This window comes from Burkholderia sp. S171, assembly GCF_009766085.1.
Taxonomy (GTDB): Bacteria; Pseudomonadota; Gammaproteobacteria; order Burkholderiales; family Burkholderiaceae; genus Caballeronia.
This window is the reverse complement of sequence record NZ_LMUF01000047.1, coordinates 295,410-353,080: the sequence shown is the minus strand read 5'-3', so window position 1 is coordinate 353,080 and position 57,671 is coordinate 295,410. Positions and strand designations below refer to the sequence as shown.

At 59.2% G+C, this 57,671-nt stretch carries 47 protein-coding genes and 3 pseudogenes; 30 read left to right on the top strand and 20 right to left on the bottom strand.

What is annotated here, in order from left to right:
- Window positions 1–204: 204 nt before the first annotated feature.
- Window positions 205–1,113 (bottom strand): LysR family transcriptional regulator, encoded by a 909-nt coding sequence (locus GSQ93_RS26860; protein WP_158938653.1) that lies wholly within the window; start codon window positions 1,111–1,113, stop codon window positions 205–207.
- 302 nt (window positions 1,114–1,415) lie between these two features.
- On the opposite strand from GSQ93_RS26860, the gene GSQ93_RS26855 reads away from it, so the two are divergent.
- Window positions 1,416–2,135 (top strand): hypothetical protein, encoded by a 720-nt coding sequence (locus GSQ93_RS26855; protein ID WP_158938652.1) that lies wholly within the window; start codon window positions 1,416–1,418, stop codon window positions 2,133–2,135.
- 18 nt (window positions 2,136–2,153) lie between these two features.
- On the opposite strand, the gene GSQ93_RS26850 is transcribed toward GSQ93_RS26855, so the two are convergent.
- A complete protein-coding gene (locus GSQ93_RS26850) occupies window positions 2,154–2,534 on the bottom strand; it encodes a gamma-glutamylcyclotransferase family protein (protein ID WP_158938651.1) in 381 nt (126 codons plus the stop codon).
- A gap of 108 nt (window positions 2,535–2,642) precedes the next feature.
- Between GSQ93_RS26850 and GSQ93_RS38320 the strand changes: the two are divergent.
- A pseudogene (locus GSQ93_RS38320) lies at window positions 2,643–3,055 on the top strand (LysR substrate-binding domain-containing protein); the annotation flags it as partial.
- A 49-nt stretch (window positions 3,056–3,104) separates the two neighbouring features.
- Here GSQ93_RS38320 and GSQ93_RS26840 read toward each other — a convergent pair.
- The 5 genes from GSQ93_RS26840 to GSQ93_RS26820 form a co-directional block, all read right to left on the bottom strand.
- Window positions 3,105–3,878, bottom strand: coding sequence for an amino acid ABC transporter ATP-binding protein (locus GSQ93_RS26840; RefSeq protein ID WP_158938650.1), 774 nt, complete (start codon window positions 3,876–3,878; stop codon window positions 3,105–3,107).
- Between the two features lie 26 nt (window positions 3,879–3,904).
- Window positions 3,905–4,639, bottom strand: coding sequence for an amino acid ABC transporter permease (locus GSQ93_RS26835; RefSeq protein ID WP_158938649.1), 735 nt, complete (start codon window positions 4,637–4,639; stop codon window positions 3,905–3,907).
- Window positions 4,640–4,647: 8 nt separating this feature from the next.
- Window positions 4,648–5,376, bottom strand: a complete 729-nt coding sequence (locus tag GSQ93_RS26830) for an amino acid ABC transporter permease (RefSeq protein WP_158938648.1) — start codon at window positions 5,374–5,376, stop codon at window positions 4,648–4,650.
- Between the two features lie 159 nt (window positions 5,377–5,535).
- Window positions 5,536–6,444: an amino acid ABC transporter substrate-binding protein gene (locus tag GSQ93_RS26825; protein ID WP_158938647.1), complete on the bottom strand. Its 909-nt coding sequence runs from the start codon at window positions 6,442–6,444 to the stop codon at window positions 5,536–5,538.
- 70 nt (window positions 6,445–6,514) lie between these two features.
- Window positions 6,515–7,837 (bottom strand): aspartate aminotransferase family protein, encoded by a 1,323-nt coding sequence (locus tag GSQ93_RS26820; protein WP_158938646.1) that lies wholly within the window; start codon window positions 7,835–7,837, stop codon window positions 6,515–6,517.
- A gap of 207 nt (window positions 7,838–8,044) precedes the next feature.
- Here GSQ93_RS26820 and GSQ93_RS26815 point away from each other — a divergent pair, with 207 nt between their 5' ends.
- Together GSQ93_RS26815 and GSQ93_RS26810 are read left to right on the top strand one after the other, a co-directional pair.
- Window positions 8,045–8,977 carry a LysR substrate-binding domain-containing protein gene (locus GSQ93_RS26815; RefSeq protein ID WP_216857679.1) on the top strand — a complete coding sequence of 311 codons (933 nt, stop codon included), beginning with the start codon at window positions 8,045–8,047 and terminating at the stop codon, window positions 8,975–8,977.
- 543 nt (window positions 8,978–9,520) lie between these two features.
- Complete coding sequence (locus tag GSQ93_RS26810) at window positions 9,521–10,450, top strand: glycosyl transferase family 90 (RefSeq protein WP_158938645.1); 930 nt, start codon at window positions 9,521–9,523, stop codon at window positions 10,448–10,450.
- 61 nt (window positions 10,451–10,511) lie between these two features.
- Here the strand turns inward: GSQ93_RS26810 and GSQ93_RS26805 are convergent, their stop codons facing one another.
- A complete protein-coding gene (locus GSQ93_RS26805; protein WP_158938644.1) occupies window positions 10,512–11,597 on the bottom strand; it encodes a GlxA family transcriptional regulator in 1,086 nt (361 codons plus the stop codon).
- A gap of 264 nt (window positions 11,598–11,861) precedes the next feature.
- Here GSQ93_RS26805 and GSQ93_RS26800 point away from each other — a divergent pair, with 264 nt between their 5' ends.
- From GSQ93_RS26800 to GSQ93_RS26790, 3 genes are all read left to right on the top strand, one after another.
- The gene (locus tag GSQ93_RS26800; RefSeq protein WP_254074085.1) at window positions 11,862–12,953 is read left to right on the top strand and encodes a branched-chain amino acid ABC transporter substrate-binding protein; all 1,092 of its coding nucleotides are present in this window, start codon (window positions 11,862–11,864) and stop codon (window positions 12,951–12,953) included.
- Between the two features lie 5 nt (window positions 12,954–12,958).
- Window positions 12,959–14,008 carry an asparaginase gene (locus GSQ93_RS26795; protein ID WP_158938642.1) on the top strand — a complete coding sequence of 350 codons (1,050 nt, stop codon included), beginning with the start codon at window positions 12,959–12,961 and terminating at the stop codon, window positions 14,006–14,008.
- A 106-nt stretch (window positions 14,009–14,114) separates the two neighbouring features.
- Entirely contained in the window at window positions 14,115–15,323 is a 1,209-nt protein-coding gene (locus GSQ93_RS26790) for a CaiB/BaiF CoA-transferase family protein (RefSeq protein WP_158938641.1), read from the top strand.
- A gap of 51 nt (window positions 15,324–15,374) precedes the next feature.
- On the opposite strand, the gene GSQ93_RS26785 is transcribed toward GSQ93_RS26790, so the two are convergent.
- Complete coding sequence (locus GSQ93_RS26785) at window positions 15,375–15,827, bottom strand: MarR family winged helix-turn-helix transcriptional regulator (protein WP_158938640.1); 453 nt, start codon at window positions 15,825–15,827, stop codon at window positions 15,375–15,377.
- Window positions 15,828–15,936: 109 nt separating this feature from the next.
- Here GSQ93_RS26785 and GSQ93_RS26780 point away from each other — a divergent pair, with 109 nt between their 5' ends.
- Window positions 15,937–16,899 (top strand): zinc-binding alcohol dehydrogenase family protein, encoded by a 963-nt coding sequence (locus GSQ93_RS26780; RefSeq protein ID WP_158938639.1) that lies wholly within the window; start codon window positions 15,937–15,939, stop codon window positions 16,897–16,899.
- 56 nt (window positions 16,900–16,955) lie between these two features.
- On the opposite strand, the gene GSQ93_RS26775 is transcribed toward GSQ93_RS26780, so the two are convergent.
- Together GSQ93_RS26775 and GSQ93_RS26770 are read right to left on the bottom strand one after the other, a co-directional pair.
- Window positions 16,956–18,149 carry an MFS transporter gene (locus tag GSQ93_RS26775; protein WP_216857678.1) on the bottom strand — a complete coding sequence of 398 codons (1,194 nt, stop codon included), beginning with the start codon at window positions 18,147–18,149 and terminating at the stop codon, window positions 16,956–16,958.
- 64 nt (window positions 18,150–18,213) lie between these two features.
- Window positions 18,214–19,239, bottom strand: a complete 1,026-nt coding sequence (locus GSQ93_RS26770) for an NAD(P)-dependent alcohol dehydrogenase (protein ID WP_158938638.1) — start codon at window positions 19,237–19,239, stop codon at window positions 18,214–18,216.
- Between the two features lie 114 nt (window positions 19,240–19,353).
- On the opposite strand from GSQ93_RS26770, the gene GSQ93_RS26765 reads away from it, so the two are divergent.
- The 4 genes from GSQ93_RS26765 to GSQ93_RS26750 all read left to right on the top strand — a co-directional run bounded on the left by GSQ93_RS26765 (window position 19,354) and on the right by GSQ93_RS26750 (window position 24,350).
- Window positions 19,354–20,280, top strand: coding sequence for a LysR family transcriptional regulator (locus GSQ93_RS26765; protein ID WP_158938637.1), 927 nt, complete (start codon window positions 19,354–19,356; stop codon window positions 20,278–20,280).
- Window positions 20,281–20,772: 492 nt separating this feature from the next.
- Window positions 20,773–21,375, top strand: coding sequence for a hypothetical protein (locus tag GSQ93_RS26760; RefSeq protein ID WP_158938636.1), 603 nt, complete (start codon window positions 20,773–20,775; stop codon window positions 21,373–21,375).
- Entirely contained in the window at window positions 21,335–22,504 is a 1,170-nt protein-coding gene (locus tag GSQ93_RS26755; RefSeq protein ID WP_158938635.1) for a GGDEF domain-containing protein, read from the top strand. The genes GSQ93_RS26760 and GSQ93_RS26755 overlap by 41 nt, the downstream gene beginning before the upstream one ends.
- A 274-nt stretch (window positions 22,505–22,778) precedes the next feature.
- Window positions 22,779–24,350 carry a methyl-accepting chemotaxis protein gene (locus tag GSQ93_RS26750; protein WP_301952089.1) on the top strand — a complete coding sequence of 524 codons (1,572 nt, stop codon included), beginning with the start codon at window positions 22,779–22,781 and terminating at the stop codon, window positions 24,348–24,350.
- 335 nt (window positions 24,351–24,685) lie between these two features.
- On the opposite strand, the gene GSQ93_RS26745 is transcribed toward GSQ93_RS26750, so the two are convergent.
- Complete coding sequence (locus tag GSQ93_RS26745; protein WP_158938634.1) at window positions 24,686–25,222, bottom strand: hypothetical protein; 537 nt, start codon at window positions 25,220–25,222, stop codon at window positions 24,686–24,688.
- Window positions 25,223–25,271: 49 nt separating this feature from the next.
- Window positions 25,272–26,015, bottom strand: coding sequence for an SDR family oxidoreductase (locus GSQ93_RS26740; protein ID WP_158938633.1), 744 nt, complete (start codon window positions 26,013–26,015; stop codon window positions 25,272–25,274).
- A gap of 124 nt (window positions 26,016–26,139) precedes the next feature.
- On the opposite strand from GSQ93_RS26740, the gene GSQ93_RS26735 reads away from it, so the two are divergent.
- Window positions 26,140–27,036 carry a LysR family transcriptional regulator gene (locus tag GSQ93_RS26735; protein ID WP_158938632.1) on the top strand — a complete coding sequence of 299 codons (897 nt, stop codon included), beginning with the start codon at window positions 26,140–26,142 and terminating at the stop codon, window positions 27,034–27,036.
- A 176-nt stretch (window positions 27,037–27,212) separates the two neighbouring features.
- A complete protein-coding gene (gene argG, locus GSQ93_RS26730; RefSeq protein ID WP_158938631.1) occupies window positions 27,213–28,547 on the top strand; it encodes an argininosuccinate synthase in 1,335 nt (444 codons plus the stop codon).
- 148 nt (window positions 28,548–28,695) lie between these two features.
- On the opposite strand, the pseudogene GSQ93_RS38315 reads toward argG, so the two are convergent.
- Window positions 28,696–28,833, bottom strand: a pseudogene (locus tag GSQ93_RS38315) (2-dehydropantoate 2-reductase); the annotation flags it as partial.
- A 167-nt stretch (window positions 28,834–29,000) separates the two neighbouring features.
- Here GSQ93_RS38315 and GSQ93_RS26725 point away from each other — a divergent pair.
- Window positions 29,001–29,390: a surface-adhesin E family protein gene (locus GSQ93_RS26725; RefSeq protein WP_158938630.1), complete on the top strand. Its 390-nt coding sequence runs from the start codon at window positions 29,001–29,003 to the stop codon at window positions 29,388–29,390.
- Between the two features lie 95 nt (window positions 29,391–29,485).
- Here the strand turns inward: GSQ93_RS26725 and GSQ93_RS26720 are convergent, their stop codons facing one another.
- From GSQ93_RS26720 to GSQ93_RS26700, 5 genes and pseudogenes are all read right to left on the bottom strand, one after another.
- Complete coding sequence (locus tag GSQ93_RS26720; protein ID WP_158938629.1) at window positions 29,486–29,887, bottom strand: VOC family protein; 402 nt, start codon at window positions 29,885–29,887, stop codon at window positions 29,486–29,488.
- Between the two features lie 320 nt (window positions 29,888–30,207).
- Window positions 30,208–30,849 (bottom strand): TetR/AcrR family transcriptional regulator, encoded by a 642-nt coding sequence (locus GSQ93_RS26715; protein WP_158938628.1) that lies wholly within the window; start codon window positions 30,847–30,849, stop codon window positions 30,208–30,210.
- A gap of 217 nt (window positions 30,850–31,066) precedes the next feature.
- Window positions 31,067–32,524, bottom strand: coding sequence for an NCS1 family nucleobase:cation symporter-1 (locus GSQ93_RS26710; RefSeq protein WP_158938627.1), 1,458 nt, complete (start codon window positions 32,522–32,524; stop codon window positions 31,067–31,069).
- 433 nt (window positions 32,525–32,957) lie between these two features.
- Window positions 32,958–33,971: pseudogene (locus tag GSQ93_RS26705) on the bottom strand (SGNH/GDSL hydrolase family protein).
- Between the two features lie 328 nt (window positions 33,972–34,299).
- Complete coding sequence (locus tag GSQ93_RS26700; RefSeq protein ID WP_174254680.1) at window positions 34,300–35,094, bottom strand: DUF899 domain-containing protein; 795 nt, start codon at window positions 35,092–35,094, stop codon at window positions 34,300–34,302.
- A gap of 463 nt (window positions 35,095–35,557) precedes the next feature.
- Here GSQ93_RS26700 and GSQ93_RS26695 point away from each other — a divergent pair, with 463 nt between their 5' ends.
- From GSQ93_RS26695 to GSQ93_RS26670, 6 genes are all read left to right on the top strand, one after another.
- Entirely contained in the window at window positions 35,558–37,069 is a 1,512-nt protein-coding gene (locus tag GSQ93_RS26695; protein WP_158938626.1) for a sugar ABC transporter ATP-binding protein, read from the top strand.
- Between the two features lie 24 nt (window positions 37,070–37,093).
- Window positions 37,094–38,119, top strand: a complete 1,026-nt coding sequence (locus GSQ93_RS26690; protein WP_158938625.1) for an ABC transporter permease — start codon at window positions 37,094–37,096, stop codon at window positions 38,117–38,119.
- Window positions 38,120–38,237: 118 nt separating this feature from the next.
- The gene (locus GSQ93_RS26685; protein WP_158938624.1) at window positions 38,238–39,179 is read left to right on the top strand and encodes an ABC transporter substrate-binding protein; all 942 of its coding nucleotides are present in this window, start codon (window positions 38,238–38,240) and stop codon (window positions 39,177–39,179) included.
- 98 nt (window positions 39,180–39,277) lie between these two features.
- Window positions 39,278–40,576 carry an L-fuconate dehydratase gene (locus tag GSQ93_RS26680; RefSeq protein WP_158938623.1) on the top strand — a complete coding sequence of 433 codons (1,299 nt, stop codon included), beginning with the start codon at window positions 39,278–39,280 and terminating at the stop codon, window positions 40,574–40,576.
- A gap of 98 nt (window positions 40,577–40,674) precedes the next feature.
- Entirely contained in the window at window positions 40,675–41,841 is a 1,167-nt protein-coding gene (locus GSQ93_RS26675) for an FUSC family protein (RefSeq protein WP_158938622.1), read from the top strand.
- 425 nt (window positions 41,842–42,266) lie between these two features.
- On the top strand, window positions 42,267–43,169 hold the full coding sequence (locus tag GSQ93_RS26670; protein ID WP_158938621.1) for a hypothetical protein: 903 nt from the start codon (window positions 42,267–42,269) through the stop codon (window positions 43,167–43,169).
- Between the two features lie 61 nt (window positions 43,170–43,230).
- Here GSQ93_RS26670 and GSQ93_RS26665 read toward each other — a convergent pair whose 3' ends face one another.
- Complete coding sequence (locus tag GSQ93_RS26665) at window positions 43,231–43,854, bottom strand: hypothetical protein (protein ID WP_158938620.1); 624 nt, start codon at window positions 43,852–43,854, stop codon at window positions 43,231–43,233.
- Between the two features lie 1,030 nt (window positions 43,855–44,884).
- Here GSQ93_RS26665 and chvE point away from each other — a divergent pair.
- The 9 genes from chvE to GSQ93_RS26620 all read left to right on the top strand — a co-directional run bounded on the left by chvE (window position 44,885) and on the right by GSQ93_RS26620 (window position 56,818).
- A complete protein-coding gene (gene chvE / locus GSQ93_RS26660) occupies window positions 44,885–45,949 on the top strand; it encodes a multiple monosaccharide ABC transporter substrate-binding protein (RefSeq protein WP_158938619.1) in 1,065 nt (354 codons plus the stop codon).
- Between the two features lie 113 nt (window positions 45,950–46,062).
- The gene (mmsA, locus tag GSQ93_RS26655; RefSeq protein WP_158938789.1) at window positions 46,063–47,574 is read left to right on the top strand and encodes a multiple monosaccharide ABC transporter ATP-binding protein; all 1,512 of its coding nucleotides are present in this window, start codon (window positions 46,063–46,065) and stop codon (window positions 47,572–47,574) included.
- The gene (mmsB, locus tag GSQ93_RS26650; RefSeq protein WP_216857677.1) at window positions 47,567–48,757 is read left to right on the top strand and encodes a multiple monosaccharide ABC transporter permease; all 1,191 of its coding nucleotides are present in this window, start codon (window positions 47,567–47,569) and stop codon (window positions 48,755–48,757) included. Before mmsA ends, mmsB begins: the two co-directional genes overlap by 8 nt.
- Window positions 48,758–49,251: 494 nt before the next feature.
- Window positions 49,252–50,220 (top strand): ABC transporter substrate-binding protein, encoded by a 969-nt coding sequence (locus GSQ93_RS26645; RefSeq protein WP_158938618.1) that lies wholly within the window; start codon window positions 49,252–49,254, stop codon window positions 50,218–50,220.
- 114 nt (window positions 50,221–50,334) lie between these two features.
- Window positions 50,335–51,849 (top strand): sugar ABC transporter ATP-binding protein, encoded by a 1,515-nt coding sequence (locus GSQ93_RS26640; RefSeq protein ID WP_158938617.1) that lies wholly within the window; start codon window positions 50,335–50,337, stop codon window positions 51,847–51,849.
- Window positions 51,846–52,883 (top strand): ABC transporter permease, encoded by a 1,038-nt coding sequence (locus GSQ93_RS26635; RefSeq protein ID WP_158938616.1) that lies wholly within the window; start codon window positions 51,846–51,848, stop codon window positions 52,881–52,883. The genes GSQ93_RS26640 and GSQ93_RS26635 overlap by 4 nt, the downstream gene beginning before the upstream one ends.
- The gene (yjfF, locus tag GSQ93_RS26630; RefSeq protein WP_158938615.1) at window positions 52,880–53,974 is read left to right on the top strand and encodes a galactofuranose ABC transporter, permease protein YjfF; all 1,095 of its coding nucleotides are present in this window, start codon (window positions 52,880–52,882) and stop codon (window positions 53,972–53,974) included. Before GSQ93_RS26635 ends, yjfF begins: the two co-directional genes overlap by 4 nt.
- 107 nt (window positions 53,975–54,081) lie before the next feature.
- Window positions 54,082–55,824 (top strand): IlvD/Edd family dehydratase, encoded by a 1,743-nt coding sequence (locus tag GSQ93_RS26625; protein ID WP_158938614.1) that lies wholly within the window; start codon window positions 54,082–54,084, stop codon window positions 55,822–55,824.
- Window positions 55,825–55,888: 64 nt separating this feature from the next.
- Entirely contained in the window at window positions 55,889–56,818 is a 930-nt protein-coding gene (locus GSQ93_RS26620) for a Gfo/Idh/MocA family protein (protein WP_158938613.1), read from the top strand.
- Window positions 56,819–57,671 lie beyond the last annotated feature (853 nt).

Genomic DNA, 57,671 nt, shown 5'->3' with positions numbered 1-57,671 from the left:
AAGCACCTTAATGAAAGGGCGACCACGTCCGACAGCGCTTTTTTCTTCTTGTATTGGCCCTGGGACGAACGGCTCGCGTGACACGGCTCGCGGTGGTGCGGCGAATGGGAAATAGATTGACATGGTTCAGGCGAATGTACAAGCGAGCACCGTGGCCTCGAATGCCATCGCGATCTTGTGTTCAAGTTCAGCTCGTTCCGTCCATCACGATGTGGAGTGCGAGGCATCCTCCGTCACGCGGAGATCTGCGATCAAGTGCTCGATCACCGCGCGACCCGCCGCGCGTGTAGCGCGGCCCAGCGGAAAATAGGCGTGCACGGGAACATCAGCGGTTTTCCAGTCAGTGAGCAGCGCGACGAGAGACCCGTCTTCGAGTTCACGGCGGCAGGCCCATCCAGTCGTCGATGTAATGCCAAAGCCGGCCACCGCGGCAGCAACGGCGCCTTCGTTCTCGTTCGTCGTGAAATGCGGCGGAATCTCCGCCACCACGATCTCGCCATTGCGCTCGAACTTCCACGCGGAAGGCACGGATGCCGCGGGGCCGCCTACTATGCGGTGCGCCGCGAGATCGTCGGGTGTGACCGGTATACCCGCGCGCTCAAGATAGCTCGGCGCCGCTAGGATCAGGCGAGGGATCGTTGCAATAAGTTTCGCTGTTGCGCCCGAATCTGCCAGCGAGCCGAGACGGATCGCGACATCGACCGCATCGCGAACCAGATCCTGCCTGCGATCCTCAAGCAAAAGATGGATTTGCAGATGAGGATGCCTGGCGGTAAACGTCGAAAGGCGCGGAATGACTTCGCGAATTGCCACGCTGGTCGGCATGCTCATTCGCAGCGACCCGCGCAGTTCGCCCCCTTCGCGAACGCTATGTTCCGCTTCGTCGAGAGCGATCAGAATGGGCTCCATTCGGGCGAGGAATTCAGACCCCGCTTCCGTCGGCACGACCGCGCGCGTGGTGCGCGAAAGCAACCGGGCGCCGAGTCCTGCTTCGAGCTCGGCAATGATGCGCGAGGCCTGTGATTGCGAAAGTCCGCATTCGCGGGCGGCGGCCGAGAAGCTGCCAAGCCGGGCGACGCGGGTGTAGAGCTTGAGCGCGAATATGTCTTTCATCAAATTCCCGTGGAATGAGATAGCTGCGCCGGCGCGACCTTGGGAAGCAAGGTAATTAATGTGCCTAAGACATAAAAGATAACCGAAATCATCGGCTATCGGTCTCTTCGCACTCGCAGACCTATCGAAACTACTGGGCGCGAGGCATATAAATCTGTTCTCTCGAACCCATGTGTAAACCACATAAGTCATAGCGAAAATGACCGGCTACCGGCTAGAGAATCACCGCTTTAACCTGTGTCCATCGACAACGCGAGCCCACCCCGTCTTACGCGTCGTTTCTTTTCACTCGGAGATTGACCATGAACGACCTGCTCGCCTTTGCCATCGACGCCCACGGTGGTCTGGATCGTTGGAACGCGTTTAGCCAACTCAAGGCCGAGCTCTCGGTCGACGGCGCGATCTGGCATTTAAAGCAGCAGCCCGGTCTGCTCAATGACAAAGTCTTCGAGATCGACACGCATCAGCAGCTGCTGACGATCACGCCTTTCTTGGCAGACGGTCAGCGCAGCGTGTTTGTTCCAGGCCGGGTGTCGATAGAAAAGCTGGACGGCACGGTGCTCGAAAGCCGCGCCGACCCTGAGGCTGCCTACGCCGGTCACGTCCAGGAAACGCCGTGGGACAAGTTCCACGTCACCTACTTCGCGAGCGAGGCGTTATGGACCTATCTGACGTCGCCCTTCCTCTATACGTATTCCGGGTTCGAGAGCGAAGAGATCGAGCCGTGGCATGAGAATGGCGAAGAATGGCGCCGACTCAAGGTGACGTTCCCCACTGATATTCATAGCCACACCCGGACGCAGATCACCCATTTCGGCCCGGATGGGTTGATGCGGCGCCACGACTACACCGTCGACATTCTGGGTGGCGCAACCGGCGCTAACTATGTCAGCGATTACGTCGATTTCCAGGGTATCAAGATGCCGACCAAGCGGCGCATCTATGCCTATGACGAAAACATGCAGAAGGTGCCTGAGCCGCTTCTCGTATCCCTCGACTTCGGTCAGTTGAGTTTTAGCTGATATAGCCACAGGGGAAACTCAGACAGGAGCCGGCTTGGCTGACCTTGCATCAACGTAGACCCACGCTGCCATACCGGATGCAAGCACGACCCGGTCGCGCCGATAAGCGGCCACTTCGTAATCGTCCGCATGCTGGAGCTCTTCAGCCGTGATGGCGAAGACCGTACCGCTGACCTTGTCGCTCGCCTGGCCGCTGTAGGTGACAACGGGATGGTGTGTTTTTCCGCTTGTCGCAACAACGGCGGGATCTTCGATTTTCAGCATGTCGAGGGCGTACCCCGGCATTTCGTCCGCGAGGCCGGCAAGCTTGCGCCCAAACGTCGCTAGCTGAACCGGCTCGAGCTGCAACGTGCCATAGGAGAAAAGACGTTCTGACTGAGCTGGATCGGTGTCGTGCATGACGTTGTATCAGGCCGAATAAAAAACGAGATTCTACAGCGCAGCCGGCAGCCGCATCGCTTGAGAAAAACCCCCCTCTGCCCATCAAGGATGTTCGAGGTGCTGCCGCGTGCGATGAGCAATGCCGAGCAGGCCAGCGCGTTGGAGAAAGGTGAAATCGATATCGGCTAGCTGCATACGCCGGTGGCGGTCGCGGGCAAGATGCGCGAAAAATTGATCGCGCGCGAACCCTTGATCGCCGTGTTGCCGGAGACGTTTCCGCTGGCGGCGGGTGCGAAGGTGTCGTTGCGCCAACTCGCGCCGCACGGGCTGGTCTGGTTTCCGCAGGGGCTGCGGGATGCGGCGTGTCGCTACTGCCGCATTCGGTTCGGTCGTTGCAATTTAGCGCAGTGAGACTGTGCGAGATAGTCGATGGCGCCACGCTGCCGCGCTTCGAACTCAGCGCGATATGGCCTGCACGGGCAAGAAAGACACTCGCCGATCGCTTCGCCGACTTGATCGAGCCTTATTCTGCGGGCTAAGTGGTATCAAGATGCGGCGTCGCTCCGCACGACGTCACGCAGCCCATCCTCATGCAACTTCAGGATGTCCACGAAGCACACGCCCAAGGAACGCCCGCGTGCGTTCATGTTGAGGTGCGTCGAAAAACTGGTCGGGCGCGGCCTCTTCAACAATCCTCCCTCCATCGATCAAGATGACGCGGTCAGCGACTTCTCGCGCGAACCCCATTTCGTGCGTGACGCAAAGCATCGTCATGCCTTCCTTTGCGAGGCCGACCATGGTAGCCAAGACCTCCTGCACGACTTCGGGGTCCAGAGCAGAAGTTGGTTCATCGAAGAGCATGACGGACGGCTGCATGCACAGCGCACGCGCTATGGCGACCCGTTGCTGTTGGCCTCCGGATAACTGCCCGGGGTACTTGTGGGCCTGATCCAGCACGCGGACTTTTTGCAGAAAATAGAGTGCTCTTTCTCTCGCCTCAGCCCTCTTGACACCGCGCACTTTGATGGGCGCCAGCATGCAGTTTTCAAGTACCGACAAATGCGGGAACAGGTTGAAACTCTGAAAGACCATCCCTACTTCGCGACGAATATCCTTGAGCAGCGTCAGATGGTCGCCGCTACGTACATCGGTGACACAGACAGTTCCGGACTTGAATGTTTCCAACCCGTTGATACACCTGATCAGCGTCGATTTTCCCGAACCCGATGGGCCGCATATAACGATTCGTTCTCCTTTATTGACACGAAGGTCGATGCCCTTCAGAACGGGAAGCGCTCCATAGTTTTTCTCGAGCCCTTCTATTCGAAGGATTTCATTGCGAGCCGAAAACGCGTCATCCATGATCAGACCTTGAAGGTAACGATTGTTTAGGGACGGGCAAGGCCGAACATGCGCTTGGCGCGTTCGAGCCTGCCGCTCGGTGAGCGGTACCCTTGTTTCTTCCGGAAACGCTCGGACAGCTCAGACCCCATCGAGCAAATGATCAGATAGACGACCGCGACCGTCGAATAGAATTCCACCAGTTTCGAATCGCGTTGAGCGATCTTTGCTGCCGCACCAAAGAAGTCAGTGAGTGACAGTACGTACACCAGCGCGGTGTCCTGAAACAGGATGATTGTCTGCGACACGATGATTGGCGCAGTGACCCGCAAGACCTGGGGCACGACAACGCGCCAATACATGGTCAAGCTGGAAAGACCCAGCGCCTTCGCACCTTCATATTGCCCTTTGTCGATGGCCTTGAGCCCGGCACGCACTATCTCCGCGTAGTAGGCGGATTCAAAAAGGGTGAAGGTGATGCAAGCGGTGAATTTCGGGCCGAGCGGAATCGAACGGCCCGCTGGCGTCAAGTGACCCAATAGCAGCGGAACCAGGAAGAAGAACCAGAAGAGCACGAGGATCAGGGGAATGGAACGCATCAGGGTGACGTAGGCGCGAATAGCCCCGGCCGCAACGGGCACATCCATGTGCCTGATGATTGCCATGAACGTCCCTAACAGCATTCCACCAATCATGGCCGCCAGCGTCAGTTCGACCGAGAACAAAAGTCCCTGCAGCAGGTACGGGGTGGCGTTGACCACAGCCGCGAAATCGAAAGACATGACGCCCCCTACTTTCTAACCGCGTTGTTTTGGCTCACACCAGGAATGCGGAGCATCCGCTCCGCCTGGAATGCGACTTGGTGCAACACGAGTGCGATCAACAGGTACAGAACCGTTGCACTCGCGAAGGCGTCGAACGTCCTGAACGTGAATTCGTTGATCTGTTCCGCTCGGGCGGTGATCTCAAGCAAACCGATCGTCAACGCCACCGACGTATTTTTAAGGAGGCCAAGTGCTTCGCTGGTTAGCGTCGGAATGGTGATGCGAAGGGACTGCGGCAACAAGATCAGCAGGTAGGTTTGGAAGGTGGACAGGCCGAGCGCGTCGGCCGCTTTTTTCTGGCCATCGGAGAGCGCATTGATACCGGCACGAACTTGCTCTGCAATACGCGATGCCGTGTACAGGCTAAGCCCTGCTACAGCCGGATAAAAGCTGGCCCACGGTGGCGCGATCTGCTTGATTGAGTTTCCCCATGCGGTGGGGATCACCTCCGGCAGGACGAAGTACCAAAGGAATACTTGCACGAGCAGCGGGACATTGCGGAACACTTGAACATAAATCCGCGCGGCAATTCGCAATGGCAGATAGCGGACCGTTCTCGCTGCACCCACGCTTATACCGATTGCGAACGCGAATACGCCGGAAACAAACCATAGGAGCAACGTCCAGCATAAGCCGGACATCAGCCAACTCAGGTAGGTGCCGCCTTCCGCTGTCTGGTCAAAGAGAACTTGCATTGTTTTTCGTTCACTGAAAAGGCGCGCGTGAAAGGGCGCCGCATCGTCAAGACGACGACATCGGCGATGTCCTTGTTTGATCGTAGCGATCCAACCAGCACGTACCGATTTTCAATCGGCCGGTACCCGGGGACGCTCCATAAACAGACCGCGAAAGTACTACTGCGTAAGAGCGTCGCTAGGCGCTGCCACTCGTGCCTTGAGCGCTTCGTTCATCGGCAGCGAAAGGTTCTGTCCGTGGGGTGGAATAGGTTGCGTGAACCACTTGGCATAAGTCTTTGCGAATTCCCCGGACGCCATTTGCGCACTTAGAGCACCGTCTACCAGCGACTTGAATCCCGGATCATTCTTCGGAATCATCAGGCCGTAGTAATAGACCTGGGCGCTTGCATCCGGCAGATAGCGGAATGTCTTGGGGTCAGGCGATCCGGCTACAAGACCGGCTTCCAGAATGTTGTCTTCGAACCATGCCGACGCGCGTCCTGTGCGCAGCAATAAGAGCGACTCGGCTTGTTCCTTCGATTGAAGGATCGTCATATTGAGCTTGAGATCGCTATTGATCTTCATGGCAAGACCCAGGTTAAGCGACCCCTGCGTCAGTACGACGGTCTTGCCTTGAAGCCCTTTCACATCGGTAATTCCCGACGATGCCGTGGTAAGCCAGGTCGGCCCGCCCGCGAAGGTGGCGACCGAAAATCCGACCTGCTGCTGGCGTTCGGCTGTGTTGGTCGTGCTGCCGCATTCAATGTCGATCGTGCCGTTTTGCAGGAGCGGTATTCGGTTAGCTGCGCTAACCGCCAGATAAGCCACGTTCAGCTTCGGCAACTTCAGATCCGCCTTAACTTTTTCCGCGATTGCCGCGCACAGGTCGAGCGAGAAGCCGACCGGTTTTTGCTCGGCGCCAAGAAAAGAAAATGGAATCGATGACTCGCGATAGCCAAGCGTTAGCGTATTGGAGGAACGGATTTTTTCCAGCGTTGAACTTTCCGCGTGCGCTGCGGGAGCAGTAAGTCCAAACCCACTAATGGCCGCAATGAACAGCCAATGTCTCGCCGCAATGTGCTTCATGGTTTCCTCAATGTTAAAAAAATCCGTTCCGTACCCATACCCGTACTCAAGCCCGTACTCAAGCCCGATGTCAGGCGGCTTTCGCAACGGCTGTTTCGTCGAGACTGTCGCGCAATGCCTTGTCGAGGATATCCACCGCGCGATCGATCTCGTCCGTTGAAACCGTCAGCGGAGGCGCAATGCGCCACACGGAGCCGCGTTCCGGACGACGGCGAATGTTCATGCTCAGACCGTTTTCAAAGCATTTCCGGGTCGTCATTGCGCCGAGCTCGTGAGCCGGAGTGCGCGATGCCCGGTCGGTCACCAGTTCAACGCCAAGCAGGAGGCCCGCGCCACGGATGTCGCCGATCACCTCATAGCGCTGCTGCAATTCTTCGAAGCGTCGGCGCAGGTAGCCCCCCATTTCATTAGCGCGCGCAATGAGGTTTTCTTCCTTGATCACCTTCAACACTGCCAGTCCAACTTCCGCTGTGAGCGGGTCCGAAACGTGACTGGTGTAAAACGTGAAGTGCTTCTGGTGGAGGACTTCTTCGATCTTTGCGGTCGTCGATACCGCGGCAAGCGGTAAGCCGCCACCGAGCGTTTTTGACATGGTCATGATGTCGGGGACGACACCGAAGAATTCGGATCCGGTACGCGTTCCGATCCGTCCAAACGCAGTTTGCGCTTCATCGAAAATGAGCAGCATGCCCCGGTCGTCCGCCGCCTTTCTGAGTGCCTGCATGAACGACTTCGGCGGCACCAGGACGCCCCCTGCGCTGATGACGGGCTCGACAATGATCGCCGCCCCGCGCCCGCTCGACTGCATGTCGAACATCTTCAACGCCAGGTTCAGGTTTGCCAGCGCCGCTTCTTCCGGCGTCGCCGCCTGGATGTACGGGCGATACGAATTAGGCTCGGGAATCAGGAACACGCCGGGTGCGGGGACGCCATACCCCTTGCGGTCGCTCGCGAAGGACACCGTACTCGCGCCGCCCGTGATGCCGTGCCAAGAGCCACCCAGCGCCAGGACCTCATAGCCGTCGGTGTACATCTTGGCCATGCGCAACGCGACCTCGGTGGCCTCGGAACCGGTATTGATGAAGATCGTCTTCTTGATGTCGCCGGGCAACCAGTCGCGTGCAAGTGTCTGCCCGAGTTCGGCCACGACCTCGGGGATCATGCCGCTGAACATGTGGAACGCCTTCTCGCCCGCCCGGTGAACGGCTTCGACAATCGCAGGATGGTTGTGCCCGATCGTGGCGCACATCTGCCCTGAGGTGAAGTCCAGGTACTCGCGTCCGTTGCTATCCTTTACGATAGTGCCCTTGGCAGACGTGAACAGGTTCGGGAAAGCGTCGCCGCCGTATCTGACCAAAAAGTCCCTGGATGCTTGCAGAAGTCCTTCTTTCATCGTTCACTCCGTTGGCTCGTCATGCGGCTGCTCTGGTCTCTAGCCGCATAACGTGGGTTGCGTGACATCATCGAACGGCCGCCACCGCGCCATGCTCGTTGACGTGCACTATTTGGCATACCGCTTGCTTTGGTTGGCGGCCGTCAGAAAAGATCATAGGTAGGCGAAAATGTCAGCGCCAACGCATATAACTCAGCACCCCGTCAAATGAGCTCATCAAGTAGAAGCACCACGAAATCACGCTTGCCGCCGCTCAAGGCACTCCTTGCGTTCGAAGCCGCGGCACGACGGGGAAGCTTCGCGCTTGGCGCGGAAGAGCTTGCTGTCACACCGTCGGCGGTCAGTCATCACATCCAGCAACTCGAGGATTTCCTCGGCGTGCCGTTGTTTCAACGGCATCCGGGGCGAGCCGCGTTAACGGCCGCGGGGCGCACTTACGCCCGCGAGCTTGAACGCGCGTTCGGCGTGATCGCCGAAGCCACCAACCTGGTCGCGCCGCAGTCGCAGCGTGGCTATCTGGTAGTCGCATCGGGTCCAAGTTTCGCCGCCAAGTGGCTGCAACCCAGGCTTCCGGAATTCCTGCGCGCCAATCCGGAGGTCAGGATCCGGTTGTCCACGCTGTCAGATCACGATGACCTGGAGACAAGCCGATTCGATATCGCGATCGCGTACGGGCATCCGAACACTTCAAAACTCGATGTCGAGCCCTTGCTGCTAGAGCGACTGCGCCCGTTGTGCAGCCCCGCCCTGGCCGCCACGCTCGCCCTGCACACGCCACAGGACCTCTTGCGCGCGACCTTGATCCACTCGTCCAATGGGTTGACGTGGTCGGAGTACTTCCGGCGGGTCTGTGGCGAGGAAGTCCGGCCGGACAACGAACTCTGGCTCGATCGGTCGGTCATGGCGATCGAGGCCGCAGTCGATGGTCTGGGCGTCGTACTCGAAAGCGAGTTACTAGCGGCGGAAGAATTGAACGACGGCCGGCTTATTGCGCCGTTCAATGACGCTCAGTTCAGCATAGAAGTGACGTCCTATTACCTGGTGCGATCGAGAGGGTATAAAACCAGCTCGCAAGCAGCGGCGACGTTTGAGACCTGGTTGCGTTCTGCATTTACTGCGGCCAACCTGACGTCGAATTAGGAGGCGTGTGAGTCAGGCGGGGTCTCTTCCTGGGGGCCGTTCCCGTTTGCGAGGAAACGTGTGATGACTTGGACGGCCCATCTCAAGGTCGTTGATGATTCTCTCCGATTGAAGCACATAATTAGCATGGCTGATCACTTACCGAGGTCCTCAAACGTTAGCTTCCATGCGGCGCCACGCGAGCCGTGAGCCGACAACCACGCGTAGTCGCCACGACCCGAACTCGATCCTCAACACCCGAAAACGGTTGACTATATTGCCGCAAAAGTGGTAACGGGTACACTACCGCTACCCGTGTGTTCCGCACCATGCAACAACTGTTCCGCCCGTTCAATGTAGTACTGTCTGGCAATCCGCTTTTACACGTGAGCGCTGCAACGCAACTTCTGTAGCGCTCACACGGCAAAGCACCTGCCGCAGAGTATTTAGGTGTGACCCAAAGGTGATAAGTTTTTTGAAGAATGACGGTTGCCCTGTCCCGCAAATGCTTCAAATCATTTTTCGTGAAATTTTAGCGCCCCATTAAAAGATTGAGCCCGATTTATGCATGCCAGAAAATTAAAATTTTACGCAAAAAATGTTATTTTCGATCTTTTTCCATCCTTGATTTTTGAAAAAAGATATGACCGCATGTTCAGGAATCTGGACGAGCAGCAGTGGACCTATATTCGCTCACGCGCCAATTATTATAATAAGCTTGAGCAGCAATTTGTCCTGAACGAAACGGCGAGCCGCAGCGGCACACTGCCATTGCGCGGCAACCCTAGCGCCTACTACTATGATTTCAAAGAAATATCCCGATACTTCGCGCGCTCCGTCAAATTCAACTATGTTTTCAAGGACATTAAAGAAGCGGTAGACGAGCCGACGCTGCTTAAAACCAGGCCACTCACTGAAGCCAATGAAAATTCGGTTCTACTGAAGCTGGACAAAATGAGGCACTTCAATTTTATTGAAGATACGCGTTCATTCGAAAGCAAACTCGATATGGCGGTTTTTCGAGGTGCGTGCTACCAGGAACACAGAAAAGATTTCGTCGCGAAGTATCACGGCTCACCCATAGCCGATATTGGCGATACTGATGACCGCAGAAAAGGTCAACACGGTCATCGACCTTATATGAGTATTGCAGACCAGTTGAAGTACAAGTTTGTGATTAGTCTGGAGGGTAATGACGTTGCAACCAACTTGAAATGGATCATGCTTTCAAATTCCGTTTGCTTTATGCGCAAGCCACGGGTGGAAAGCTGGTTCATGGAAGGCTCATTGATTCCGGACCACCACTATGTCCTTCTGGACGATGACTTTTCCAATTTGGAAGATAAAATAAGTTATTACGTCAAGCATACCGACAAGGCCATGGCGATAATCAAAAACGCCAATCAGTACGCCATGCAGTTTCTTGATACGAGACGAGAAAAGCTTATTTCATTGCTGGTTCTCCGAAAATATTTCGATCTTTCCGGTCAGTAAAGCGCCTGTCATATCGTAGACATGTTTTCCCGCGTGGCCTTTGCCATGGACGCACCGCGCGTCAGGACAGACGTTCTTCCAGTGAGACCCTGAGCCTGCCGGGTGTCACGCCGTAGACCTCCTTAAAGCCGCGAATGAAATGCGCCGAGTCGGCAAAACCGCATTCATAAGCAATGACCGTGATGCGTTTTTCCGTATTGAGTAATAGCCAGCGCGCGTATCGAAGCCGCATCGTCCGGTAAAACTCCTTGGGCGACACCCCCATTTCAGTCAGGAAATTACGTTCGAGTTGCCTGACGCTCGTACCGGTCATCTTTGCGATCACCGTGACGTTGAGGGGCGCCTCCAGGTTTTCCTCCATCAGCACAATAGCGTGCCGTACCAGCAAATCACCGACTGCCAGATAGCCCAGTGCCTTGCGGCGCTCCACAAACGACGTGCCGCCGTGACGGCTGACTGTCATTTGATGAATCACCTTGGAGGCTCTGTCCGAGCCGCAATGCAAGCTGATCAAACGCGTGGCCAACTCGATGACGGACACGCCGCCCGCGCATGTAATGCGGTTGCCGTCGATCAGATAGTCTGAATTGGCGATGACCCGCAAGTCCGGGAACATCGTTTTGTAGTCCTCCAGGTGGAACGCGTGGACGCAAGCCACACGGTCCTGCATCAAGCCTGCTTTTGCCAGCACGAAACTGCCGGTGCACATGCCGATCAACGGCACGCCTTCGGCGTCGGCCTCGCGCAAATAGTCCCAGTAGCGCCGGTCGACCTGTTCAAGTTTCGGCAGAAGGCCACCGATTACCACGAGGTAATCGAATTGCCGCGGCGACCCCTGTACCGCATGCACCGGCACGGCCACACCGCAGCTCGCTTCCACGGTTTCATCGCCCATACCGAGCAGCGTCCACGCACAACGCAGCGGCCGGCTCTGGTCGCCGAGATCGGCTGCATGGCGCAAGGCGTCGCAGAAGCCTGCTAGAGAAAGCAGCGGGAAGCTCGGCCAGAGAAGAAATCCGATGTTGAGCTCGGCCCCCGAGCGCGACGCGTTGCCCTCGCGTTTGACGCTGGCGCGATCGAGCCGATCCACCAGATCCCGTCCAAGGGCCGGCTCCCGGCCATCGGGCGGTGTTTTTTCGAGTGCCATGGACGTTCCCGCAAGGCGTTGATGAACCCGAGTATATAAGCCAAAAAAGCCGCTTGGTCGCCATGTCGCATTTCTTCTATTTTTTTGCGAGTCGGTGCAATGCCAGCCATTTTTTCGTCTCTAAAGTCGCTCCTGTCACCTGCCCCCAATCGATCACTGGCAAGCGCCAGTGCACCATCGTCCAGCAAGCTGCATAACCAGGAGAGTCTCATGTCGGCCAGATTTCACGGCGCGCTATGCGCCCATATTGGAGTAAGTCTGATCATGCTCGGCTCGGCCAGCGCGTTCGCAGACGAAGTTGTCAAAATTGGCCATGCCGCGCCGCTGACGGGCGCAAATGCGGAGTGGGGAAAGGACACCGAGAACGGCGCCCGCCTGGCGGTGGAGGAGATCAACGCGAAGGGTCTCGTGGTTAACGGCCAGAAGGTGACGCTCGAGCTTGATGCACAAGACGACGCATCGGACCCGCGCCAGGGCACACAGGTCGCGCAGAGGCTTGTCGACGATCAGGTCGTCGCCGTGGTCGGCCACATGAATTCGGGGACGACCATCCCCGCGTCGAAGATCTACAGCGATGCGGGTGTTGTCGAGGTCTCCCCTTCGGCGACCAATCCGGTCTATACGCAGCAAGGATTCAAGACTGCCTACCGGGTGGTCGCAACCGACGCGCAGCAGGGTCCGGCGCTGGCCGACTATGCGAGGAAGACGCTCGGGGCGAAATCGGTGGCGATCGTCGACGACGCGACGGCCTATGGCCAGGGGCTCGCCAACGAGTTCGAGAAGCAGGCGAAGGCGGACGGGTTGACCGTGCTCTCACACGATGCCACCAACGACAAGGCAGTCGACTTCCGTTCTATTCTCACCAAGATCAAGGGCGAGCATCCGGACATCATCATGTACGGGGGAATGGACGCCACGGGCGGTCCATTCGCGAAGCAGGCACAACAGCTCGCGATTGCGGCACGCGTGCTAGGGGGTGACGGCCTGTGTGCCGATTCGCTCGCGAAACTGGCCGGTGACGCTGCAGACAACGTCGTCTGCTCGATCGCCGGCATGCCGCTCGAGAAAATGCCGAACGGTCCCGCTTTCGAGCAACGCTACGAAGCACGCTTTCACCAGCACGTGCAGCTCAATGCCCCGTTCGCCTACGACGCGGTGTACATCATCGTTGACGCAATGAAGCGCGCCAAGTCGACCAAAGCCCCAGACATCCTTGCAGCCATGCCGAGTGCAAATTTCGTCGGTGTGCTGGGTCGTACGCAGTTCGATGCACACGGGGATTTGAAGCAAGGCGCGATCTCGCTGTATGACTACAAAAGCGGCAAGCAGACGCTGCTCACCGTCGTGAAGATGTAGTGCGCATGAGCGTCCCTGTTCTTGGCGCTGGTGCTGGCGCTGGCGTAAGCAACCCTGCTGCCCCGCCGAAAGCGCGGATTGTGCTGATTGGCACAGGCGGGACGATAGCCGGCCGCGGTGCGTCGCCGGTCAACACGTCGGCGTATGACTGCTCCGTGCTGTCCGTCGACCAGATTCTTGCCGATCTGCCCGCCGCGGCAGCGCTTGCCGACATCAGTGCCGAGCAGCTCTTTCAATGCGGCTCGGAGAATTTCGGCAGCGGGCAACTACTGCAGTTGGGCAAGCGAATTTCATCGCTGCTGAAACAGGATGACGTGGATGGCGTGGTCGTCACGCACGGCACCGATACCATCGATGAAACCGCTTATTTCCTGCATCTGACGCTCAAAAGTACGAAGCCGGTAGTCGTGGTGGGCGCAATGCGTCCGCCCTCCGCGCTCAGTTCGGACGGACCGCTTAACCTCTACAACGCGATCGTCGTGGCGGCGAGTCAGTTAGCCCACGGCAAAGGCACACTGGTCGTTGCAAACGATGAGATCCACACCGCGCGTGATGTTGTAAAGACCAATACGTTCAAGCAGGAGGCGTTCAGTTCTCCGTATGGTCCCTTGGGATACATCGTCGAGGGCAAGCCGGTCTTTTATCGACTGCCGGCGCGTTGGCATACCGTGCAAAGCGAATGGTCGATCGACGAGATCGACGCGCTTCCCGAGGTCGGTATCCTCTATGCGCACGGCGGCATGAACGACGCGATGATCCACGCTATGCTCGACTCGGGCGTGAAGGCGCTCATCTATGCGGCGACCGGCAATGGCAACGTGGCGACCTCGGTCGTGGCCTCGCTGGTCAGCGCGAGAGTGCGTGGGATTCACGTTGTCCGAGGTTCGCGCACGGGAAGTGGCGTGGTCATCCGCAATGCCGCGCAGCCCGATGACCGCTACGACTGGCTGGTAACGGACGATCAGGTTCCGCACAAGGCGCGCATCCTGATGATGCTGGCGCTCACCGGAGACGATTGCACACGAAAACTTCAGAATGCCTTTCTGACGTATTGATGCGGCCGGTGTGTGCCGCGACATGGGGCACCGACAGGTCGGGTACGTCCCAGCGGTCAATACGCTCAAGCTGGTGCAAACTGGCGTCTTGACTCCCGGCACGCCAATGAACCCCTCTACATCTTCCGCACAAAACAGCGCCCTGCCACTGGCAGGTATTCGGGTGGTCGAGTTGTCGCACATGGTGATGGGACCGACCTGCGGCATGATCCTGGGCGACCTTGGCGCTGAGGTCATCAAGGTCGAGCCGCCTCGCGGCGACGGCACGCGGCGCCTCCTCGGCGCCGGCGCTGGTTTCTTCCGCACCTTTAACCGCAACAAGAAGAGCATCGCCCTCGACCTCGACACCGAAGCGGGTCTCAGCGCGCTTCACAAGCTGGTCGACACGGCCGATGTCTTTATCGAAAACTTCAAACCTGGCCGCATGGCAACGCTGGGCCTGGACTACGAGAGTTTGAAAGCACGGGACCCTGGCTTGATTTATGTGTCGCACAAGGGCTTTCTCAACGGCCCTTACGAGCATCGCCTCGCCCTTGATGAAGTCGTCCAGATGATGGCGGGCCTCGCCTACATGACGGGCCCGGTCGGCCGGCCACTGCGCGCGGGAAGTTCCGTGAACGACATCATGGGCGGCATGTTCGGCGCGATTGGCGTGCTTGCAGCGCTCTTCGAGCGCAAGTCGAGCGGCATCGGCAAGGAAGTGCAAAGTGCATTGTTCGAAAACTGCGTGCTGTTGTGCGCCCAGCATATGCAGCAGTTCGCCGCGACCGGTGTCGCCGCTGCGCCGATGCCTGACCGCATCAGTGCGTGGGCGGTGTACGACGTCTTCACGCTTGCAGGAGGCGAGCAGATGTTCATAGCAGCGACGGGCGACACCCAGTGGCGCGCCTTGTGCGCCATTCTCGATCGACCTGATTTGCTCGCGGACCCGCGGCTCGCGACCAACAATGATCGCGTGGTGGTACGCCCGTGGCTTCTGCAAACGCTGGGCGAAACATTGAGCCGACTCGAAGGCTCGGCGCTGACGCGGCAGTTCGAACGCAGTCATATTCCGTTTGCGTCGATCACCAAGCCCGAAGACCTTTTCGAAGACAAGCATTTGATCGAAAGCGGCGGCCTTGCAACGTTGACGCTCGACGACGGAACCGAGACGGCGATGCCGCTTCTGCCCCTCTCCATGAATGGTGAGCGCCTGCAGCCGCGTCAACCAATTGCGAAGGTCGGTGAGCACACGGTCGAAGTGCTGCGCGAACTTGGCTACGATGAGACACAGATCAATGAGCTCACCTCCGCCGTGCCATCGAAAGGCGCCTGAGCCTTTCATGAAGCGATGAAGCAGCCTTCACTCGATCAAGCGTAATGCTGCTTACAGAGTCTTGACCCAGCCAAGCGCATCGTCCGCAAACTTTCGAAGCAGACGGGCAAGCTCGCCCACCTCTTTTGCTTCCCAGCCGGCAAGCAATTGTTCGATGATTTTCTGACGCGCTGCGTCCAGCGCGTCCGTCATGACCCGTCCCTGATCCGTAATGACGGCCGCGCGAACCCGGCCGTCGTTCGGGCTTGGGCATCGTGACACAAGCCCCAGGCTCTCCAGTTTCGCGATCTGCCGGCTGACCGTGCTGTAGTCACGCCCCGCCAGTTCCGCGAGCTCGACAATGCCAAGCGGCCCTAGCCGTTCGACCCTTGCAAGCAGCGGGAAAAGTGCGCGATCCAGATCGACGCCTGCCGCTTCAATAAGGGCGGCATCCGGTTGCGGCCGATTGAGCACACCCGTCAGGTCCAACAGCGCTTCCCGCAACTCGCGTATTTCTTTCCCCATCGCGATTCCATTCCTTGTCAATGCATTTATATGTGTATAATACACATATATTCGATGATCCAATCCCGGATGAAGCGTACGCTCGGATACTTGGCAAAGGAGAGCAATTATGAAAGCAGCACTCGTTACAGAATCCGGCGCAACGCCGGTTTATGCCGACTTCACCGAGCCGGCTATCACTGAAGGCGTGGTCCGTGTCGCGGTTGTAGCATCCGCGCTGAGTCATGTCACCAAGAGCCGGGCATCGGGCAAGCACTATAGCGCCTCTGCGAAGCTTCCTTTCATACCTGGGGTCGACGGCACCGGTGTTCTTGAAGACGGCACGCGGGTTTATTTCGTGATGCCCGAAGCGCCCTTCGGTGGCATGGCGGAGCACTGCATCGTCAAGAAGGCGCGTTGTATTCCGCTGCCGGCGGCGCTTGATGAGGTGACCGCGGCGGCCATCGCCATTCCGGGCATGTCGTCATGGGCGGCCTTGGTGGAACGTGCAAAGCTGGTGAAGGGCGAGACCGTACTGATCAACGGTGCAACAGGCGTGTCGGGCCGTCTCGCTGTGCAGATCGCCAGATATCTGGGCGCAGGCAAGATCATCGCGACCGGACGGAATGCGGCAACCCTGCTGTCTCTGAAAGCGCTCGGTGCTGACGAGACGATCAGTCTCACGCAGGACAACGAATCACTTGATAGCGTATTTCAGCAGCAGTTTCGCGATGGCGTGGGCGTCGTGCTCGACTATCTTTGGGGGCAAAGCGCCGAGCTGTTGCTGGCGGCGGGCGCCAAAGCGTCGCCGGAAGCGGTGCCACTCCGGTTCGTTCAGATTGGGGCCATGAGCGCGGCAACCATCACGCTTCCAGGCGCGGTGCTTCGGTCATCGGCCATCGAACTGATGGGCAGCGGTATTGGCAGCGTTCCAATGCCGCGCCTTCTTGGATCGATTGAACAATTGTTGACCGCCACGGTTCCCGGCGGCTTCGAGATTGCGACGAACCCCGTGCCCTTGTCTCAGGTCGAGGATCACTGGGCCAATGAAAACCAGGCACGCACGGTGTTCACGACAGGGTTTAAACCGTAACGCATGTCGGGCGGCGTCAAGCGCAGATCACCGACCGGGAGATGGGCACCGCCCGCTCAATGTGCCACGCCAATACTATCAACGCGCACCGGTTGCGAACGATAGATCAAAGCCTTCGCGGCAATCACAAGCACCGACAACGCCGCGAAGATAAGTCCGCACAGGATCACGCCGGGCATACCCAGACCGTTGATGAAAAGACCGCCGACCGCCGATCCTAGTACCACGCCGGCGTTCCCGGCGGACACGAAGAGGCTGGTCGCAAACTCAGGTGCTTCCGACGCTACCGAGGTCAGCCACACCTGAGTAATGACCATGCCGCTGGTGTGCGCGGCTCCCCATAGCAACGTAATGATCGCCATACTTTCAATGTTCGTACTACCAAGTACATAGAGCATCACATAGGCCCCTGCGAGCACGATCGGATGCAGGAGTGTGGTTGCAACTAAGTGCTTTCCCAGCAATCGGCCGGCCAGCAAATTGCCTGACACCCCGCCTACGCCGAATATCACCAGCATCATGCTGATGGTGCCGCCATCCATGCCGGTCTGACTTCTGAGGTACTCGGCGGCGTAGCTGTACACGGAGAACATGGCGGTAAAAACCAGCACCGTCGCCACGATGTTCAACCACAGCGCAGGCTTGCGCAACACGCCAAGCTGGTGCCGGAAACTCATCGCCACGGGGCGGCCCTGCACGGGCAGCATCAGCAGCAAACCCACCCCGGCTATTGCGGTGACAGCCGCGCAGAAGAGGAAAGAAGCCTCGTAAGAAAAGTGTGCGGCGACCCAGGTTGTCGCGGGGACGCCAAGCACAAGTCCAAGCGTGGTGCCAACGAAAGCCTGCGCCATGGCATGTGCCGCACGCTCCTTCGGATACAGTGAGGCTGCCGCTGTGAACGCCGCTGAAAAGAAGATCGGATGCAACAACGCGGGAACAATGCGCAGCGCCATCAAGCTCGTGAAGTTTGGCGCGAAAGCCGATAGCGCGCTGCACACCGAGAATCCGGCCAGTGCAAAAACCAGTACCTTTTTGCGGTTATGGCGTGAAGAAACCAGCACCAGGAACGGACCGCAGATCGCCACGATCAATGCGAACAAACCCATCAACAACCCGGCTTGGGACACCGTGACGCCAAAGCGCTCCACAATCACCGGCAGGATACCCACTACGCCGAATTCGAGCGTGTACAAACCGAAGAGACCCAGCATGATCGCCGGCATGGCCGCGGCAGATTTGGCGTGGCTCATGAGGGTCGCCCTCTCGGTCGATTGATTGAACGCAATATCGTTTTAGCCCTGATGACAGAGGCTTTCATGCTTCACTTACCTGGACGACCACCTTGCCAAACGCGCCGCGTTGCAAATGCGCGAACGCCTCCGGCACCTGTGAGAACGGATACGTTGCGTCGATCACCGGTTTGATACCGAGCAGGTCGACGGTCCGCACGAGATCTTCGAGCGCGCGGCGTGGACCCACGGCGATACCGACAATCGATGCGCGGCTGGCCAGCAGCGCAAGAATTGACAAGCTGAGCGTGTCTGAATCCAGCAGGCCGATAACCGAAATGCGCCCTCCTTGCACGACAGCCTGCAAGGAGCGTTCGACATTTGCGCCACCCGTCATTTCCAGGATGTGATCGGCGCCGCGCCCATCGGTCAACGCCAGCACCTCGTGCTGCCACTCCGGCGTCTTGTTTCGATTGATCCCGTGACGGGCACCGAGGGCAAGGGCGCGGGCGAGCTTGTCATCGCTGCCGCTTGTCACGATCACCCGGGCGCCGTGTGCCGCGGCGAGCTGGACGGCAAAGAGCGACACGCCGCCCGTACCTTGCACGACGACGGTTTGGCCCGCATGCAGATGGCCCAGTTCAACGAGCGCCATCCATGCAGTCAGGGCCGCAACCGGCAGCGTGCTGGCCTCGGCAGCCGTAAGCGTGCTCGGTGCATGGACACACCATGAGGCAGGCGTGGCGACGTATTGGGCCAGCACGCCGGGGAGCGGGCCGCCCTGGGTCGGCGCTTGCGCCCACGATATCGGCGCACCGTCTATCCAGCCGGGGATATATGCCGAAATAACCCGGTCGCCCACCTTGAAGCGGGTGACGTCGTCGGCCACCGCGACGACCCGGCCGGCCATATCGGATGCCGGGGTGAATGGAAAGCTCAGGGCGTTGCCCATGCCGTGGTTGGCCACTTCGGCATCGCGAAAATTGAGCGAGACGGCATCGACTTGAACGACGATTTCGCCAGGCTTCGGCACAGGACGTGGCAGCTCGCGCAGAGCGAGCTTTTCCAGGCCAAGCGACGGAATTTCCCAGCGGCTGTTGGTGCGGTTCATGGCTAACCTTCCTGATCGGTAGAAGAAGGCTCGATCCTAGGTGGATCACCATTCGGGAGTAAGTGGGGTAGAGTTCCACTCTGTGCGGAGCGTATTCTCCGTATTGGAGGGATTATGGAAAGCATCAGCGCCATCAATGTCTTCGTACAGGTGGCGGAAACACGCAGTTTCGTGGCCGCCGGGAGGCTGCTGGGTGTCTCCGCGTCGGCCATCGGCAAACGGGTGAGCGCACTGGAAGACCAGCTGGGTGTACGGCTGTTTCATCGGAGCACTCGCAGCGTCGCGTTGACGGCTGAAGGCGCGCTGTTCCTCGAGCGCAGCCGCCGCATCCTGGCGGAAGTCGAAGCGGCGCAGGCAGAGCTGTCGCAGATCGACCGGAGCCCGCGAGGCCGCTTGCGAATTAGCCTTCCACTGGTCGCAGAACCGTTCCTCTCGGTGATTGCGCAGTTCAAGCAGGCTTATCCCGACGTCGATCTCGATCTAGAGTTCACGGATCGCCGGGTCGATGTGATTGAAGAAGGTTTCGACGCGGTCATTCGAAGTGGAGACGCGCCCGACTCCCGCTTGACAACACGTCGCCTTGGCTCATTTCGCATGTTGCTGGTCGGTTCGCCCGACTATCTTGCGCGGCGTGGAACGCCACAGAAAATCAGTGATCTTGCGCAGCACGCCTGCATCCAGTTTCGCTATCCGAATACCGGCAAGCTGCAAGTGTGGCCGATCTTTCAGGACGAGATTGAAGCAGAGTTCCCGCTACCGACATCGATCGTTTGCAACAACCTTGAAACGCGAATTTTTTTCGCTTTGTTTGGGCTGGGAATCGCCTATTTGCCGGACTACGCCATCGCGCGGCATATGGCCGACGGCCGCTTGATCCATGTCTTGACCGAGTGCTCCGAAGGTGCCACACCGTTTCGCATCATGTGGCCTTCAGGCAAGCATTTCACGGCCAAGATGCGCGTGTTTATCGACTTTCTTGGAGTGCGATTGTTTCCTGCGAGTGGTGACGCTGGGATTCCGCATGAGCGGATCGACGCATAAGCTGTGCGCGTATGACAGTCGAAACACCAGGTGAAAAGACTTAAAGAGCCGCAAAAATGAAAGCCGAATGGACCAGCGTTGACGAATCTGTTGTTGATCGGCTCGTGCCGTCCGATTCTGCATTGGAGCACGCGCTTTCTGCGAACGATCACGCTGTCTTGCACGACGGGTAATATCGCTTGAAGACGGCTGAATTATTAGAAAGGATTCCTACTATCTTTAGCGCTGATCAGTCTGACATCCATTCAAAACTGCATCCCACCAAGCCTTCTTTCGCGCCGGGCGTCAATCACCCACCTTCGGTCTTCGTGCCTGAATAGAACCATGCGCCCGCAAAATTCCGCTTGCGCGGCTCTGGCACAATAACTGCTGATTTGTACGGTTACCTCCGCTCGATGGAGGTACATTTCTTAAGCAGCTTCACCCCCCAACTTCGCACAATTGTATGAACTAATTTTGTCTAAACACCAGACGAAATGATCGGAGAATGTTGTGATATCCAAGCATACCGAGTCGCTATCGGAGACCGGCGGAACCGATACGGACTTCCATCCTGACGCCGACCCTGCATTTGCACGAACGCCTGTGAGATTCGGACGGCTCGCGCTCTGGGTTGCCTCGGCAAGCGCACTGACAACCGGAATCATGGGTACGGTCGCGTATGGTGTCTGGTTCAACCAGGATCAGCACAATTATGCCGAAGCCATGGAACACGCGCGGCAGACGCTCTGGCTTGCCGCACCCGTCGCAGCACTAGAACCGACTCCGATGGTGCAACCAACGGTGTCGTCCGGTTACGTCGTGGCGCCCTTGGCGCCCGCTCGTCCGGTCACCGTCGCCAGCGCCGATCTGAACGTGCCCGTGCCACCCACCCAATTCAATCGCCGCGCGCCGCCTTCTGATTCGGCCGTGCCCAAGCTCGCCGTCACCCGCCCGATTCGAGCGAGTTGCCCTGCAAGCCTGGAACACCACCGTCCGGTGCCGCGCGTCAAGTCCAATGGCAATTTGTTTACCCGCGTGGGTTCATTTTTTCATCGCGTAAGCTACCGGCAGCATGGCACTGAAAGCCAGCGAGATATCTACGCCCATCCGTGAGCGGCAGCGCACCTGCAAACCTGTCCCTCCGATGCATTTCAGGCCAGGTCCGGCTACGATCGCCTGCATTTCTTTCCTCTGCTTGCTGATCGGTCTGCTGTTCCTTGCATTGCAAATCCGGACGATCTTCTCGGACCAGCTGAAGCAGGAATACAGCGGGCTTGTTCTCGAAGGAATCGAACGGGCGGAAGGCGCCCGCAATCTGGTCCGCGTCTGGCAACGACAAGCCGACAACAGCATCGCGCAATCAGGACAAGCGGAACATTCAGACGACTATCGGCGTGCACGAATCGACCTCTCCGGTCGCCTCACGTCGCTCGCGGCGCTGGTGAACGCGAGCCCGTCGGCGGCGCCACGCATTCCTCGATCCGCCCTGTCGTCCGACGTCAACCTCGACGATACCGACGCGCTGCTCGCCGTCGAATCCGTGTACTGGCGAGCGCAGCGCAACACTGACAGCGCCGACGCACGCACCCGCATTTCGCGCGTGGCGAGCACGTTGATCGTGTTGTCGGCATGTGCATTCGGCGCGCTGATCACCGCTCTGGGTATGTATGCAAAGCGCACGCGCCAACTGGCGGGCGAGTCACACAAGTTCGAGCATGCAGCGTTGCACGACGCGATGACCGGCCTGCCCAACCGTCGGAAATTGTTCGCCACGCTGGCGGAAGCGGCAACGGGCTTATCGGGCTCAGCAGGCTCAGGGGGCAATCCGGTGCGCCATAAAATTGCGGTGATTTACATCGACCTGGACGGGTTCAAACAGGTCAACGACTCGCTCGGCCATCACGTCGGCGATGAATTCCTGATTGCCGTTTCAAAGCGCTTTCGCAAGACCGTGCGCCTGATCGATGTGGTCGCCCGCTTTGGCGGCGATGAATTCGTTGTACTGGTCCACGAGTTTTCGACTGACGCAGAATTAGAAGCGATTGCACAGCGCCTGATCGACTGCGTGCTCAAGACCGGCGAGCAGATGGGCATTGGATTTGTCCGCGCCAGCATCGGCATAGCGAGCTTTCCAAATCCCGTCAGGGACTACCATCAGCTCGTTGCCGCCGCCGACGAAACCATGTACCAGGTGAAGCGCAACGGCAAGAACGGTTACGCGTTCACAACACGGGTGACCTGAGCAGGATTGTTTTAACGCCACCGCCAACGCCAACGCCACGCGCTTTGCGCGCAGCATCCCCGCTTATCGGCACGAACACGCAGAATCTGAAGGCGCACATGTCCCGATGTCGCTATTGCGTGACGTACATGAAAATCGCGCAACGAGCCTTATCGATTAGCCCGCCCATCTGGCGATCAGCTTGGGCTCGCCTGAGCCGCGACCGGCATCGTCTTCTGTTTATTCAAGAAAACTAAACGATACCGGCCAAAGACACAACCAAGGAAAATCACGCGTGCCGTGTTCGCCCGCGATCAAGACCATGCTCAAGAACTTTACGATTCGCCGCGGACTCACGATTACCATCGCCGGTTATACGCTCGCGCTCGTGGCGGTACTGCTTGCAGCCGCTTTGTGCCTGCGCCAGAGCAACCAGGCGCTGGAGCAGATGGTCGCCACCGATACCGTCGCTATCACGCATCTCAAGACAAGTTCGCAGCGGCTGTTGCAAGTGCGCCTCGCGCTCGGCAGCTTCGAGACGCTGTTCATGCTCGGCAAGGCCGGCGACGACTTGCTGCCCAACGCGCGCAAGACGCTGAAAGCAAGCGACACCGAGTTCGAAGCGTACCTCGCCAAGCCGCGCGACCCGCAGGAAGAGCCGCTCGTGCAAGCCGCAAAGGCCGCGCGCGATGCGTTGATTGCCAAGGCGCTCAACCTCGAATTCGATGCCCTCGCGCAGAACGACTTCACGACATTCCGCACGCTCCAGGTTCAGACGGCGGACGGTTTATACGCCACCTACGATCACGCGATGTCCGCGCTTGAAGCGTTCCAGATCGCGCATCAGCAAGACCGTTTTGCGCAGGCACAGGCCCAGTTTCACACCATGGCGACGGCGGCCGTGATTGTCGCGGCGTTGGCGCTGGTGCTCGGGTTCATCGCGCGGGCTGCGTTGAGTGCGGCGGTGATGAAACCGATTGAGTCGGCCATTCACCACTTCGAGCAGATTGCCGCGGGCGATCTGACGGCGAGTATCGATGCCTCGCGCGACAACGAAATGGGCCGCTTGTTTGCAGCGCTCGGCAAGATGCAACAGGGGCTTGTGGGAACGGTCCAGGAGGTGCGCGGCGGCACGGGCGCGATCTCGCACGGTGCGCGTGAGATTGCGGCGGGCAACATCGATTTGTCGCAACGCACGGAAGAACAAGCGGCTTCGTTGCAGCAAACAGCGTCGAGCATGGAGCAGTTGACAGCTACCGTCCGACAGAACGCTGACAACGCGCGGCAAGCGAGTGAGCTCGCCGTTGATGCATCGGCAACTGCCGTGCGGGGCGGCACCGTCGTGGGCAAGGTCGTTCATACGATGGACGACATCGCGACGAGTTCGACGCGGATTGCGGACATCATCGGTGTGATTGAGGGGATTGCATTCCAGACGAATATTCTCGCGCTGAACGCGGCAGTGGAAGCCGCGCGGGCGGGTGAGCAAGGGCGTGGTTTCGCGGTAGTTGCGGGCGAAGTGCGCAACCTCGCGCAACGCAGCGCCGGGGCGGCGAAAGAGATCAAGGAGTTGATCAACGCATCGGCGGGAAAGGTGCAAGCCGGCAACGTACTGGCGGGACAAGCGGGACAGACTATGAGCGAAGTGGTCGCGGCGGTGAAGCGCGTGTCGGACATCATCAGCGCGATCAGCGCGGCATCGAATGAGCAGACCGGCGGGATTGAACAGATCAACCGCGCGGTCGCGCAGATGGACGAGGTGACGCAACAGAATGCTGCTCTGGTGGAAGAAGCGGCCGCGGCTGCGGCGTCGCTTGAGCAGCAAGCGGAGAAGCTGGATGTCGCGGTGGCGGTGTTTCGGGTTTAGTATCTGCACCGGCCGCCCCGAAAAAGGATAGGCGAAAGTATCAGGTACGAGAAGCGCGAGCGTCATTAACGAACTTAAGGCAGAACCTTGATAAACGCGGTGCACTATAAGGGGTATCTTGCGCGAGTCGGATTTGACTCGCGCGACAACATTTTCGTCGGACATGTTCTCGGCCTGCCGAAGCACGTGAGCTTCCACGGCGAGACAGTACTCGAAATGACCGCGGATTTTCATCAGGCCATCGATCACTACCTGAACGATTGCGCAAGGATCGGTCGTGACGCGAACAGCTCACATCTGCAGTGTTAGAAAAAAAGGGCGCAGCTTCTTGTAGGTTACTGAGTTGCAACCACCGCAAACACCCTCCGATAATACGCACGCCCTTCCGCCAAGTGCGGCTCAAAAGCGAACCCGCGACTCAGCATGTCGTTCATATCGGCGCGGGTGATTTTCATCACGTAGCTGTGCTCAGTCGTGATCAAGCGGCAGTTCCCCGAGGCCTCCGCCGCGCTGAACCACTTGCCTGCATCGGCATGACCTGCTGGGTACGCATGGCCGTCGTGTTCCACTTGCCAGCGGCCATCGAGCAGGATCCAGAAGTCATCGCTCTGATCCGCCGCTGAACAATCCGCGACCACCGTGCCCGCCTGCGCTTCCCACTCACGCGAGCGACCGATAGCCCAGCGCAACTGCTCCGTATCAAGCCTCGTAAAAAACGGCGTCTTCCTGAGCAGATATAAATACGTCGTCGATGCTTTCATGGCCTTGCCCTCCTGCTGCGCATAGCCCTGCTGACCGCACGCAGCGCTCAGCATAAGAAGGCCAAGCCAGGCGCCGCGAACGATACGCCCGGCGTTCATCACGCTTGTCATCGTGACACCTTCGCTTCAAGCAGATCACCCATGCCGATGCGCTTCGCGATCAAGCGATGCCACCATTGGCGCGCAGGATCTGGCCGTTGACCCAGCCCGCATCCGGACCTGCGAGGAACGACACAACCGAGGCGATATCTTCAGGCTGTCCAAGGCGTTGCAGCGGCGGCATCTTGGCGAAGGTCTGGATCTGTTCTTCAGTCTTGCCATCGAGGAAAAGCGACGTCGCGATCGGACCGGGAGCCACCGCGTTCACCGTGATGTTGCGGCCGCGCAGTTCCTTCGCGAACACATGCGTGAACGCTTCAACGGCCGCTTTCGTCGCGTTGTAGATGGCGTAACCGGGCATGTTCAGGGCAAGCGTCGTACTCGAGAAATTAACGATGCGGCCACCGTCGTTCATCCGCGCCGCCGCTTCGCGCAGCGTGTTGAAGGTCCCGCGAACGTTGATGCCGAAGGTCTGGTCGTAGAGCGCATCCGAGGTATCGGCGAGCGGGACGGTCTTCAGCACGCCGGCGTTATTCACCAGCACGTCGATCTTGCCGAGTTGTTGTTCGGCAGCCTCGAACAGGGCGCGGACTTCGTCGGCGTTCGATACATCGGCCTTGATCGCGACGGCTTTCGCGCCCTGAGCGGCGAGTTCCGCGACCAGCGCGTCGGCTTCTTTCGAACTCGATGCGTAGTTGACGGCTACCGCGAAACCATCTTTGGCGAGACGCCGTGCCACTTCTGCGCCAATACCGCGCGATGCGCCCGTGACGATGGCTACCAAACTGTTCTTGACTGTGTTCATGATTCGCTCCTTTGAGGGGGTGAGTGCGTGGAATGAAGTATTGATCATTCACATCGATTGATAATTACCTGTGATTTGTTAATATCGTTCGATTTACTTTAACAATCACCGCTCGCGAGTCACCATGGACCGGTTTCAGGAAATGCAGGTGTTTGTTCGTATCGCGGAGCGGAGCAGCTTTACGCAGGCCGCCGACGACCTGCAGATACCGCGCGCCACGGTCACCAATCTGCTGAAGCGCATGGAGGAGCGACTGGGGACGCGGCTGCTCGAGCGCACGACGCGCACCGTGCGGCTCACGCACGACGGCGAGGCGTTCTACCGGCGCTGCGTGCGGCTGGTGGCGGACATGGAGGAAGCGGAAGGATCGTTCCGCAATGTCGCGCCGAAGGGCCTGCTGCGCGTGAATTTGCAGGGGACGCTTGCCCGGCATTTCGTGGTGCCGGCGCTGGCTGAGTTCATCGCGCAGTATCCGGACATCGAATTGCAGATTGGCGAGGACGACCGCTTGGTGGATCTGGTGCGCGAGGGGATCGACTGCGTGCTTCGGGCTGGAACGCTCCAGGATTCGTCGATGGTCGGACGCCGCGTCGCGCTGATGGAGCAGGTCACGGTGGCAAGTCCCGCCTACCTGGAGCGGTTCGGGGAGCCGGAAACGATCGAAGCGCTGGGCGCCCACCGGGCGGTGAATTATCTGTCGAGCGGATCGGGTCGGGTCTTGCCGATGGAATTTTCCGTCGATGACCGCGTGGTCGAGATCCAGCTCGCCGCGGTGGTGTCAGTGACCGGCGCGGATCTGTATACAGGCTCAGCGGTGGCGGGATTGGGGCTCGCGCAGGTGCCGCGGTATCGGGTGATGGGGGAATTATCGGCTGGGACGCTGAAGGTTGTGCTGGGTGCGTTTCCGCCGCCCCCACTGCCGGTTTCGGTGCTTTATCCGCAGAACCGGCAGTTATCGGCGAGGGTCCGGGTGTTTGCGCAATGGGTCCGGGAGATTTTTGAAGCAACGGGAATGGTTTGATTTTGGTATCCATTTTGTCAGCTGCCATTCGACAGCAGCGCCCAAATCGTTGAAAATCGTGCTTAATTTTTAACTTCCGGGTCGGAACTGTCGAATAACGCCATCGCGCCCTCGACCTGGGAGTGCAATTTCACCTTTATCAGCTCGTACCTCACCCTTAAGCAGACGATTCCACCATGACCACCATTCTCGAAAATCTTCCCGTCCAGCAACGCGTCGGAATCGCGTTCTCGGGCGGCCTGGATACCAGCGCCGCGCTGCATTGGATGCGGCTCAAAGGTGCCGTCCCGTTCGCGTACACCGCCAACCTGGGCCAGCCCGACGAGGAAGATTACGATGAGATTCCCCGTCGCGCGTTGCAGTACGGCGCAGAAGGCGCGCGGTTGATCGACTGCCGGGCGCAGCTCGTCGCCGAGGGCATTGCGGCTTTGCAGTCTGGCGCGTTCCACATTTCAACCGCCGGCGTGACCTATTTCAATACGACGCCGATCGGCCGCGCCGTGACGGGAACCATGCTCGTCGCCGCGATGAAGCAGGATGGCGTCAATATCTGGGGCGACGGCAGCACGTACAAAGGCAACGACATCGAGCGGTTTTATCGTTATGGCCTTCTGGTGAACCCGGACCTCAAGATCTACAAGCCGTGGCTGGATCAGGCGTTCATCGACGAACTGGGCGGGCGCGCCGAGATGTCTGAATTCATGCGCAAAGCCGGATTCGACTACAAGATGTCAGCCGAGAAAGCTTACTCGACCGACTCCAATCTGCTGGGCGCAACCCACGAAGCCAAGGACCTCGAAAGCCTCGAAAGCGGCATGCAGATCGTCAACCCGATCATGGGCGTGGCGTTCTGGCGCGACGACGTGCAGATCGCCCGCGAACAGGTCACGGTCCGTTTCGAAGAGGGCATGCCGACCGCGCTGAACGGCGTGGAGTTCCCGGATGCGGTCGAGCTGGTGCTGGAAGCTAACCGTATCGGCGGGCGTCACGGACTCGGAATGAGCGATCAGATCGAGAACCGGATCATCGAGGCGAAGAGTCGCGGGATTTATGAGGCGCCGGGACTGGCGCTGCTGCAGATTGCGTACGAGCGGCTCGTGACGGGTATCCACAACGAGGACACGATCGAGCAGTACCGTGAAAGCGGCCGCCGTCTCGGACGCTTGCTGTACCAGGGCCGCTGGTTTGATCCGCAGGCCATCATGCTCCGCGAAACCGCGCAGCGTTGGGTGGCGCGTGCAATCACCGGTGAAGTGACTATCGAACTTCGGCGCGGGAATGACTATTCCATCATGAGCACGAAGTCGCCCAACCTGACCTATCAGCCGGAGCGGCTGTCGATGGAAAAAGTGGCGTCGACATTCTCGCCACGCGACCGGATCGGGCAGTTGACCATGCGCAACCTGGACATCAACGATACCCGCGAAAAGCTCCGTGTCTACGCTCAGGTCGGCCTGCTGACTCCCGGCGATACCTCAGCTATCCCGCAGTTGAAGGACGACGCCAAGTAGGACTGGGGTGACGGGTATGAGCGTCCTGATGTCGGGACACTTGTCGGGACACTTGTCGGGACACTTTTTTAGGAACGCTCGGCGGCGGATGTTGAAGAACGGATGCGCGTTCGGCAGCGTCCGGATTCTGTCGTGCACAGACTACGGACTACGACTCACCCGTTGCAGCCCGTAGCTCAGTTAGCAGTGCTTCGCCCGACCATGAAGGGCGGACGCCGGCTCGCTCCGCTTCCCGCACGAGTCCGCACAGCCGTTCGTTCACCAGTGCCGTTTGCCCAAGGCGTTGACGGCCGGTGCGAACGCCTGTTCTCGCATAATCACCCGCCATGGATGACCGTTGCACCTGAAAAGCTGACGTCAGCGAAAGCCTGAGCGGTGCTGAGGGTCGGACGGCGTCCGCCGGAGGCGAACGCGGACTGCTTCTCCCTTCACTCGACGTTATAAAGATCAAATATGAAAAGAATGTCCGCGCTCGGCGCATGTCTGTTTTTCCTGTCGGTCCCGGCGATTGCATCTGACTGGGTCCAGGTCTTCGCGAACCCGGCGGAGGCAATAAGCGTTGATTCAGACTCTATTACTCGCAGCGGAAACATCGTCAATGCCTGGACTCAGACCGTCTTGGCGGTAGAAACGGACGTACAGCTCGGACGTCCCGCCAAGGCGCTCAAGACGCAATACGTTGCGGACTGTCAGGGCAGAACGCTCCTCGTGAACGCACTCACGTTCTACGATGCAGAAGGTAACGTCCTCGCTTCATTGCCACCGGAGCAAGACGCTCCGTCGGTTGTCGTTCCGGGTACGGGCGGAGAATATATATTGCGTGCGGTGTGCAATAAGCACTGAGAAACAGACGATACATCGCGGCATCACCATGCCAAAGCGAAGGGGTTGAACCCGCTCGATGACCGCCTATGTTTGGATGCTATTCGCCCCTCTATTTAAAACAGCTTTTGCCACTGATCCTGCTTTTGCATATCCGCGCGAGTGTTGATCTCGATCAGGACGCCACCCGGCGAGCGGCAAAAGAACCGCGATCCACGCGAGTTGTTGAAGACCTCCGTTTCCATGCGAACACCATCGTCCAGGAATTCCTTATAGAGGGTATGGACGTCATCCAGGCTGTCGACCTCCAGGCCGAAGTGGAAGTTTTTGGGCCAGACCGGCACTTCTTCCGCAACGTGGTCCAGAACGATGTCAAACCCATTCCGCTTGAGCAAGCAGCTCTCCCCAGCCGCGACGATCTCACAGCCGAGGTATTTCTCGAAAAATGCAGCCGTCTCGGCTACGTTGGTAGTGGGGAAACTCAGGTGATTCAGCTTTGCTTCTTGATGAAGATTCATGGTCGATCTCGCATAGAGGTTGAAATGTACCGTGGAGCAAGTGGTCACCGACCTATGCCGTTGTGCTGGTCGCATGACTCTCCACGGAGTCCATTTTGCGAGTAATTGCTCGATTTTAAAACTCGCATTGGACAGCGCACTTCCCCCAGCGTGCGGGCCAACAATGACGGACGATTACGCGTCTGCCGCAGTAGCGATCTGAACAATTGCTCGCATTTTCGAACGCGTCCAGATAGCGCTCGCTATCTCGGAAGCAGGACGCGCGGGATGATCGTTCGATGACTTCCCGACGACGGCATTCCGCGGCCCGGGGAAGTCGTCTATCTCCGGGCGCGCGATTTTTCGGGCTGACGCTCCATGATCCCCAGGTATCCGAATAACGTACGGCTGACCCGGCTTTCCAGATCTCGTCGGTCCGATTCACCGCGCTCCCCCGCTGCATCTACCATGGCCCGAATGATGGCCACGAGGTCGTCGGCTGCGGTCTCCATGTTCGGCTGCGGCGGAATATCTTCACGGACCAGAATCTGTCGGATAATTTCGTAAAAAGCAGCCTTCGATGCCACCAGTTCCTTGGCAATGACCGGGCGGTTTTCCTCGAAATCGAGCGCCCGTGCAAGCGCGGGACGACGCAGTTGCTGATGGACCGCGACGGCAATCAGGTGCTTCAATGCCCTCTGACCCGTGGGTTCGCTCAATGCACCTGCAGCCTCTGCAAAGAACTCGGCCCCTTCCCGCTTGCTAAGGGCAACAATGAGCGCGTCCTTGTTAGGAAAGTACTGATACAGGGAGCCGACGCCGACACCCGCGCGCTGCGCGACGAGATTGGTATTCATCCCGTCCATCCCCTTCGTTTCGAGCACGCGGGCCGCTGCCTCCAGAATGGTGGCAACGGTTTGTTCGGCGCGGGATTGCTGCGGGATTTTTCGCGGCTTTAATGAGGGACGTCTGTTCGTCGTCACGATGCAACCTGGTCAAAAGCGAGTATTAGCTCAGATTCTACAGCGCAACGGATGATTGGTTTTTCCAGTTGGCTATTGCTTTGAAACCGAAGAGGACATGCGTATATCGGTCGTTCGTGTATCGATAGCGGAATGACGGCCGTGCCTCTACGAAGTCTCGTACGCGGTGCGTCCCTCTTCTCGCACCGCTACCCGCTTACCCGCTCCGATAGAACCATCAAGCGCGAGTCGCCGCGATCGCGGTACGCGGCCGCAGTGTCGCCATGATCAGGTACATGCCGCCGCCAATCACCACCCCGAAGAACCAGCCATAGGTATTCCACCAGGCCGGCAACAGGTTGGTGAAGTTGGGCAGGAAGGTCGAAAACACGCTGCCGACCGCCGCGGCGACTACCGCGTTGACGTTCCAACCGCCTTCGTAGCGGTACTCGCCGTGCTCCTGATAAAGCTCTGCGACATTGATGTTGCCCTTGGCCACCAGGTAGTAGTCCACCAGAACGATCCCCAGCAATGGACCCATCGTGGCGCCGATGGCATTGACGAAGTGCGCGGCATTGCCTTCCCACGGCGCGAACGGGTAAAGCACCAGCGCGATGGCCGCAGCAATGTAGCCGCCCTTCTTGAAGCTGATCTGCTTGGGAAACGTGTTGGAGATGTCGAACGCGGCCGAGACGAAATTGGCGACCACGTTGATGCCCAGCGTGGCGACTGCAAAGGTCAGCGCCGCGATGAGTGCCAGCACCCAGCTGTCGAACTTCGCCGATATCTGCTCGGGGTGCAGGAGCACTTCGCCGTATACCTTGAAGGCGGCGATGGTGGTGACACCGGCGACTAGCGAAAACGCGATCAGGTTCACCGGCAGGCCCCACAGATTGCCCTTTTTCACTGCGTCGCGATTCTTGGCGTAACGCGAGAAGTCGCAAAAGTTCAGGTACAGCGCCGCGAAGTAAGTGATCCAGGTCGCGCCCACTGCCATCAGCGCCCAGAACGAACCGGGCTCGCCGCTGACGCCGGCGTCCTTGGTCTTATCGAGCAGCACGTCCATCGGAATGCCGCTGCTGAACGAAAAGCCGCCGGCTTTGACGCACAGGCCGATCGCCAGGATCAGCATGGCGACCCACACCGCCGGACCGGCCCAGTCCTGGAATTTTCGGACCGTCTCCATGCCCTTCTGAATGATGAGCAACTGCAGCGCCCAGATGACCACATAGCAGATCACCTCCAGCCCCGAGTGGCCCAGGAAGTGCGTGCCCTTATGGAACCCCATCAGGCTGTCGTTGCGGATCAGCAGCGCAACCATCGCGCTCGACGCCGCCGCCGTCTGCGCGCCGTACCAGAAGCAGGCCACCACGGCCCGCACCAGCGCCGCCAGGTTTGCTCCCCACACGCCGAAGGACGCGCGCGCCAGCACGGGGTAAGGCACGCCGGTCTTTTCGCCTGCGTAGCCGATCAGATTCATTAGCGCGAAGATCACCAGCGAGCCGAGCCCGATCGCCAGCACGAAGTTGATAAAGCTGCCGCACAGCAGGAACAGGCTGGCGGCGAGGTAGTAGCCCCAGAGGCTGTGCACGTCCGAGGTCCATACGTTGAAGATGCTGAAGGCACCCCAGTTGCGCTGCCTGGCGGGCGCGAGATCTTCGTTGTAGAGGCCGGGGGAAGGATCGCGGATTTCCATCTGTCATCTCCTTTCAGTTCGTGGAACTACGGAAACACCGCCAGACGCCCTTAGGCAGAAATGCCCCCGCGCCTGAAGCAAGCTGGGATGCAAGAACTGTAGGTACTTTGCCGCATAGTTTCGAATGGGTTAACCCTGATGGAATGCGCGAGGGCGCGAGTGACACGCGCGATGAGCGTGATCGCGAGTGCGTGGTTACTGTTCGATGAGCGAATGAAGAACTACCGGGAGCCGCTGCGCGGCTGGATAGAGCGTCGCAGGGTGAGACTGTTATTTCCCACCACGTCCCGCCGGATTCGGGGTTTAACGAAAGGTGTTTGTCGGGATCTCGGCAAGAGCAAATTTGCGAACGTCTTCATGATCACGGCGCGCAGGAATGCATCTTGATCGATGCAATGGCAAGACGAGGTCAGACCGGGCGTGCGAGTTCCCATCAATGACCCAGACCGCTCGCGGCAATCTGCTGCTCCACGAACTGGGCGAACAGCGAATGAAGACGCGTTGCCGGATGAATGTCGTCGGCAAAGATGTACGTCTGATCGGCATTGGGCGTCGCATAGGTAGCCGGCGAGCAAAGCAACGACGTGTCGTCGGGCGTTTTCGAAGGATCGCAGGCGGTGCTTGTGTTCGACACAGCAAAGCCATTCGCCTGGAAGTTCGCAATGATCTGATCGGCCCAAGTGTAAGAATCGATCTGGATCACCTTGCCTTACAGCCCGTCGGCCTGCAAGGCAGCGTTCAAGTCACTGTTAAACAGTTGCGATAACTGGGTCAGGTTTGCCCCGCCATCGGACGAAGTAATGCCCTTGGGCGTCAATCCGATATTGGGGACATTGACTACCACAACATGAGTGGCGCCGTTCTGGATGATCTGTCCAACCACTTGAGCCAGGGTCGTTGCTGCTGTCTGCACGGTCGGCGCCGCGGCCGGCAGCTGCCCGGCGCGAAGCACGTCGTTGGCGCCTGCCCAAACCAGCACCAGTTGACCGGAGTTGAAGCTCTTGTGAGCGGACAAATAGCTCGACACCTGTTGATTGACAGGCATTTCTATATTGCCGATCACGTCGGTTAGAAAGTCGTACTGGTTTGCCGGCGTGGCCACCGTGGCCCCGCCCTCCGCATAGCCAAGGCCGCCTTGCGCACTCAACTCATGAGCGATGTCGATGGTGAACGCAGCGGTGAGCTTATCGCCATAGTATTGCGCGACATCCTGAGTCCACACTTGTCCCGGATTGGTGGTGAATCGCCCTCCGCCGACCGCGCTCGCGATCGGCGCATAGGTTCCGACGTCCGACAGACTGTCGCCGAACGAGACAACTTGCAGATCAATGCCGCCCGGTGGGTTGGGCGCACCACTCGAGCCGCTTCCCCCGCCGCCGCATGAGGTCAGCAGGAACGCCGCCACGGCAAAAATTGCAGCGCGTACCTTGTCATTGCTTCCTTGCATAGCTCCTCCGCCGCGGGTCGGCCGGGCCGCTGCCCGCATTCGGCGGGCTTATCGCCAGCCAGCCTGCATCGCGCGCTTGCGACACGGCCCTTCGCAGCTTCGCTTAAGCAAAAAGCATGCGCTTTCGTCCCGATTGCCGGACGGCTGGCGCGAGGCAGGCGAAACACGCGATGCTCCGCGACGCCTCGATGATGAAAACAGTTGGCACGGGGGCTGCCCTTCTTCGACATGCCGTGGTCGAGATACGCATTGGCTTCGAGACGTCCGTGTACGAGCAGGTGGCAGCGCCCCACCCTCGGTATGACGCTCGTACGCGCCTGGCACCCAGTCATGGCTTCGTGCTTGCGTCCTGGTTCCGGAAAGCCGCTTCCCCAGCGTCCGACACCTCGACCCACTTCTTGTCGGGCGCCGCGTCTGCGACGTAGCTGTCGTGCCAGTTCCACCACTTGTAGGTCGGCGTCTGAGGGTATCCCTCGGGCGAGTCCTCCCAGGCCTCCTGACGGCCCAGCGGCGTGATGTCGAGATAGTTCCAGGTGCCCCCCATCTGCTCGTCGCCGCGGCTGTTGAGGAAGTAGGTGCGGAACACGCGGTCGCCGTCGCGGTAAAACACGTTCGTGCCATGCCACTCGGCCACGCCGAAGTCGGCGTCGAAGCTGTCCGTGAGGGTGAACCACGGTATCTCCCAGCCCATCTGCGCCTTCAGCCGCGCGATGTCCGCTTGGGGCGCACGTGAGACAAAGACGAGGGTGGTGTCACGGGCGTTCAGGTGAGCGACATGGGCAACCTGGTCGGCCACCATGGAGCAGCCCCGGCAGGCGTGCTCGGGCCAACCGAACACGCCCGGCTCGAAGAAGGCGCGGTAGACGATCAGCTGACGCCGGCCGTCGAAGAGATCGAGGAGACTCGCCTTGGCCGCCGGCCCCTCGAACGCGTACGCCTTCTCCACGGCCATCCACGGCATGCGCCGGCGCTCGGCGGCCAGCGCGTCACGGGCGCGGGTGTGGGCCTTTTCCTTCACAAGCAGTTGCTCGCGGGCCGCCTCCCACGCCTGCGACGACACAACCTGTGGTGTGTGCATGGCGGGTTGTCCGTCTTCCCGTCCGTTCTCGGATGATGATGTCATGGCTTTTGCAATCTCCTGGTTTGGACACATTCCCGCGCTTCGAGACTGAAGCGCGACCCCATTCGCGGCTCATCGCTCGTGGTTGGCTTCGAGACCAGTTTGGCACTGGAGATCGAACGTTGGGAGTAACAAGCGTGGCGGTATTTCAGTGGCGTCGCTGACGGCCAAGCGCGGCGCGAGTTGAAACCAATCTGCGTTATGGCTACGAATGCGTGTTAATGCGGAAAGCACATCTGCTCCCGATACTAGGGAATGCCTACCATTGAGCCGCTGCCGTCCAGCGTCGTAGAATCGTGGCACATCGATTTGGGGGCCCAGCAATGTGTCTGGCTTCTCGTTGCGATTTCAATCACGATTTCAGCCGCGATACCCGGCTAAGACCGGCGCAGCCGCGCCCGTCGTATCGATCCGCGTCTCGCGATAAGGCAGGCACCCGTCGCGGAATGGCCGGGAAACCCGCGCCATGACCCCGCTCATTTCCGTCAAAAGGCTCAACAAAAGCTTTCCCGGCGTAAGGGCGCTTCACGAAATCCAGTTCGAGTTGATGGCGGGTGAAGTCCACACGGTCATGGGCGAGAATGGCGCCGGCAAGTCGACGCTGATGAAAATCCTCGCGGGCGTGTACACCCGGGATTCCGGCGAAATGCTCTATGACGGCCAGCCCGTCGATTTCTCAAGCCCCCGCGAGGCGCAAACCATGGGCGTCTGCATCATTCATCAAGAACTCCAGTTGATGAATCATCTGAGCGTCGCCCAGAATATGTTCATCGGCCGCGAGCCCCGCGGGCACCTCGGCCTGTTCCTCGATGAAGACAAGCTCAACGCGCAAGCACGCGAGATTCTTGCCCGCATGCATGTGAACCTCGATCCGCGCGCGATTGTCGGAACGCTCACCGTCGCCAGCCAGCAGATGGTCGAGATCGCCAAGGCCTTGTCCTTCGATTCGCGTGTCCTGATCATGGACGAGCCTACCTCCGCGCTCAACGATGCCGAGATCGCCGAGCTCTTTCGCATCATCCGGGAGCTGAAAAGCCGGGGCGTGGGAATCATCTATATCTCGCACAAGATGGACGAGCTGAAGCAGATTTCCGATCGCGTCACCGTGTTGCGTGACGGGGAGTACGTAGCAACCGTTACCGCCCGCGACAGCAGCGTGGAGGCGATCATCGGGATGATGGTCGGGCGATCGTTGACCGACGCCGCACCTTCCCAGAGCATCGCAGGCGCAGGCGAGGTCGCGCTCGAAGTGAAGAATCTGAACGCCGGCCCGCTGGTCAGGGACGTGAGCTTCACGCTGCGCAAAGGCGAGATATTGGGTTTTGCGGGCCTGATGGGCGCCGGTCGAACCGAAGTCGCCCGGGCGGTGTTCGGCGCCGATCCGATCGAATCCGGCGACATTCTGGTGAAAGGCACGAAGGTAACGATCAGGACCCCGAGCGATGCGGTTGCGCGCGGTATCGGCTATCTATCGGAAGACCGCAAGCGCTTCGGCCTTGCGACCGGCATGGATGTTGAATCGAACATCGTGATGTCCAACCTGGGCAAATTCCTGTCGCTCAAGGTTTTCTTGCGCCGCGCCCAGATACGCCGGACAGCCGCCCATTTCATCACGCTGCTCGCCATTCGTACACCCTCCGCGACGCAGGAAGTGCGGCTCCTTTCGGGCGGCAATCAGCAGAAAATTGTCATCGCCAAATGGCTCGAACGCGACTGCGACGTGCTGTTCTTCGACGAGCCGACGCGCGGCATCGACGTTGGCGCCAAGAGCGAAATCTACAAGCTCCTGCGCGCGCTCGCGGACCAAGGCAAGGCGATCGTGATGATCTCCTCCGAACTGCCGGAAATCTTGCGCATGAGCGACCGTATTGTCGTGATGTGCGAGGGTCGCATTACCGGCGAACTCTCAGCCACGGAGGCGACGCAGGAGAGCATCATGCAACTGGCGACGCAGCGTGAAACCTTAAAAGCGGCATGAGTCTCTAGAGGAGAGGTCCGTTTCATGACACTGCCATCGGATACGTCGGCGTTGGGAAATCAGGGACGGGCGTCCGCCCTCAGAGCCCGCCTCTTCTCGCCAACCGCGTTGCAAAAGCTGCTCGCCTTCGGGAGCCTGGTCCTGCTGCTGGCGTTTTTCAGCTTCGCCTCGCCCTCGTTCATGCAGATGGACAACATGCTCGGGATCCTGCAGGCGACGGCCGTCAACGGCGTCCTGGCGATCGCTTGCACGTTCGTCATCATCACTGGCGGCATCGATTTATCCGTCGGCACGTTGATGACCTTCACGGCAGTCATTTGCGGCGTGTTCCTGACGTATTGGCATTTGCCGATGTCGATCGGCGTGATTGCTGCGATTGGCACAGGCGCGCTCTGCGGGACCATTTCGGGCACCCTCACGGCGAAGATGAAGATCCCGCCGTTCATCGCCACGTTGGGCATGATGCTGCTGCTGAAAGGGCTTTCGCTCGTCGTCTCGGCGGACAAACCCATCTATTTCACCGACACCGAAAACTTCTACCGGATCTCTCAAGATTCGTTGATCGGCTATGTATTTCCGAGCCTGCCCGTTCCGAACGCGGTGCTGATCCTGTTTTTCCTGGCGGCGGTGAGTTCGATCACGCTGAATCGCACGGCGCTCGGCCGATACACCTTTGCGCTCGGCAGCAACGAAGAAGCCGTGCGGCTTTCGGGCGTGAATGTCGACCGGTGGAAGATCGCCATTTACGGCCTGAGCGGGGCCATTTGCGGCATCGCCGGATTGCTCATTGCGTCGCGCCTGAATTCGGCTCAGCCGGCGCTAGGCCAAGGGTATGAACTCGAAGCAATCGCAGCCGTGGTCATTGGCGGAACCTCGCTCAGCGGCGGGTCGGGCACGATCCTGGGCACCATCATTGGCGCCTTCATCATGAGCGTGCTGACCAACGGCCTGCGCATCATGTCAGTGGCTCAGGAATGGCAGATCGTGGTGACCGGTCTCATCATCATTCTCGCGGTCTATGCCGATATTTTGCGGCGCAAGAAAAGCTGACGAAGGCTGACTGGAGCGGACGAAAGCGGACACGGCACAAGACAAGATCAAGAAAAGGGAGCGCCAAGGCTCCCCCAACGGCTGAAGGTTGATAGCCCACCTTAGGAGGAGAACCACCATGTTGAAAAGAAAACTCATCGGTGTAGTAGTCGGCGTTGGCGCGCTCATTGGCGGGACCAGCCTGGTGCGCGCGGATGAACCCTACATCCCGCTTATTTCGAAAGGCTTCCAGCACCAGTTCTGGCAGGCCGTCAAAGCCGGTGCAGAACAGTCGGCGAAGGCGCAGAACGTCCGGATCTCCTTCGAGGGTCCGGAAACCGAGGCCATGGTCGATAAACAGATCGACATGCTCTCGGCCGCGCTCGCCAAGAAGCCGCAAGCGATCGGCATTGCCGCGCTCGACAGCAAAGCAGCCATTCCGCTCCTGAAGCGGGCGCAGGCCGCCAAGATACCGGTCATCGCCTTCGACTCCGGCGTCGACAGCGACATCGCGCTCACGACCTGCGCGACGGACAACCTTGCCGCCGCCTCACTCGCCGCCGACAAGATGGCCGAAGCAGTCGGCAATGCCGGTGAGGTCGGCCTGATCGTGCACGACCAGACCAGCCGCACCGGCGTTGATCGTCGCGATGGCTTCCTGAACGAGATGAAAGCGAAGCATCCGAACATCAAGATTGTCTCGGTTCAGTATGGCGGCGGCGACCATCTGAAGTCGGCGGAAATCGCCAAGACGATGATTCAGGCCAACCCCAATCTCAAGGGCATTTTCGGCTCGAATGAAGGCTCGGCGGAGGGCGCTGCGATCGGCGTCAAGGAGTCCGGCAAGAAGCTCGTCCTGATTGGCTACGACTCCGGCAAGGAGCAAAAGGACGACATCAATTCGGGCCTGATGCTGGGCGCCATTACGCAGAATCCGATTGGTATCGGCAAATGCGTGGTCGACTCTGCCGTGAAGGCGCTAAAGGGCGAGACGCTGCCCAAGAAGGTCGACACGGGCTTCTACTGGTACGACAAGAGCAATATCAACGATCCCAAGATCGCCGCCGTGCTCTACGATTAATCGTCGCCGTCAAACGCAGGGGTCGTGGCTTCTTTCGACGCTACGGCCCTTGTTGTTCATAGGTACAAGCCGATAGCTGTCGAAGAGGAAATATTCACATGCCCACGATCACCAAGCTGTCCGTCCGCGACATCCGGTTTCCGACCTCGCGTTCGCTCGACGGCTCCGATGCGATGAACGCCGCGCCGGATTACTCGGCCACCTACGTGACGCTCGAAACCGATTCGCCTGAAGCGCTCACGGGCCATGGCCTCACGTTTACCATCGGGCGCGGCAACGAGATCTGCGTGAGTGCGGTACACGCGCTTGCTCCGCTGGTCGTCGGTAAAACGCTCGAGGATATCGCCGCGAACATGGGCGCTTTCTGGCGCACGCTGACTTCAGACAGCCAGTTGCGCTGGATCGGCCCGGACAAGGGCGCAATCCATCTGGCAACGGCGGCGGTTGTGAATGCGGTCTGGGACCTGTGGGCCAAATCGGAAGGCAAGCCAGTGTGGAAACTGCTGGTCGACATGAGCCCTGAAGCGCTCGTGCGTTGCCTCGATTTCCGTTACGTGACCGACGCGATCACGCCGAGCGAAGCCATCGCCATTTTGCATCGCCATGCGAAGACCCGGGGTGAGCGCGAAAAGGAGATGCTGGCGCACGGCTATCCGGCCTACACGACGTCGGCCGGCTGGCTCGGTTACGACGACGACAAGATCCGCCGGCTCGCCCGTGAAGGCGTGGCGCAAGGCTGGACGCACTTCAAGCAGAAGGTGGGCGGCAATCTTGACGAAGACATGCGCCGCGCCCGTATCCTGCGCGAGGAAATCGGCGACAACCGCAAGCTGATGATGGATGCGAACCAGGTATGGGATGTCGATGAAGCGGTCGCGAACATGCGGCGGCTGGCGGAATTCGATCCATGGTGGATCGAGGAACCCACGAGTCCCGACGACATTCTCGGCCACGCCGCCATCCGCCAGCGGATCAAGCCGATAGGCGTAGCGACGGGCGAGCACTGCCATAACCGGGTGATGTTCAAGCAGTTGCTGCAGGCGCAGGCAATCGACTTTTGTCAGGTTGATAGCTGCCGCCTAGGCGGTCTGAACGAAGTGATTGTCGTCTTGTTGATGGCGGCGAAATTCGGTGTGCCCGTGTGTCCGCATGCGGGCGGCGTGGGCTTATGCGAGTACGTCCAGCACATTTCTCTGTTCGACTATATCTGCGTGTCGGCGTCGCTGGACAACCGGGTGCTTGAGTATGTGGATCATCTGCATGAGCATTTCGTCGACCCCGTCGTGATCCGCAACGGCCGATACATGCCGCCGCAACGTGCCGGCTACAGCATCGAAATGTACGCGGCGTCGCTCGATCAATACGACTTTCCGGAGGGTCCGGCCTGGCGGGCCTGAGCCGGTGCGATGCAGCTTCTGGAAGCTCCCCTTCAGATCATCCAGGATTCGCTGGTCGATGTTTCCCGCCTTACCCTTACCCGACTGCGGAGGCCTGGATGACGCTCGTCGGCACGCTTGTCCAGACTTCCCGGGCGGCCATGTCGTCGCTCGGACGGGAACTGGCAGCCTGGAAGCCGTCCAGAGCGCGTGCGACATTCGGGATGGAAGCCATGCTCTCGGTCGCACTATCGGTCGCGCTCGCCAACGCGTTGCATCTTTCGGACACGTGGTGGGCAGCCATCAGCGGCTTCGCGGTCATGCAAACGAGTTTCGCCGGCTCCGTGCAGCGCGCCGTGGAGCGCATCATGGGCACGCTGATCGGTGCCGCGCTTGGAACCCTCGTGGGACCCTGGATAGGCGACCGGCCATGGCTGTTTGTGCCCGCATTGGGGGCGATCGGCGGCGTTGCGGTGTTCTACGCCAACGAGACGAGGGCGTCGTACGCCTGGGTTCTGGGCGGAGTGACAGCATTAATGGTGACGTACGAAGCGCATGGGCTTCTGTCAGTCCGATCGACGGCATTATTTGCCGCGCTGCGAGTCGCCGAGGTCATGGTTGGAACGCTCGCGTGCCTGGTGGTGGCGAGCGTGTTTCACTTCGGACCAAAGTGGTACAGGAAGACCCGGCCGCCATCGGTGTCTGCAACGGCCGGCGAAGCCGAGGCGCCTTCTGCTTCAACTCTATCGCCATCGCTGGAATCATTGCGCCCGACTCGCAGGCTGCTGTGCTTGCAGGGCGCACTGGCAATCGCGATCCTCGCAGCCCTTACCTACGTCTTGCATCTGCCTGGTTTCGCGCAAGCGATGGTCACGGCGATTGCGGTGCTGATACTGCCGGCAAGCTTGCCGGCAGGCGGAACACAGCAACCGGTTATCGAAAAGATGGTGCACCGCGTGGCCGGCTGCTTGTTGGCCGGCGCGCTGGGTGTGGCGCTGCTGCCCCTGATGCAGGGGCAAGTGATTTTGTGCATGCTCGCGCTGTCTATCGGCGTGTGGATAGGATGTCACGTTCAGACGGGGCGAGAAGGAGCCAGCTATGTCGGCCGGCAATTCACAATCGCGTTCATCATGGTATTCGTGCAGGACCACCATTGGTCGGCCGATCCGATACCCGCGCTAATGCGGCTATCGGGCATTCTCACTGGAATTGTCGTGCTGGCAGCGGTGATCCTCGCGACTAGCAGACTAAATTTATCGTCGCCTCTTAACGATGCAAACCGTTGAACTCGCATTCACCGCAGCTCGCCTGTCAATTCGCTTTCAATTAGAAATCGCTTGACAGCCAGCCACCATTCAGAAATGGCGTTTCAACGGCAGCACTATATGCACCGCAATGCGCTCCGGCAGTTGGCCTTGTACAAATCAAACCAACCCTCAGCAGGTCGCCCTATCTAGCCGGTGAGTTGATCACACTCGCGCATTAAACTGCGGATCAGCGTGTCTTGAACGCAGTTAATGGCTGCAATGCGTTCGGTCCAGCAAGCGTTTTCCACTCCGCATAACCCTACGGCTGTTTATAAAATTTCTTTAGTAAGTACCTAAAGATTTTTTCCTTACCGCCGTTTACATAATGGCGCGATCCCGCGCACCGAGTATCCCAACCCAATCAATCATTTGCGGAATCGAGAGTCCGCATTCAAAAAAATATAATGCACATGAAAACAAGATTACCTTTGGTCATTTCCATGTTGGGTTCATTTGCGCTCGCCGCATGCGGCGGAGGCGGAGGCGGCAGCACGTCGAACGCACAAGCGGCGGCACCGGCCTCTTCAGCCAGCGCACCTGCAGTCGCGTCGGCGCCGGCGGCCGCATCGGCACCCGGTGGCGCATCAATACCGGCCGTGACGGGAGAGGCACTTCCCAGCCTGAGCGCCCCGCAGGCCGGCTCGACCGCTGCCACGGGCAATGGTTTCGAAGGTATCTGGACGCAACAATCGTCCACGTCCCGGGTGACGGCCCTTATCGACCCGTCGAACAACATCTCTTATACGAACGCGTTGTTTTCGCTCGTTACCTCCATGTTCTTCGGGACGGTGACGACCGCTTCGCCGAACTGGAATTTGACAAGCGGCTTTGAGACCTTGAGCAGCTTTCGCTACCCCGCTACCTTGGGAAGCGGAACGTTCACAGCAAACCAGACCTTGACTGGCAGCTACGTGGCGAATAACAGCACCGTGAACCTGTCCTTGAACTACGACCCGGCGAATGCGCTCGCGGTCGACCAGTCGAGCGTTGCGGGTACGTGGGCACAAAGCGTGACGACCATAACGGTCGACAATGCGGGCGGCTTCACGGGCTCGTTTCTCGGCTGCGGCGTTGCGGGCACGCTGGCGCTGACCACGCCGGGCTCGGGCAAGAACCTTTACACGATGACCGTAAGCGGCACGACGACCTCCTGCACGTTGCGTTCAGGGGTGACCTACACCGGTAACGCAGCGATCACGTTCCTGCCCGTTTCCGGCAGCACGACGCTGTACGAGCGGACGATCGTCTATCACGTCAAGGCAGCCGATAACTCGGTGATCGCCTCCGGTCAACTGGCGAAGCAGTAAGCCGGTTTTGGGCCACGGCACGCACTGACACGCCGTGGCCCACTCTCGAAGAAATGGAAAGTCAGAGCTGCTTCGCAGGATTGGTCTGTTGCGCGGTCGCCGGCTCTTGTGGCGCCACCGGCTGATTGCGTGTCCAGTTAATAAATCCATTCAGCATTGGGTGAAACAGCGGATCGTCAAGACCCGCCATATTGAACGCATTCATGTCGATCAGCAGAACGGTCTTTCCGGTGCTGGCGTCAATGGCTTTTAGCGTTCCCTCGAACGTATAGGCACCCTTGAATACTGCATTGGACTCAACGATCAGGAATGGCCCGATTTCTTTGCTCAGGTTATTGAGTCCAACCAGATCCGACACGCTCGGAACCTTGCTACCCAAATTGCGTTCAATGACCATTTCCTGCAGGTCGTCCTTTGTCACGACCCGCTTGAAGGTGTGCATTTCCTTGAAAGCCGACACAAAGAAATCCACAAAGCGCGGGTTCGGGTGTTCCGCGTCGACCTTCAGGTAAATCATTTGTGTGTAAGCGGGGTCAAACCTTTCAGCGACGCGGACATCGGCGGGTTTGAGAACAGTATGAGTTGCATAAAGGCCCGACGAGGAGTCCGGCTTTTCGACATGCAGCGTTGTGTTGCATCCGGCAAGCAGTCCGGCAAGCAGCAGGCCTATAACGATACGAAGCATAAATTCCTCAAGTTAATTGTGTAATTGGCTGCTTATATATCGTCATAGGATTTGAAATCTTGAGTTCTGGCAGCCGAATTTTTCGTAGTTGGCTCGGCGGTTCCAGATCATGTTTCGCTGGTGGTTCATGAAGGCCAAGAGCGACATGCATCATTCAAAATGCATCGCTCGTGTTGCCTGAATTATTCAAAATGAGCGTTAGAAAAATTGCCTGAGGCGGACCTTTCCCGCGTGAGCCGAAAGAGGAAGGGCTGCGGCGTCCTCCGACGCCACGGCCCTTGTTGTTCATAGGTACAAGTCGATAGCTGTCGAAGCCCGTAATCGTCGTCTCGCCCCTTCGCTCTGTTTCCGCCAAGAGGCGTTCCGTGAAGAGCCGGTTTTGGACGCTTCAACCGGCTATCGTGGGTCGATCTGAGCCGACCGCGTCTGGCAGAGACCGGCCAAACACGATCCCGCCGTCTAGCGCTGCAATCAGCTAGCCGATTCCCGTGCAGCGGGTATAGAAGGTGCAACGAAGGCGCAATGGGCGATACCAAAATTGATATCAATGCTAGGGTTTTTTTATATTGGACGCATGCTGACGCCGGACGTAGACTTGCTTCCAACCCACCTGAGGGCAAAAATCAAAACGAGCGAGACCGGAGCGGGAGACACGAATTACATCAATGGGCGCCGAGTCAGCGGCGTCACAAGGGGCTGTCGCAACAATCCCCCCTACGCGCGTGAAGTGGTCGCGTGATATGCGCACGGCGACCGGGCGCAGGCCTACCAGGCCGTTCGGGCCGCCGCGAATGCGTTTTCCCAATGGCGTCCGGGTCTTCCGTGGATGATGAATTTGTACCGAAGACGGGTGCACGCTTGAGCGCGCGCGAGCCGGGGCTTGATGAGGCCGAGTTCCGTTCCATCATCGAGATCACCTATATGCGGGCCTGACACGGACAAGTCAAAATCAAACCGCGGTGCTTTAACAATACGATCGCCTGGCCGCGGCCAGAGCGGCACTCATTCATACAACGAAGGAGACATACCAATGAAACGTCTGTTCTTGAAAACCCTGATTGCGGTCATGGCGCTGCCAATGATCGGTATCGCGCACGCCGCCGACAGCAAGGGGCTGGTTGCTGTGTCCATGCCGACCAAGTCGTCAGCGCGCTGGATTGCCGATGGCAATAACATGGTCAAGGATCTGCAGGCGGATGGTTACACCACCGATCTCCAGTATGGCGACGATGACATTCCGAATCAGCTCGCGCAAATCGAGAACATGGTCACCAAGAAGCCGAAGGTGCTGGTGATCGCTGCAATCGATGGGACGACGCTGACCGACGTGCTCAAAAAGGCGCACGATGCCGGCATCAAGGTCATTGCGTACGATCGCCTGATCAAGGGCACGGCCGACGTCGATTACTACGCGACGTTTGATAACTACAAGGTCGGCGTGCTGCAGGCGCAGTCCATTGTTGACAAGCTCGGTCTGAAACAGGGTAAAGGCCCGTTCAATATTGAACTGTTCGGTGGTTCGCCCGACGACAACAACGCCTTCTTCTTCTATAACGGCGCAATGAGCGTGCTGGATCCGTACATCAAGAGCGGCAAGCTGGTGGTGCGCAGCAAGCAGTTTGGCATGAACAAGGTCGGTACGCTGCGCTGGGATGGCGCCGTCGCTCAGGCCCGTATGGACAATCTGCTGTCGGCTTACTATGGCAATGCCAAGCTCGACGCCGTGCTGAGCCCGTATGACGGTCTGAGCATTGGCATTCTGTCGTCGGTCAAGGGTGTGGGTTATTGCACCGCTCAGCAGCCGTGCCCGATCGTCAGCGGCCAGGACGCCGAGATTCCTTCGGTCAAGTCCATCCTGCACAACGAGCAGTACTCGACCGTGTTCAAGGACACGCGTCAGCTCGCCAAGGTGACGGTTGCGATGATCGACGCAATGGCTCAAGGCAAGCAGCCGGAGGTGACCGACACCAAGACCTACAACAACGGCGTGAAGGTTGTTCCGTCGTATCTGCTCAACCCGGTACTGGTGGATGGCTCCAACTGGAAGCCGATCCTGATTGACAGCGGCTACTACACGGAAGCGCAGGTCAAGTAAGGCGATATAGGAGTCAAGTCTGTCGCCGGAGACGCCACGCGCGCTCCGGCTAGCGGACCCTGCATAACATCACAAAATCAGGAGACGGCGTGGCGGACGAGACCATCCTGTCCATGCGCAGCATCACCAAGACGTTTCCGGGTGTCAAAGCACTCGATAACGTCAATCTGACGGTTAAAGCTGGAGAAATCCATGCGATCGTCGGTGAGAATGGCGCGGGCAAGTCCACTCTCATGAAGGTGCTGAGCGGTGTGTATCCGCACGGGTCCTACGAGGGGGAAATCCACTTCGAAGGGCAGGTGCAACGCTTCACGGACATCAGCGATAGCGAAGAGCGCGGCATCATCATCATTCATCAGGAATTGGCATTGGTGCCGACGCTCTCGGTCACCGAAAACATTTTCCTTGGTAATGAACTGGCGCAATGCGGCGTGATCGATTGGCATGCGGCGCATAAGCGCACGCGCGAATTGCTGCGGCGCGTCGGTCTGAACGAGTCGCCCGATGCGACCGTCGGAAAGCTCGGCGTCGGCAAGCAGCAATTGGTGGAAATTGCCAAGGCGCTATCAAAGCGCGTGAAGCTGCTGATCCTCGACGAACCCACTGCGAGTCTGAACGAGACCGATAGCGCCGCGCTGCTGAAACTGCTGCTGGAACTCCAGGCACAAGGTATTTCCTGCATCCTGATTTCGCACAAGCTCAACGAGATTACACAGGTCGCAGATCAGATTACCGTCATCCGCGACGGGAGCACGATCGAGACGCTCGACTGCGCCGCAAGCGAGATCAGCGAGGATCGCATTATTCGCGGCATGGTCGGCCGTGACATGGCACACCGTTATCCGCAGCGCGAGCCGCAGATCGGCGACGTGATCTTCGAAGTACGCGACTGGCACGTGTTCCACGAACATTATTCGGAGCGCGAGGTCATCAAGGGCATCGACCTGAACGTGCGCAAGGGCGAAGTGGTCGGCATCGCGGGACTGATGGGATCGGGCCGTACCGAACTGGCCATGAGTATCTTCGGGCGCTCGTATGGCCGGCGGATCAGCGGACAGGTGCTGATCGACGGCCAGACAGTGGATGTATCGACCATCGGCAAGGCTATCAAGCATGGCATTGCCTATGTGACCGAGGATCGCAAGGGGTATGGCCTGATTCTCGAGCAGGAAATCCGCAAAAACGTGTCGCTCGCCAACCTCGCCGAAGTGTCCGATCACGGTGTGATCGATGAACACGCCGAGGCAAAGGTGGCGCAGCAGTATCGCGAATCGTTGCGCATCCGCAGTTCGGGCATCCAGCAACGGGTGGTCAATCTCTCGGGCGGCAATCAGCAGAAGGTCGTGCTGAGCAAGTGGCTGTTTACAAAGCCGCGTCTGCTGATTCTCGATGAACCCACGCGAGGTATCGATGTCGGGGCCAAATACGAGATCTACACCATCATCGACGAGCTGGCGCGCAAGGGCGAAGGGATTCTGATGATTTCTTCCGAAATGTCGGAGCTGCTTGGGATGTGCGACCGCATTTACGTGATGAACGAAGGTCGGCTCGTGGTCGAGCTCGATCGAAACGAAGCGAGCCAAGAACGTATCATGCGCGCCATCGTGAACGCCGGTCATGCGTGACTTATCTACATCGAATCAAGGCCATTTCATGAAACTCGGCTTTCTCAAGAACAATCTGCGCGACTACGGCCTGCTGCTGTCGTTGGTCGTGATCATGGGGTTCTTCCAGTGGCAGACCGACGGCGTGCTGATGCAGCCGTTGAACATCACCAATCTCGTTTTGCAGAACAGCTACATCATTGTGATGGCGCTGGGCATGCTGCTCGTGATCGTGGCCGGCTATATCGATCTGTCGGTCGGATCGGTCAGCGGCTTTATCGGCGGGCTGGCCGCGGTGCTGATCGTGCAGTACTCGTGGCCCGTGGTGCCGACGATCATCGTGACGCTTCTGGTGGGGGCGTTGATTGGTGCAGCGCAGGGCTGGTTCGTGGCTTACGCGCGCATTCCGTCGTTTATCGTGACGCTGGCAGGGATGCTTATTTTCAAGGGGCTCGCACTGGCGCTGTTGCAAGGCCAATCGGTCGGGCCGTTCCCGCTGCGATTTCAACGGATCAGCACGGGCTTTCTGCCTGATCCGTTCGGCGGCACGGACTTCCGGGTGCTGTCCCTGATCGTGGGCATCATCCTGGCGCTGGGGCTGGTCGCGGCGGAGGTACGCAAGCGCCGCAAGGCACGGGCACACGATATGGACGTCGAACCAGTCGCGTTCTTCGTACTGAAAAACGTGTTGTTCGCGGGAGCGGTCACGTACTTGTGCTGGCTGCTTTCCACGTACAAGGGCTTGCCCGACGTGTTGATCCTGATGGCCGTTCTGATCCTGATTTACCAGTTTGTGACCAATCGCACGACGATCGGTCGCCGTATCTATGCGCTGGGCGGCAACGAGAAGGCGACGCGTCTGTCGGGCGTGAACACCGCGCGTCTGTCTTTCCTGACCTTTGTGAACATGGGAGTATTGGCGGCAGTGGCGGGTCTGATTTTCGCGGCACGCCTGAACACGGCAACGCCGAAGGCTGGCCTCGGCTTCGAGCTCGATGTGATCGCGGCCTGTTTCATCGGCGGAGCATCGGCCTCCGGGGGCGTGGGCAAGGTGGTGGGCGCGGTGATCGGCGCTTTCATCATGGGCGTGATGAACAACGGCATGTCGATCATGGGCATTGGCATTGATTACCAGCAAGTGATCAAGGGGATGGTCTTGTTGGCGGCGGTGTTTCTTGATGTCTACAACCGTAACCGCGCCTGACGGGACACGACAACTCTCCGAGAGCCTGTCACGAGCAACTCCGGGCGTATTCGATTTCTTGTGTGTGAAACGGGCGCGTAGTAAAGCCCGATGTCGAAGCGCTCGGAATGAAGCAAAACCAACTGAGTCATTGCGCTCGCTCAATCGCGGTGTGAGCCGGTCCATTTGGTCATCACGTGCCGTGCGAAGCCGACACTTTGCCCTGGAGTCCATGACGTCCGCAGTGGGGCCCTATATAAATCTCTGCATAGCGCTCCAACTCAGACCCCCGTTTATCCCAAGTCAATGGCGGGTCAAGGAGCCTCAACCCACCGGCGCGATCCGACAACCCCTTTTCGCTATACCAATTCTGGCATCGCAAACACCAAATAACTGATTGGACCGCCATGAACCCCGGCGGTACGCTTCATTTCGGTACGTCCTGAATCACTCGACCGCGCGAAAACAGATAAGCACGGCAGTACCGAACACAAACACAACAATCGGAGACAAACATGAGACATGCTCGACGCGCAGCCATCGGTGCGCTGCTTGGTTCTGCGCTTTTGCTGGGCGCAAGCCTGACCGCCCACGCGGATGACAGCAAGATCACCCTGGGTTTCTCACAGGTCGGCGCGGAAAGCGCCTGGCGCACGGCCAATACCGTTTCTGTCAAAAGCGCGGCTAAGGACGCCGGCATCAATCTGAAATTCTCCGATGCCCAGCAAAAGCAGGAAAACCAGATCAAGGCGATCCGCTCGTATATTGCGCAGAAAGTCGATGTGATCGCGTTCTCCCCGGTCGTTGAATCCGGTTGGGAGCCGGTACTGATCGAAGCGAAGAACGCCAAGATTCCGGTGATTCTCACTGACCGCAATATCGACGTTAAAGATACTTCGCTGTACGTGACCATGATCGGTTCGGACTTCCTCGAAGAAGGCCGCCGCGGCGGCAAATGGCTCGAAGAGCACTACAAGAACGACCCCGGTCCCATCAACATTGCAGAATTGCAGGGCACGGTCGGTTCAGCGCCCGCGAACGATCGCCGCGCCGGATTGCTGGAAGTGATCAAGAACGATCCGAAGTTCAAGGTCATCGCTTCGCAAAGCGGCGACTTCACGCTCGCCGGCGGCAAGCAGGTCATGGAAGCCTTCATCAAGACCTACGGCAAGCAAATCAACGTGGTCTACGCCCATAACGACGACATGGCGCTCGGGGCAATCCAGGCAATGGAAGAAGCCGGCGTGAAGCCCGGCCGTGACGTGACCGTGGTCTCGTTCGACGCCACCAAGGGCGGCTTCGAGGCGATGGTCGCAGGCAAGATCAACGTCGACGTGGAATGCAGCCCGTTGCTCGGTCCGCAACTCATGACGGCGGTCAAGGACGTGAAGGCGGGCAAATCCTTGCCCAAGCGCATCGTGACCGAGGAAACCATTTTCCCGATGAGCGTTGCCGCGCAAGTCCTGCCGCAGCGCAAGTACTAAGCTGCCGCAGTCACGGAGAAAACATCCGGCAAACGCGAGTCCGCCACGTAAGCAGTAAGCACTGCAACGGCGGACTCGCGGCGTACCTTCAACCTTCCTTTTCGGCCTTCGTTCATGACCGGCTCGCCCATTCTTGAAACCATTGGCATCTCCAAGTCGTTCCCGGGCGTCAAGGCGTTGCAGAACGTGGACTTCAGTTTATTTCCCGGCGAGATTCATACGCTGATGGGCCAGAACGGCGCCGGTAAATCGACCCTGATCAACGTACTCACCGGCGTCCATACACACGATGCCGGCGAGATACGGCTTGGCGGCGAAGTCGTCAATTTCGCCGCCCCGCTCCACGCGGAAGCGGCTGGAATCAGGACGCTTTATCAGGAAGTGAACCTGTGCCCGAATCTGTCCGTCGCTGAAAACGTGTTCGCCGGACGGCAGCCGAAACGGCACGGTGCTATCGACTGGAAGACCATTCATGCGCGGGCCGAAGCGGCGCTCGCTGATCTGAACGTATTCCTGGATGTGACCAAATCACTCGATACGTATCCGATCGCCGTGCAGCAAATGGTGGCCATCGCGCGCGCGGTCTCGGTGGATGCGCGCGTGCTGATACTCGATGAACCCACTTCAAGCCTTGACGATGGCGAAGTCGTGCGGCTCTTCGACGTGCTGCGCACGCTCAAGCAATCGGGCATGGCGATCCTGTTTGTCACCCACTTTCTCGAACAGACCTACGCGATATCGGACCGCATCACGGTGATGCGTAACGGCGAACGTGAAGGCGAATATCTCGCCCGCGACTTACCGGTGGAATTGCTCGTTTCGAAGATGGTGGGACATGAACGCATGACCGAGCGCCTGAAGCGCGCCGCCGACGAACCGCCCGCGCATAAAGCAGCCGTGCCGCCGTTCTTCGAAATGCGCGGCATAGGCAGACGCGGCGTGATGAATCCCGTTGATATCGACGTACAGCCCGGGCAAATCCTCGGGCTCGCTGGCCTGCTTGGTTCGGGCCGCACTGAGACCGCCCGGCTGCTGTTCGGCGCGGAGCGGGCGGACGCGGGCGCCATGTCTATCGACGGCAAGCCGGTAAAGCTTCGTTTTCCTCGCGATGCGGTGCGTCGCGGCATAGGGTATTGCCCGGAGGACAGGAAGAAGGAAGGCATCGTTGCGGATCTTTCCATACGCGAGAACATCATTCTCGCGCTGCAAGTGCAACGCGGCTGGTGGCGCGTCATACGCAAGGCGAAACAGCGCCAGATAGCGGACGACTACATCAAGCGGCTGGACATCAAGGCGCCCGATGCTGAACAGCCCATTGGGCTTCTGTCGGGCGGAAACCAGCAAAAGGTCTTGCTCGCGCGCTGGCTTGCGACGGAACCCAAGATGCTGATCCTCGATGAACCCACGCGCGGCATCGACGTCGCGGCGAAATTCGAAATCATGGATCGCGTGCTGGCGCTCTGTGCGAAAGGGCTCGCCATTGTCTTCATCTCGTCGGAGGTGAGCGAGGTCGTGCGCGTGAGCCATCGGATTGCAGTGCTGCGCGACCGGCGCAAGGTGGCGGAGGTCGAGGGACACGCGGCGTCGGAAGATCAGGTGTATCGACTCATTGCGGGAGGCAGCCGATGAACCGGATCAAGGCCGCATTGCAGCATCCTCTCGTATGGCCGGTGCTCACGCTGGTGTTGCTGATCATGCTCGACCTGAGCCAGAACGCGCACTTCCTCTCAATCACGGTACTCGAAGGCCACTGGTTCGGCGCGCCTATCGATATCCTCAATCGCGCCGCACCGCTCGTGCTCGTCTCGCTCGGCATGACGCTCGTGATTGCAACACGCGGCATTGATATTTCTGTCGGTGCGGTCGTTGCAATCGCCGGTGCGGCTGCCGCCAGTATTCTCGCCGACGATCCTTCGCGGGTCGGTGAAGCACTTGCCGCAGCACTCGCAGTCGGCGTGCTCGCCGGCATGTGGAATGGCGTGCTCGTGGCGTTCGTCGGCATGCAGCCGATCATCGCCACGCTGATCCTGATGGTGGCCGGCCGCGGCGTCGCGCAATTGCTCACGGGCGGCCAGATCATCCCTATCGGCGCATCGGGATACCTCATGGTTGGCGGTGGTTATCTGGCGCGCATTCCGTGTTCGGTCTGGGTCGCGGTCGGGGCAATCGCGGCGACTGCGCTGCTCATGAATCGCACCGCGCTCGGTATGTTCATCCGCGCAATCGGTATCAATCCGGTGGCCACGAAACTGGTCGGCTTGCGCTCGAGCGCAATCGTGTTCGGGGTCTATACCTTCTCCGGACTAACGGCGGCTATCGCAGGTATTCTGATCAGCTCCAATGTACGCAGCGCCGATGGCAACAATGCCGGATTGTTGCTCGAACTCGATGCGATCCTCGCGGTCACGCTCGGCGGTACGTCGCTGCTCGGCGGGAGGTTCAGCCTCGCGGGCACCGTGCTCGGTGCATTGATCATCCAGACGCTGACGTACACCACCTACTCCATTGGCGTGCCGCCTGAGGCCACGCTCGTCGTGAAGGCAGCGGTGGTGCTGGTAGTGAGCGTGATCCAGTCGGCCACGGCCCGCACCGTCATCATGCGGCAACTGAAACGCGCCTTCCCCTACGTCATGAAAAAGCCCCTTGCCGAGGCAGCAAAATGAGGAACCTTCTCGACCGCCTGGTCGATCCGCGCACGCTGCCGATCGTCGTCACCATCGTCTTGTTTATCGCGCTGTTCGGCTTCGGCTCCGTGATGTACACCGGATTTTTTTCGCTGCAGGTGCTGCTCGGCTTGCTCGTCGACAACGCCTTCCTGCTGATCGTCGCGATCGGCATGACGTTCGTGATCGTATCGGGCGGTATCGACCTGTCGGTGGGATCGGTCGTCGCGCTGACCACCATCCTCTGCGCCGTCTTCGCTGAACACCTGCATTGGCCGATATGGGTCATCGTGCCGCTCGTGCTTGCGTTAGGTGCGTTGTACGGCGCAGCGATGGGCGCGCTGATCCACTTCTTCAAACTGCAGCCGTTCATAGTCACGCTGGCAGGCATGTTCCTCGCGCGCGGCGCGTGTTTCCTGATCACCACGCAGTCGATCACGATCAACGATCCCGCCTTCCACGCGCTGTCGGGCTTTCACATCGATATTCACGGCGCGTCGCTCACGGCCGGCGGCCTGATCGCTATCGCGACGCTTCTGCTCGCCATCTTCGTCGCGCACTTCACGCGCTTCGGGCGCAACGTCTATGCGGTCGGCGGCAACGAACGTTCCGCGTTGCTGATGGGACTGCCCGTGGCGCGCACGAAGGTCGGCGTCTATGCGTTGAGCGGCTTCTGCTCCGCGCTGGGCGGCGTGGTGTTCACGCTGTACGTGCTCTCAGGATACGGCTTGCAGGGTCAGGGCATGGAACTCGATGCGATCGCCGCCACGGTCATCGGTGGAACCTTGCTCACGGGCGGCGTTGGTTACGTGATCGGGTCGGTGTTCGGCGTCGGCATTCTCGGCACCATCCAGACGCTCATCACGTTCGACGGCACGCTGAGTTCGTGGTGGACCCGCATCGTCATAGGCGCCCTTCTGTGCGCGTTCTGCCTGTTGCAGCGCGTGATCGAACGGCATGCGGCGCGTCGCAAATCGGACGGGACGGCATCGGGTGAACGAGCAGGGTCGAAGCTGAAGCGACGAGAAGCGCCACGGCAACACGATGCGGCGAACAAAGCCGATCCCGTTGCGCTCGGATCGCGGAGTTGATGCGATCCCCAAGAACACGCTCCTAAACAGTTCTCGAACGCACGGCGCGTTCGTGCAAATGAAGTCTTGAAATAGCAAACGAATAAGTAAACGGTAAGGAAAAATCGATGTCAGACGCAAAACGCCCGCTGCGCTCCGCCCAATGGTTCGGCACAGCCGACAAGAACGGTTTCATGTACCGAAGCTGGATGAAAAACCAGGGCATCCCCGATCACGAATTCCAAGGCAAGCCGATTATCGGCATTTGCAATACGTGGTCGGAACTCACGCCTTGCAACGCACATTTCAGGAAGCTCGCCGAGCATGTGAAGCGCGGCGTATTCGAAGCGGGCGGATTCCCGGTCGAATTCCCCGTGTTCTCAAATGGTGAATCGAACCTTCGCCCGACCGCCATGTTCACGCGCAATCTCGCCAGCATGGACGTGGAGGAATCGATCCGGGGCAATCCGGTCGATGCCGTCGTGCTGCTCGTTGGCTGCGATAAAACCACGCCCGCGTTGTTGATGGGCGCAGCGAGTTGCGACGTGCCGGCCATTGCGGTGAGCGGTGGTCCGATGCTCAACGGCAAACATCATGGCCGCGATATCGGCTCGGGCACGGTGGTCTGGCAGCTTAGCGAACAGGTAAAGGCCGGCAAGATCACGCTGCACGAATTCATGTCGGCGGAAGCGGGCATGTCGCGCTCGGCGGGCACGTGCAACACCATGGGCACGGCGTCCACCATGGCCTGCATGGCCGAGGCGCTCGGCGTTACGCTGCCGCACAATGCGGCAATTCCCGCTGTGGATTCCAGGCGTTACGTGCTCGCGCATATGTCGGGCATGCGCATTGTGGAGATGGCGCTGGAAGACGTCCGGCTCTCGAAACTCCTGACGAAAGAAGCCTTCGAAAATGCGATTCGCGTGAACGCGGCGATTGGTGGATCGACGAACGCAGCGATCCATTTAAAGGCTATCGCGGGGCGCATTGGTGTGAACCTTGAACTCGATGACTGGACGCGCATTGGCCGTGGCACACCTACGCTTGTGGACCTTCAACCATCGGGGCGCTTCCTGATGGAGGAGTTCTATTACGCGGGTGGTTTGCCTGGCGTGATCCGGCGCTTGGGTGAAGCAGGCTTGCTGCCCCATCCCGACGCGCTGACCGCGAACGGCCACTCCCTTTGGGAGAACTCGAAAGAAGCGCCTATCTATGACGAAGAAGTCATCCGTCCGCTCGACAAGCCCCTCGTCCCTGATGGCGGCCTGTGCATCGTGCGCGGCAATCTCGCGCCCAATGGCGCGGTGGTCAAACCGTCGGCGGCGACGGCGGCATTGCTCAAGCATCGTGGCCGAGCAGTCGTATTTGAAAACTTCGATGACTACAAGGCCCGCATCGGAGACCCCGAACTGGACGTGACGGCCGACTCGGTTCTCGTGCTGAAGAATTGCGGACCGAAGGGTTATCCGGGCATGGCGGAAGTCGGCAACATGGGCTTGCCGCCCAAGCTGCTGGCGCAAGGCGTAACCGACATGGTGCGGATTTCGGACGCACGCATGAGCGGCACGGCGTATGGCACCGTGGTGCTGCATGTGGCGCCCGAAGCGCGTGCCGGCGGTCCGCTGGCGGTCGTGCAGGAAGGCGACTGGATCGAGCTGGATTGCCTTGCTGGGAAGTTGCATCTTGATGTGAGCGATGCGGAACTCGCCTCCCGTCTCAGCAATTGGGCCGAAGTGCAAACCGTTGCGATTGCGGACACGAGCGGGTATAGAAAGCTTTATGTCGATCATGTCCTGCAAGCCGACCAAGGCTGCGACTTCGACTTTCTCGTAGGATGTCGAGGCGCCGATGTGCCGCGGCATTCGCATTAATCCGGCGCGCTGCAGGTGCCACTGTGGCGCACCACATGAACAAAGCTTTCTTTAAGGTCCAACCATGACAGAGCAAGTTGCGATAGGCATTGCCGGCGTCGGCAAGATCGCTCGCGATCAGCATTTACCTGCTATCGCCGGACATTCCGGGTTCAAGCTCGTTGCAGGAGCGAGCCGGAATGCGCGGATCGATGGGGTCCACAATTATCAGAATGTCGAGGACATGCTGGCCGCAGAGCCGCTTTTGCAAGCGGTCTCGTTGTGCGCGCCGCCGCAAGTCCGTTTCTCCCAGGCGCGTGCTGCGCTTGAAGCCGGTAAGCACGTGATGCTGGAGAAACCGCCGGGTGCGAGCGTGACCGAAGTGACCGTGCTCGCCGCGCTAGCGCAGCAGAATCAATGCACCTTGTTTGCGTCGTGGCATTCCCGTCATGCGCCCGGCGTTGAAATTGCGCGTGCGTGGTTGGCCGGGAAAGCGATCACGGCGGTGAATGTCCTGTGGAAAGAGGATGTGCGCCGCTGGCATCCGGGTCAGGACTGGATCTGGCAACCGGGTGGGCTGGGTGTATTCGACCCGGGTATCAACGCGCTATCGATCATCACGCGTATCTTGCCGCATGCGTTTTTCCTGAAGTCGGCGGAGTTGTTTGTGCCGGCGAACCGGCACAATCCGATAGCCGCAAACCTTGATTTCAGCGATGCGCTTGGCACGCCGATCCGGGCGGAATTCGACTGGCGCTTTGGTCCGGAAGAATTGTGGCAGATTGAAGTAACCACCCGCGACGGTGTCTTGCATCTGGCTCAGGGCGGGAAGTTTTTGAAGATCGATGGCGAGGTAAAGGACGTTGGACCGGAGAGGGAATATCCGAGCCTTTATGATCGATTCTTCGAGTTGATCTCGACAGGGGCGAGCGATGTTGACGTGAGCCCGCTGCAGCATGTCGCCGATGCGATGTTGCTCGGCGGCAGGCATGAGGTTGAGAAGTTCGAGGATTAGGGTTTCGTTCGCACTCGGGCGGAGGCTTTCGTTCGCACTCGGGCGGAGGCTTTCGTTCGCACTCGGGGTTGGGAGGGGGGGTTGCGCTCAGTGGTCAGGGTCTATTCCAGGGTGCCTGGGCTGGGGGCAGCGGTCGGGGTCAATGCCCGGTTGCTGCTTTCGGCCTCAGCAGTCTGCGAGAGTCGGATTTTCTCTTTATCACTGTTAGCCACTGTGCGTGGCGGCACGTCATTTCCAAAGCGACAAAGAAACGAAGCAAAGAAAACGCTTTAACCGCTCTACCCTAAGTGTCCACAGCGTGCAGTTTTAATTCATAGGTGCCCCAAAAGCACGGTGCTCGCCAGAGCGACGGATGGTTGAAACCCTCCTTCTCCGTACACAGGTTCTGACACGCTTCGCCACCAGTGACTGAACCCGCCCAAGATTCATCCCGCGCTATCCGCGGATAACCCACCAAATTGGTATGCGTGAAGAACCTCGTCGCCAACCCTCCTCGGAACAAGGCCCCAAAATGCGTGACGCTTTACCCGCAAAAAGACCGTCCCAACCGAGCAATTCACCCACGGAGAACCACGGCGTTAAAGAGGCATGATGCCATGCGGGTTCCTAAACAACTCGCGCTTGCCTGAGAGCGCTAGTGGCGAAACATGTTGGAACCGCGGCGTTAAATAGGTGTGATGCCGTGCGGGTTCCGCTGCGACTTATGCTTGCCCGAGAGCACGGGTGGCGAAGCGTGTTAGAACCGTGGCGTTAAATAGGCGTGAGGCCGTGCGGGTTCCCGGGCGACTTGTGCTTGCCCGAGAGCACTGGTGGCGAAGCGTGTCTATGTCGGAATTCGCGAGAAGGAGGGGTT

Bases quoted from the DNA above. Each gene is read 5' to 3' on its own strand.
- GSQ93_RS26860 (WP_158938653.1), bottom strand. From the start codon at position 1,113: ATGAAAGACATATTCGCGCTCAAGCTCTACACCCGCGTCGCCCGGCTT.
- GSQ93_RS26855 (WP_158938652.1), top strand. From the start codon at position 1,416: ATGAACGACCTGCTCGCCTTTGCCATCGACGCCCACGGTGGTCTGGAT.
- GSQ93_RS26850 (WP_158938651.1), bottom strand. From the start codon at position 2,534: ATGCACGACACCGATCCAGCTCAGTCAGAACGTCTTTTCTCCTATGGC.
- GSQ93_RS26840 (WP_158938650.1), bottom strand. From the start codon at position 3,878: ATGGATGACGCGTTTTCGGCTCGCAATGAAATCCTTCGAATAGAAGGG.
- GSQ93_RS26835 (WP_158938649.1), bottom strand. From the start codon at position 4,639: ATGTCTTTCGATTTCGCGGCTGTGGTCAACGCCACCCCGTACCTGCTG.
- GSQ93_RS26830 (WP_158938648.1), bottom strand. From the start codon at position 5,376: ATGCAAGTTCTCTTTGACCAGACAGCGGAAGGCGGCACCTACCTGAGT.
- GSQ93_RS26825 (WP_158938647.1), bottom strand. From the start codon at position 6,444: ATGAAGCACATTGCGGCGAGACATTGGCTGTTCATTGCGGCCATTAGT.
- GSQ93_RS26820 (WP_158938646.1), bottom strand. From the start codon at position 7,837: ATGAAAGAAGGACTTCTGCAAGCATCCAGGGACTTTTTGGTCAGATAC.
- GSQ93_RS26815 (WP_216857679.1), top strand. From the start codon at position 8,045: ATGAGCTCATCAAGTAGAAGCACCACGAAATCACGCTTGCCGCCGCTC.
- GSQ93_RS26810 (WP_158938645.1), top strand. From the start codon at position 9,521: ATGCATGCCAGAAAATTAAAATTTTACGCAAAAAATGTTATTTTCGAT.
- GSQ93_RS26805 (WP_158938644.1), bottom strand. From the start codon at position 11,597: ATGGCACTCGAAAAAACACCGCCCGATGGCCGGGAGCCGGCCCTTGGA.
- GSQ93_RS26800 (WP_254074085.1), top strand. From the start codon at position 11,862: ATGCTCGGCTCGGCCAGCGCGTTCGCAGACGAAGTTGTCAAAATTGGC.
- GSQ93_RS26795 (WP_158938642.1), top strand. From the start codon at position 12,959: ATGAGCGTCCCTGTTCTTGGCGCTGGTGCTGGCGCTGGCGTAAGCAAC.
- GSQ93_RS26790 (WP_158938641.1), top strand. From the start codon at position 14,115: ATGAACCCCTCTACATCTTCCGCACAAAACAGCGCCCTGCCACTGGCA.
- GSQ93_RS26785 (WP_158938640.1), bottom strand. From the start codon at position 15,827: ATGGGGAAAGAAATACGCGAGTTGCGGGAAGCGCTGTTGGACCTGACG.
- GSQ93_RS26780 (WP_158938639.1), top strand. From the start codon at position 15,937: ATGAAAGCAGCACTCGTTACAGAATCCGGCGCAACGCCGGTTTATGCC.
- GSQ93_RS26775 (WP_216857678.1), bottom strand. From the start codon at position 18,149: ATGAGCCACGCCAAATCTGCCGCGGCCATGCCGGCGATCATGCTGGGT.
- GSQ93_RS26770 (WP_158938638.1), bottom strand. From the start codon at position 19,239: ATGAACCGCACCAACAGCCGCTGGGAAATTCCGTCGCTTGGCCTGGAA.
- GSQ93_RS26765 (WP_158938637.1), top strand. From the start codon at position 19,354: ATGGAAAGCATCAGCGCCATCAATGTCTTCGTACAGGTGGCGGAAACA.
- GSQ93_RS26755 (WP_158938635.1), top strand. From the start codon at position 21,335: ATGGCACTGAAAGCCAGCGAGATATCTACGCCCATCCGTGAGCGGCAG.
- GSQ93_RS26745 (WP_158938634.1), bottom strand. From the start codon at position 25,222: ATGACAAGCGTGATGAACGCCGGGCGTATCGTTCGCGGCGCCTGGCTT.
- GSQ93_RS26740 (WP_158938633.1), bottom strand. From the start codon at position 26,015: ATGAACACAGTCAAGAACAGTTTGGTAGCCATCGTCACGGGCGCATCG.
- GSQ93_RS26735 (WP_158938632.1), top strand. From the start codon at position 26,140: ATGGACCGGTTTCAGGAAATGCAGGTGTTTGTTCGTATCGCGGAGCGG.
- argG (WP_158938631.1), top strand. From the start codon at position 27,213: ATGACCACCATTCTCGAAAATCTTCCCGTCCAGCAACGCGTCGGAATC.
- GSQ93_RS26725 (WP_158938630.1), top strand. From the start codon at position 29,001: ATGAAAAGAATGTCCGCGCTCGGCGCATGTCTGTTTTTCCTGTCGGTC.
- GSQ93_RS26720 (WP_158938629.1), bottom strand. From the start codon at position 29,887: ATGAATCTTCATCAAGAAGCAAAGCTGAATCACCTGAGTTTCCCCACT.
- GSQ93_RS26710 (WP_158938627.1), bottom strand. From the start codon at position 32,524: ATGGAAATCCGCGATCCTTCCCCCGGCCTCTACAACGAAGATCTCGCG.
- GSQ93_RS26700 (WP_174254680.1), bottom strand. From the start codon at position 35,094: ATGACATCATCATCCGAGAACGGACGGGAAGACGGACAACCCGCCATG.
- GSQ93_RS26695 (WP_158938626.1), top strand. From the start codon at position 35,558: ATGACCCCGCTCATTTCCGTCAAAAGGCTCAACAAAAGCTTTCCCGGC.
- GSQ93_RS26690 (WP_158938625.1), top strand. From the start codon at position 37,094: ATGACACTGCCATCGGATACGTCGGCGTTGGGAAATCAGGGACGGGCG.
- GSQ93_RS26685 (WP_158938624.1), top strand. From the start codon at position 38,238: ATGTTGAAAAGAAAACTCATCGGTGTAGTAGTCGGCGTTGGCGCGCTC.
- GSQ93_RS26680 (WP_158938623.1), top strand. From the start codon at position 39,278: ATGCCCACGATCACCAAGCTGTCCGTCCGCGACATCCGGTTTCCGACC.
- GSQ93_RS26675 (WP_158938622.1), top strand. From the start codon at position 40,675: ATGACGCTCGTCGGCACGCTTGTCCAGACTTCCCGGGCGGCCATGTCG.
- GSQ93_RS26670 (WP_158938621.1), top strand. From the start codon at position 42,267: ATGCACATGAAAACAAGATTACCTTTGGTCATTTCCATGTTGGGTTCA.
- GSQ93_RS26665 (WP_158938620.1), bottom strand. From the start codon at position 43,854: ATGCTTCGTATCGTTATAGGCCTGCTGCTTGCCGGACTGCTTGCCGGA.
- chvE (WP_158938619.1), top strand. From the start codon at position 44,885: ATGAAACGTCTGTTCTTGAAAACCCTGATTGCGGTCATGGCGCTGCCA.
- mmsA (WP_158938789.1), top strand. From the start codon at position 46,063: ATGCGCAGCATCACCAAGACGTTTCCGGGTGTCAAAGCACTCGATAAC.
- mmsB (WP_216857677.1), top strand. From the start codon at position 47,567: ATGCGTGACTTATCTACATCGAATCAAGGCCATTTCATGAAACTCGGC.
- GSQ93_RS26645 (WP_158938618.1), top strand. From the start codon at position 49,252: ATGAGACATGCTCGACGCGCAGCCATCGGTGCGCTGCTTGGTTCTGCG.
- GSQ93_RS26640 (WP_158938617.1), top strand. From the start codon at position 50,335: ATGACCGGCTCGCCCATTCTTGAAACCATTGGCATCTCCAAGTCGTTC.
- GSQ93_RS26635 (WP_158938616.1), top strand. From the start codon at position 51,846: ATGAACCGGATCAAGGCCGCATTGCAGCATCCTCTCGTATGGCCGGTG.
- yjfF (WP_158938615.1), top strand. From the start codon at position 52,880: ATGAGGAACCTTCTCGACCGCCTGGTCGATCCGCGCACGCTGCCGATC.
- GSQ93_RS26625 (WP_158938614.1), top strand. From the start codon at position 54,082: ATGTCAGACGCAAAACGCCCGCTGCGCTCCGCCCAATGGTTCGGCACA.
- GSQ93_RS26620 (WP_158938613.1), top strand. From the start codon at position 55,889: ATGACAGAGCAAGTTGCGATAGGCATTGCCGGCGTCGGCAAGATCGCT.